The following is a 57,671-nucleotide window of genomic DNA, read 5'->3' as shown; positions in this document are numbered from 1 at the left end:
GCGATCAATGGGCTGTTTATATGATAGAGGTGGACCAGCGAGCCGCTTATTGCTGCTCGCCCGTTTCCCCCTCCTTCAAAGGCAAGCTGTTTACATAGCTGTCAGACAACTGAAGCAGCTCTAGTGCGCGTTGAAACTCTTCTTCCGTAGCATTTCCACTTTCCGTGCTTGCATCTGTTAGAGAATAGTGTCTACCATCGTCATATCCGCTGCCTGAAAGGAATAGTTCCTCACTTGTCAGGAAGGAGCCGGTTGGCAAGTAGTAGCGCTGTGGCAGAAGGTTCTCATGATGATTGAAAATATCCTGGCCAAAATGCAGTTGGTCCTCCATGCTTATGCCTAGCAGATTCGCAATCGTCGGCATAATATCGACCTGACCACCAATTTGATCGAACACCTGAGGCTCTGTCACGCCTTCATTAATGAAGACAAGCGGGATGTTAATCATATCCATATACGTATAGTCACGTCCGTAAAATTCCTTCATCAGCTCGAGCTCGTGAGAATCCAACGAATAGATTGGCAATCCGAGATGGTCACCATATAGAACAATTAAGCTGTTATCCCATAAGCCTTGTGCTTTTAATTGATCGATAAATTTGCCGAGCGCATGGTCAGCATAATTTTGCGCGATCAAATAGTTGCCAACAAGCGTATTTTGATAGCTCTCAGGGAGTGTGATAAGCTGCTTTTCAGCAGGCATTGTATACGGATGATGAGCAGTCATCGAGATTACATGTGCATAGAATGGATGCTCCGCTGCGTCCATTTCAATCAGCTTATCCAGCGTTTTGTCATACAGCACATCGTCGGAAGGACCAAAAAATACTGTGTCCTCTTCACCATAGTACTTTGCATCGTAATAATGGTTGAAGCCAAGTGACTCATACAGCTCACCGCGATTCCAGAATTCCACAACATTTGTATGGAAGGTAGCGGAATCATAGTTATGCTTAGCAAGCAGCTTAGGGAGGCTTGGCAGCTCTCGATCCGCATACATTTGCGTAGCAGCACCGCGTGATGGAATATACAGCGATGAATTGACTACATACTCAGCATCTGACGTATTGCCTTGACCGACTTGTTGGTAAAATTTATTAAAGTAGTAGTGCTCGTTCACAAGCTTATTAAAGTTCGGCGTAATTTCCTGGCCATCTACAGAGAGGTTAACCAAGAAGTTTTGGAAGGATTCCAGCTGAATCATTATAATATTTTTTCCTTCAGCCGATCCGTATAATAAAGGCTCTTCGATTGGTTGAAGTTTTTTGATTTCATTAATTTTTTGCTGGGTAATCGCTTCTGGTTCAATGTACTCCGTTTCCTTGCTGGAAAAAATCATGTAAGCTTCATAATTAAGAATGCCCATCTGCTCTGCCTTGACAATTTCATTCATGCTTGCACGATTTGGCAAAATATTAAACAGACAAATAATTAACGAAACGGTTAATACTGCAAGTGCGGCTCTACGACTGCTCGGGCGATTGAGCTTCATTTTCCATTCAGAATCACCTTTTTTTCTATAGAGCAGAACAGCTAAAATGACAATATCGATGAAGATCAATAAGAAGTAGGGGTCCATTAATGAAAATACACTGTTTTTCACAGCTGTAACCTGGTTAACTTGTGCTAGCGCAAAGTATGTTACAATGACACCGTAGTACTTGTAATACATGATGACGGCAAATAAAATAGTAGTCATGAGCAAATTTGCCAGCAAGTAATAAAGCATCTTGCGCTTTTTAGCAAATGCTTCGATTAGACTGAAAATAATTAGCGCGAACGGTAATTCTTTTAGTAACAGTGTCCAGGACATGCCGTTTTCAAATATAACCATCCAAGCCAAAGCGCTTTTTAGCAGCAAAATTAGCGAGAAAAAAATAATTGGCTGCACACTAAGCAGCCGTTTATAGCTCTCGTTTAACACCATACATCCTACCCTTCGTTTATCTAATATAGTTATGAAAGCTACATCAATGTTATAATGAGTACTTATATATTATGATGATACGCGGCGCCATTGTCAAAATCGAATAAATGTAATTTGCGTACAATTTCAACCCTAATGTCATTCATTTCCAATTATCGCTGCACAATTCTTTCTTGTGCTCAGTTTTACGGTCTATTACTAAGGAGGCAATCTAAAATGAAGGTCGGCAAGCTGTTATTATTTGTTATGTTTCTTGCATTGCTAGTTGCAGTAGTGCTATATTTTGTGGACTACAAAAAAGAGCAACTGGCATCAGACATAAATGTGTCTCAACCAGACGCTACTAATGAAAACGAAACAAATCCGGATAATGTTTCACAAAATCATGAAAATTCAACAAATGATCAAGAAGAAGCGGGGCAGGATCCAACTTCTACCCCAACACCAGAGCCTGATCCTGAACCAACGGTAGAGCCTGATACAGACGCTAAAAGTGTAAGTGTTATCGTTAACCCGAATTACAAGCTGCCGGACAATTATGAACCAGATGATCTTGTATATCCAGAGGTTCGTTTTATATTTAATGAAAAAATAGAAAAGCGAATGCTGCGCGAGGAAGCTGCAAAGGCACTGGAAAGCATGTTCGAGGCAGCAGAGGTTGATGGGATCTACTTGGCTGGGGTTTCCGGCTATCGTTCACATAGTACGCAGACCGCACTATTCAATCGTTATGTCGAACGCGATGGTTATGACGTAGCTAAAACATATAGCGCAGAGCCAGGGACCAGCGAACACGAGACGGGCTTGGCAATTGATGTAACGAGCAGTGACGGTAAATGTGCCGCACAGGATTGTTTTGGCGGTACAGTAGAAGCGATCTGGCTTGAAAATAATGCACAAGCGTACGGCTTCATTATTCGTTACCCGAAAGGAAAGGAAGACATAACCGGTTATAAGTATGAGCCGTGGCATATTCGCTATGTTGGTGTAGAGCTGGCTCAGCAGCTGCATGAACAAGGCTTAACATTAGAAGAATATTATGACGTCGAACCCGTCAAGCGTTAACGCAGAAGACAGGTGGAGGAGAACAGAGAATGGTGATATGGCAACATTTTTATGCAATTGTCATGATTCTTAATATAATTCTTGCAATGGCCATTATCTTTCTTGAAAGACGAAATGTAAGCTCGACTTGGGCTTGGGTAATGGTTTTATTTTTTATACCTGTAGTTGGCTTTGTGCTGTATTTAATTCTTGGACAAAAATTCAAAAAGCGCAAGTTAACGAAACTATTGGGCTTTAACCCCAGTATGATCAACGATCTAATTATGGAACAGCATCGGAAATTAACTAGTGGAAATATTGATTTAGCTGGCCCTGAGGTAGAAGAGTATGCTGATCTGATCGGGATGAATTTGAAGACGGGTTTCTCGTTGTTTACCTCACGCAATAAAGTAGATATTTATACGGACGGCAACGATAAATTCGATGCATTAATTGAAGACATTAAACAAGCGAAGCATCACATCCATCTTGTTTACTACATTGTGAGAGATGATGAGACGGGACGCAAACTATTACATGCGCTCACCTTAAAGGCGAAGGAAGGCATTAAGGTGAGATTTCTGTACGATCATATCGGAAGCCCGAATCTGCCCAAAAAATTTTTTAAGGAATTCCGAGAGGCAGGAGGCTTGGAGGCTGCATATTTTCCATCGCGTATTCCATACTTGAATATTAAAATAAACTTCCGCAATCATCGAAAGCTGGTTGTAATCGATGGACAGGTTGGTTATATTGGCGGGTTCAATATTGGGGATGAATATCGTGGCTTGAACAAGCATTTTGGCAAATGGAGAGACACGCATCTACGCATTAAGGGGGAAGCTGTACTTCAGATGCAGGCGCAATTTATGATCGATTGGAATATTGCGTCGAACGCAAAAATTGCCTACCATGCCTCGTATTTCCCTGATCCTCCTCATGATTGTGCAAGCCGTATTGGTATCCAGGTTGTTGCAAGCGGTCCGGATTCGGAGTATCAGGAAATAAAAAATTCCTACATTAAAATGATTTATTCAACCAAGCGTACGGTGTTGCTCCAGACACCTTACTTTGTACCTGACAGCAGCTTGCTGAATGCATTGCGGACAGCCGCGTTATCTGGTAAAGATGTGCATCTGATGCTGCCGAGCAAGCCGGATCATTTTTTTGTGTTTTGGGCTACGCAATCGTATTTGGAGGATCTGCTTTCATGCGGTGTTAAGGTGCATTTGTACGAAGCCGGTTTCCTGCATGCAAAAACGCTTGTTATCGACGGCAAGGTTGCTTCTGTCGGTACGGCAAATTTGGATATTCGCAGCTTTAAGCTCAATTTCGAGATGAATGCGTTTATTTATAATAGAGAGGTTGCAGAAAAGCTTGAGCAGATCTTTTACGAGGATGTTGAACATTCGCATCTGCTGACGCTTGAGGAATATCAGGGACGTCCTTGGTTTAATCGATTCAAGGAGTCAATCTCACGTCTACTCAGTCCAATTTTATAGGAGTACATTGACGAAAAACTGATCCTTTGCAAGAAAAGTGGCGCAAGGGACGGTTTTTTGTGCTATTTCCTAGGAAATGATGTCGAATAGCTAGTGAATAAATGGGATTAGATTGACTGTGCTTCACATTAGACTTATACTAAATCTAACATTTTGAAAGGCGGCATGGCTATGGCTCAAAAAATAAACTTAACCGTACAGCGAAGAGCAATTCTTGAAGTTGTTCAGCAGTCGCATGATCATCCGACGGCGGCTGATATTATAGAGCGTTTGCGCGAGAAGGGCTTTAATTTCGCATATGGCACAGTATATAATTCATTGCGTTATTTAACAGAGGTTCATATGATTCAAGAGCTGAAGCTGGGTGAATCGGTAAGTCGGTACGATGCCCGTACTGAAGAGCATCAGCATATTGTTTGTACATCCTGCGGCAAGGTAGAGGAGGTACTCGTTGATATCCCTCAAGCTTGGCTGGATCAAGTCTCTGAGCAAACCAAATACAGCATTCAGCATCCCCATATTGTAATGGAAGGGTTGTGTGAGCAATGTACGAACAAGCAATAGACTCCTTTGGGCATACTGAAGCACAGAAATTGTGCAGCTTAACGAAGCGTGTTATGATCATAAGTCCACTTCCTGAACGAGTTAACGGTTTGTTTGTATCGCTTACGACAGCATGTTACGACGTTTTTTCACTGCATGAGTTTAATGAGGGGCTGCTTAGCTCGCTTAAGCCGGAGCTAATCGTTTATGACGCCCTGCCGTTGACAAGCTCGCCTGATTATATTGAAATGCTTAATCAAGATCAAACCTTGTTGCGGATTGCCACGAATTATCCTATTCCGCTCGTTGTATTGCTTGATGAATCCAGCTATTCTCGTAAGGCTGAGCTTATGCTGGACAGAGCTGAAGTGATCGCTTGGCCATCCTCAGCTGAGCTGGTAATGGAACGAATGGATGCCATGCTTGAAAATCAGACCGGTTTTGCGAAGTCTGATGACTTTATCATGTATAAAGACTTGAAGATTGATGTTAAACGGATGATTGTGATGAAGGACAATCAACGCATTGAATTAACGAAGACGGAATATGACCTGTTGCTGCACTTTTTAACGTCAGACGGGTCCGTTCAAACGAGAGAGCTTTTATTAGATATAATATGGGGGCTTCAATTCTATGCTGGCAGTAATGTGGTCGATGTGCACATCAAAAGCCTGCGTAAAAAAATAGAGGATAGCGCAGTTGATCCAAAATACATTGCAACAGTGCGTGGGGTAGGGTATCGACTCGCTGATATTTAAGTATACAAAAAGAGCATTCCACTGTTAGGGGGATCGGGACCTCCTAATAACGGACTGCTCTTTTTTCGTGCGAAGAAGTAGATTTTATTGGTTAGACGGATGCAGATCATTGCCGATTGCTGTATATTGCGAAGAAATCGTCCAAATTTTAAAAATGGCACGGACGAGTGGCAGCAGCTGATACAGCAAAAAGCTAATGAAGGTAACCCAGAGAATGGATAAGGTATGTATCGAAAGACTGATCAGACTATAAATTAATGCTAATACAATACCGATTGCGAGTACTTGAAGGATATGCTTAGCGCCTTTCATCAACGCGTTTAACGGTGACAGCTGCGCGCCTATCCCAAGTGACATGATGTAGAAAAGCGCACTAATCGTAATCGCCCATAGCAAGGCTGCAAGCCATAACCATCCGGATTGCTCAAGTACTGCTGTTATCGCAGCCTGATGATTATGAGCTGTAAACAATGGACGCAGCAGGTAAGCCAGTGGTGCAATAATAGCGAGGTTTTTCAGCCAGTACATTAGCGTCATCGGCTTCCAGCAGCTTGCAATCCCTTTGCGAAATTGTGTGTGTTGCTCGCCTTGACTCATCGCATACAGACTGTAGTTCAAGCCGCTCTGCAAAATCGGTGTAAGCAGCATGCGCAGCAGCAGCAGTCCTAATGCACTCCATAAATAAGGTGTGATCATATCCGTTTTCAATAAATTGAACTGATTCTCAATCCAAAACAACTGGATGGCTTCTGACTGATTTGTAATTTTCGGATAGCGAAGCAGCAACGGTGAAACGATATGATCGACTATACGGTACAGGAAAAATCCCCACAGCATCTGATAAAAAAAGTATAGCAGTATAATTTTGAAATGACGTTTCGTTACACTCCAGCCTTGTCGTATCCTTTGCGACATCGTAAGATTCCTCCTCTACCAGCTCAACAAGCGAAGCAGCAGGTCAAGCAAAGAGCTCGCCGTAATGGTAACGGCTTTACGCTCTTGCTCCGGCAGCTCTGCGCGCATAAAGTTGTTGTTAAGCTTCGTATCGAGCTTATTGCTTTGATCGGGATCAAGCTTGATCCAAAGCAAAGGTACTTCTGAGCGTTCAACAAAATGCAAGTTCGCCTCGTCGCCCGTTTCCCATAATTTGCGTACAATCGAGCCGTTTTCATATACAAGCTCAATCGGGATCGTACGTTTTACTACGCTGTTTTGCTGCAGTAGTATCGTGTATTCATAAATGGTTTTCTCCATTTCAGTCAGCTGCCGCTTGTCTATTTTTGAAATGACGAGATCATTTGTAGCATCGGAATAAACATGTTGGTCAAAGTATGCTTGCCATGACTGCTTCGTAACCTTTTCTAATACACCTTGAAATTGTGCGGTCGTAGGATGCTTGAATTGGTAGGTTTGGAAATACGTGCGCAGCACTTTTGTCATTTGGTCACTGCCGATAATCTGCTCGATATCAAGCAGCAGCAGCTTGCCTCGTATATACACATTTTCAGCATAATGAGTATGATCGTTGTACTCCCAGGCGTTTAGCTTTAATGGGGCTGGATTAGTCATGTAGCTAGCTTCAATTCGATGGTCCGTCTTCACGCCGTAGGCATGCTCCATTACCTTCTCTTCAGCATAAGAGGTGAAGGCTTCATCAAGCCATGCTTCCTCAAATTCATTATTCGCGACGATGCCATACCAATACTGATGCCCGATTTCATGGACAACCGTTCGCTCCAATTCATAGCCTGGATTTTCCTGATCAGCAGCTAATGCTGTAATAAGTGTCGGATATTCCATTCCGCCAGCGCCAGAAGCGCCTTTAGGAGGTACTACAATCGAAAGCGTACTGTAAGGATAGGTTCCATAAAATTTACCGTAATAATTGAGTGCTGATCTGGCTGCATGCAGGTAGCGTTCGGATAGCGCTTCATGTTCCTTATCAACGTACAGTTTAATTTTCACACCAGGAATGCCCTCTGAAGAGAAAGAAGCTTCATGTGTCACGAAATTAGGAGATGCTGCAAAGGCAAAGTCGTGAACATCCTCTGCATAGAAGGAAAGCATCTTGCGTCCCTTGCCGAGGCTTGCCACTTTTGTAAGCATGCCAGTGCCGGCGACAACGTAATGCTCAGGCACATGTATTTTCACGCTGTACACGCCGAAGTTGCTGTAAAACTCAGAGTTGCCATGATACTGATGAACTCTCCAGCCTTCTTCTTTATTGTGACTGCTGGCTGTTTCATATGCGGCTACTTTCGGGAACCATTGTCCACCCATAATAAAGTCACCTGAATAACCCATGCGTGCAAAAACCTCTGGAAGCTTGACTTCAAATTTTAAGCGCAGTGTTACCTCTTGTCCTGGCGCAACGGGCTCGATCAAGCGAAAGGTAGCGACGGTATAATCGTGCTCGTTCTGATCATCAGGGGATACGAATTTTACTCTTGGAAGCAAGTTGTCACCCTGGAGTGTTTCAAGGCTTGTCAATTCGATATAGCCTTCGCTGTTCGTTGTTGCCGAGTCGCCTCTAAGCTGTCCGCCAGATTCCTTCATGAAGGTGGTTTGTGGTGACTTGAATGCATTGGCGTATAGATTCAAGTACATTTCTTGGACCTGCTTCTTGCCTGGGTTACGCCATGTAATGACTTCTTCGCCTTCAAGCACGCGAAGCTCCTCATTCAGATTGACTTGTATGTGATAGTCGACAATTCGATCGCTTAAGGCAGGCTGTGGGGTAATTTTGACGACATCACTGCTTAGCGGCACTGAGCTGGTTTCGTTCGTTTCATTGGTCATGGTGATTGCAGGCATTGCTTCAAATACTGCAGGCGAGCCTGCATACGTATAACTTGATTGCCAAGCATGCTGAAATTGATAAGGTGAGACAGCAAACAAGAATACGATAATTGGTAAGCCTAACAGTATAAGTTTGTATGGCTTTTCAGACATCGTAAGATTCCCTCCCGTTGACAAGCATCTACAGCATGTATATGTTGGCTTTTCCAATAATATTAGCTAAAATAGAATTATTGTATGGGAAGGTGTGAGAAAAGTGACTGAAGATAAAAATCAATCCGCACAACCAGAGAAAAAAGAGAAGAAAAATCTTGCTCTGAACGTAGTGGGCAATAAAAAACATAAAGGCTTTGGAGCAGGCTCAATCGATCTAAGCGATGTAGCTTGCGTTATGATTGATCAAGGTGTCGCTTATATTGATGTAGGTGCGATGCATGCCAAAAGTAAAATTGAACGCGGCATCAAATTTACACCTAACAAAGAGGATACACCGAATGGACGCCCTTGCTGGGTCGTATGGGTAGCCGTTGAGCGCACAGAGGAAGGAACGTTTTATGCAGGAGCAGCTTCCTGCGAGATGCTAATTGACAGCGAGGCAAGACGTGGCTGGAAAATTCTTGCCGATCATGTCAATCGCTTGGATGCCGCAATCAAGCGCCGCTTTATGCTAGACAATATTGGCCCGGAGGAAAAGGCAGCGCTGCGCAAGCTATTGATGGAGCATAATCTAGAGTGGTGGGAACGTTCACCGGAAGAGCTTAAACATTTGCTGGCTGACTAAGTTCAAACGTTGTTTAAGCTTTCCTTCATCCCATTCTGCTAAAAACTATTTGAAAAAATTAGAACCCAAGGTTGTGGATTGATCGCATCCTTGGGTTCTAATTTTTCTATGTTGATTAAAGTTATGTGTTTAACGAATATAACAACCCTCTATCTATTTTTGGATTTTATAGATTGAGCGTTATTGAATCTATTAAATGTTTCATATTGCTTAAGACCATTCATTAACATTTGCTTCAACTGGATTCATCTGATGGCGACTTTGTAATCGTAACAATATTTTTCTCTTGCCCAAAACGCAATGCTCTTAATACACTTAGCGCATGTTCTTGTGAAACATCATCTAATGTCATGAACACAGATTTCAAGATATCAAGCTTTGATTTCAAGATATCAAGCTGGCACTCTTGTTCATTGTCCTGTGTCATATACTCATCCTCCTTCTGTTAACTTGTGTTATATACACAAATTAACATTTTAATAATGAGCTGTCAACACTAGGCGGTCACTTCCATTGTGTTGACTTTGCTTTTTTTGTGTTGTATATTATGTTCATCTTCATTTAAAGGAGAGGGAGATCTTGCATCAGAGAATTAAAATGATTCGTGAGCAATTAGGGTTGTCCCAAAGGGAGTTTGGAGAAAAGCTAGGCGTCAGTAGAGATGTAATTAGCAATTTAGAATATAACCGAGTCCAACCAAAAGAGTTATTGCTTAAACATATATGTGAGCTATATTCTGTCAATGAACATTGGCTGCAGACAGGAGAAGGAGAAATGTTCGTGAAAAAGCTTTATTCGAATGAACGATTAGAGCAAGCCATTTCTTTGTTTAAAGTGCTGGAGCCGGAGTTTCAGGATTACGCTTTGGAACAAATAAAAAATTTGTCTGAGCTGCAGAATAAAGGGAGAAATTCAAAAGGCGACCAATAGGTTGCTTTTTTAGTTTTTCGAAACAAGCGATAATAGACAGTGAGCGTCTAAACATATTTAGACGTTTTTTATTTTTTTTTATGAAAATGCGCAGGGGTATCGCGTATGAGATTCGTCTATTACATGTGGAGAGGAGGGAGAGCGAGATTAATGAGCAGGAGTGGATAAGCAAAATCTTTAACGGTGGTGCTGCAGCCTATAAGGATTTCGTAAATGCATATTATGAACATGTTTATCGAACAGCTTATGCTGTGCTTCATCATCATCAGGACGCTGAGGATGTCGCGCAGGAAGTATTTGTTCAAATTTATCGCGCTCTCCCTGAGTATCGAAATCAAGGGCTGAAAACATGGATTACACGGATCACCGTGAATCGCGCAATTGATGCAAGGCGAAAGCTGGGCAGGCAGCGAGTTACTGTTGCACCAGATCACGATGATATTCAGTTACAGGCGGATGACCAATGGAGCGAGCAGCTCTCAACGGAACATCAGGTGCTAAAACAGGAACGTAAAGCTATGATCCGTGAGGAATTGAAGCAATTGCCTGAGCATTATCGTGAAGTCATTCAATCTTTTTATATAGAAGAAAAGAGTTATGAGGAAATTGCGACTCAGCAAGGATTGGAAAAGAAGTCTGTAGAATCCCGCTTGTATCGAGCAAGGTTATGGCTTAAGCGTCATTGGCGGAAGGAGGATTTTGAATGAATGAAGCAAAACTGCACATTACAGATGAAGAAATGAAAGCGTATATTAACAATCAATTATCCAGTCATCATCGACAGCATGTAGAGCTGGAAATACAGCTATGTGAAGCTTGTTTGGAACGATTTATCTATTGGAACAGTGTGGTAGAGCTCTCATCTATTCCTCAATCCGACCAGGCCGCTGAACAGATTATTCATTCCATTGAGACAGGTAAACAGCGTAAAAAGCAAATCTGGATTCAGCATCCATTCGCACAGGTTGTTGTGGCAGCCTCCATTACTTTGCTGCTCGTAGGTACTGGCGCTATAAGTGTTGTTTCGTCCTCATTGTCTTCATTGGAAGAAACAAAAATTCAAGATCGCGTAGAGGAACAGCAAGAAGTTGAAGGCATTCCGCTCGACGAGGAAGAACCATACCCTCATTCCAATTCAGACCGTTGGATGGATAAAGCGGCAAGCTGGCTTGATACGCTTCACTCTATCCGATTTGATCGATAGTACGAATTAATTCAAGATAAGGAGAGTGGATAATGAGAACGGATGCGAAGAGCACGTTGGCAGCATTTTTGCTGTCTTTTATTCCGGGTGTTGGACACCTGTATATCGGCAGAGTCGTTCGCTTTATTGTATATGCAGGAGGATTTTTTGTTCCACTCGGTTTTCTATTGTTTATTGGCGCCACTGGCGGACATATACATGGCGATACCATTTTCTTGATGTTTTTCATTGCAGCAGTGTTTGGCTTAATCAATTGGTTTGATATGCTGATTACGATTGTTAGAGGCAAGCATATTACTTATGGCTCTTATGCAATGTCGCCAAACGATGTAATGGTGGAAAATGATCCGCTAACACAGCTTGAGCAGCAGGAAAAAACGAAGGTTATGATGATGTCTATGATTCCAGGATTAGGACATATGTATATGGGGTTTCTGCAGCGAGGCATTACGTTGCTAATTTCTTTTGCAGCTAGCTTTGGTATTGTGTTGTTTGTTGCAATTGTGCTAAGAACGAATTCAATTTTAGTATTATGGCTTGCATTGCCGATCATATGGATTTACAGCATGTTTGATGCGATGAGTGTGCTTGGACGCAAGCAAAAAGGAGAAGAAGTAGCCGATCAATCCTTATTTGTTCATGTAGAGCAGCATCTGGCAAGTGGTAGGAAAAGTCGTGGTGCAGCGATGGTGCTCTCGATCTTTCCGGGAGCGGGACATATGTATATAGGCTTGCAGCAGCGAGGCTTGCAGCTAATGGGATTGTTTTTAATCAGTGTCTTTATTATGGATCAGCTTCGATTGTCGTTGTTTCTGTTTCTACTGCCGATGCTGTGGTGCTACGCGTTTTTTGATGTCCTGGTGCAGCTGCGTAGGCTCGGTGAGGATCAGGTGGAGGATGAGCCTGTCCTTATGTCGATTGCGCCGTATCAGCGCTGGATTGGTGCTGGGCTGTTAATTGTTGGTGTGTATTATTTGCTTGATCGTATTGGAAAGTTCTGGATTGAAAAATATTTTCCTGAGTGGCTGTCGCAATATCAAGAAATCAAATACATGCTGCCTACGGTTGCTATTGCTTTTATTCTAATTTTGCTTGGGATTAAGCTGCTGTTTGGTACAACAGGCCGCAGTCAAGATCGTCAAGGGAGGAAAAGCTAATGGAGCAAGCAGTTGCGACTGGATTTAATAATCAAGGGATTTCGGGAGACGAGCGAAGGGTATGGAAAATCGGGACGTACTCGATGGGTTTAACCCTGATTGGTATTGGACTGGCATTTGCTGCTTCTCTATGGCAGACTACATCGGCTTATCAGCTGCTGTTATGGTTAGCTCCAATTGTGTTTATCGTGCTCGGTATCGAATTAATGGTTGTGCACTCAGAGCGATTTCTGAGAAGGTATAAGCTTCAATATAACTGGATTGCGGTTTGGTTTGTTGGGTTTATCGGAGCCGGGGCGTTAATGCTGGCTGCTCTTTTATCGAGTGGGGTATTAGAGGAAGTGAATCAGGCGTTCCATGTGCAAGAGAGATATGCCTATATTGAAGAACGTGAATCTGTGCAGCTGGATTCTATCGAAAAGGTGATCGTATCAAGCTCGATCGGTTATCAGCTAGAGCGGCATTCAGCGCTTGACGAGGTTATTCTGCTAGGCACATTGTATTATGAGGCTGATCGCTCGATTCAGCTGACTGAGCAGAAGCTGCTGAGAACAAGTCAGGTCGGCAATTTGTTGTACGTGTTTATACAAGGGATAGAGTACGAAAGAAATCTCTTTGCACATACAGGACTAAGAGGTCAGCTTATATTAAATGTGCCTGAGCATGTCATCGTTGAAGAAATATAGAGTTTACGCACAATAGAGGGAATGGGGTAATGGCGTTAAGGCTGCCTTGACAGCTTTAACGCCATTACTCTTTTTATATAAAATTCAAATTCTATGTAATGTTATATTACATAGAATTTGAATTTTAATGCTGGAAAGCTGCTTGTTATTGTATAGTTTGTTCATTGATTATAAAAATAAATTTAATAATTATACGTAACTAACAGTAATGAAAATATTAATTATATGCTGAAATAATTAGAATGATAGAGATAAATAATATTGTAAACGTTATTTCGGTTTATATCAAATGTTGTAAAGTAATCTGACACGATATAAAGTGATGTCCATAAGGAAAGTCGAATCGAACATTATAGGAGGACTCATCTATATACGCATCGCATGGATACGTTTGAAACACCTATGTTTGGTGTGCTTGGCTATGTCGATGATCGTGCAGTGCGTATGTACCGACTTAACGGTCGCGCCATGAAAGCAGGTACTGAAGATTGGAAGACGCCTTTTAATCTTAAGACGATTATCAAGGAGGATCTGCCAAGCGTAGGGATTGCTTATAACTACCAGGATGCCGGTGCAGGGGCTATTACTGGAATGGTTAATGATGGCGTGAAAGGTATCGTTACAGCAGGTACAGGAGCAGGCGGGATTAGCTCGAAATTGTCTACTGAAAGAGCAGCGGCGGTTAGAGATGGTGTTGTGTTCGTATCAACGTCACGCACTGGAACTGGTTCCGTATACAGCTCTGGAAACGGCATAATCTCGGGGGATAATCTTGATCCGCAGCACGCTCGCATCATGCTGATCTTGACACTAGCTTTCACTGATAATTTAGAACAAATGAGAACTTGGTTTGCGACAGTCGGTACACAAGAAATTGTGGTAAATGTGAATAAGGTTGAGGAGCCAGCGCCTTCTCCTGAACCGTCACCAAGCCCAACACCAAGGCCTGGCAATAGTAGCGGCGATCCGGGAATAGAACCATCACCTGAGCCAACTACAACACCAGAGCCGGAACCGACGACAGCGCCTGAGCCGGAAACACCATCCATCGTGTTCACCGATACAAGCGGACACTGGGCGGAGGAAGCGATTGCTGAGGCTGTTAAGCGGAACATTGTACAGGGCTACAGCGATGGAAGCTTTAAACCGGAAGGGCAAGTAACGAGAGCAGAATTTACAGTTATGCTGATGCGTATGCTTGGAGTCGAGCAATCAAGCACTACAACCAGCTTCGCAGATGATTCAAGCATCGGTAACTGGGCAAAATCCGCAGTAGCAGCAGCAGTAGAAAAAGGCTTTATTAATGGCTACACGGACGGTTCCTTCCAGCCAAATCGTACGATTAATCGTATGGAGTTTGCGGTTATTGCTGTCAGAGCGCTTGGTATTGATACTACTCCGTATCGTTCGACTACCTTTAGCGACGATCAAGCGATTGCGCCTTGGGCAAAAGCTTCTATAGCAGCTGCTGTAGATGCCGGAATTATTCAAGGCAAGGGCAATAACAGATTTGATCCTGCTGGAACTGCTACTCGCGCTGAAGCAATAACAGTCATTATGAACATGAGTAAAAACGTTCATAAACAGCAGTAAGCTTTATAACTGAAAAGCATTACTAGAAAAAGTCGCCAGTCTGGCGGCTTTTTTGCATGTTATCATAAGGCATGAAGAATAGACTTCACCAGGCTATTGATTAAGGCAACATTAAATTATTGTTATAATCTAAAAACTGTTGTATTTGATGACGTTCCTATAGCCCATACAATAAGGATGCAAGTCATACATGAAGGGGGAAAAACGATGAAGCAAACTGTTGCAGGATTTAAAACTGCAGTTGCTGCGCTTGCTGTAGCGCTAGTCGTCACTGGCTGTGCTGGCGGTACAAACAACGCGAAAAATGAGCCAGCTGCCAATCAAAGGGATGCGGCGGCAGAAAGCCCGGTCCTAACGAATCCGAAAGATTTCAAATTTGATCCACCTGTGAATGTAACGACAGGGATTCGTTGGTCAGCTCAAGGCGAGAATGAATTTAAAGAAGGGGAAACGATTGAAGACAACTTTCATACTCGTTGGATGAGTGAATCAATGGGTATTAATTTGTCCTTTGATTTTGTTGTACCGAATCTGGAAGACTATGAGACGAAGCTTCGTCTTATGATGGCAGGCAATCAGAAGCTGCCGGATGTGTTTACGTCCAAGGTCGAGATGGTAAGCGACTTAATCTCTGCTAATAAAATTCAGCCGCTAGATGATTATATTGATCAATACTTGTCTGAAAACCTGAAAGCGGTTTATGAGAAGTACCCGGATGTACTGTATCCAGTCACTCGCGATGGCAAAATTTACGGCTTGCCTAACTTATATGCGATGGACGAAGGTACAGTAATGTGGATACGTGAAGATTGGCTGCAAAACCTTAATTTGGAAGCGCCTACAACCATTGATGAGCTAACAGAGGTACTTCGCGCCTTCACGGAAGACGATCCTGATGGCAACAACCAAAATGACACGCTTGGCATGGCAGTGTCCTTGAAGGAAGGTCCTTACAACTGGATGTCAACGGCAGATGGACTTGTCGGAGCGTTCGGTAATCATATGCCATCTAAATATATTTGGGAATATTGGAATCCTGATGAGAACGGTGAGCTAGTTTATAACGCTATTCAACCGGAGATCAAAGCGTTCCTTGCCCAAATGAGAGAATGGATGTCCAATGGCTACATTGACCCTGAAGCTGGTATCAAGGATGCAGGAAAAGCGAGTGAAATCGCAGCTAGTGGTGAAGCGGGAGTGATTTTCGGACCGCCATGGATGGATGGTTATCCGCTTGGAGGAGTACCGGGCTTTAAGGCTTACCCACTACCATCGGGCCCTGACGGACAGCAAGCACGTGCTGAAAAAACAATGGTTCGAGACTATCTTGTATTCAGCAAAGATTTTGAAGATGTAGATGCGATTATCGGCTACATTAACAAAATTTACGCAGCGTATTTTGGCGAGGACGACCCACACTTTGATGAAGCGCTTCGTCACGGCTGGATGGAAGGCTATGACTATGTGATGCATGAGGGCAAAGTATATCGCAACAATTTTGGAGAGCATGGCGTGCCGAGTGAGAAATGGCCGAAGGCTAACGACGACACCGTAACGTACGGCTTGACGCTTCCGTTCCTAAATGGAATCGTACCATTCCAAAGCGACAATGCATTCCAAAAATTCCTAGACAATCCTGAAGCACAACCAGCCAACATGGCGGAAATCAGCGTGTCCAAAGCAAAGCCGCGTATGCTGGAAGCTGGTCTCGTACGAATCTCGCAAAATGAAAACACCATCGTCAACTATTTTAATGGCCCTCCTACTAAAACAATGGTTTCAAAAGGCGAGCTGCTAATTAAGCTGATGACGGAGAGTTATTTGAAAATTATTTATGGAAATGAACCAATCGACTATTTTGACACATTCGTGGGAGAGTGGAAGAAAAACGGCGGTGACGAAATAACAAAAGAAGTTAATGAATGGTATCAAAGCGTTACGCAGTAACTCGATGTAAGTAAGAAGCATACAAGGAGGGGTTATAGCGCCCCTCCTTATTCATAAGAACCGCTACAGATTGGAAGGTGGAAGAGGGATGAATCATCCAACAGTTGCTGCCGACACGCTTGAGTTACAACCTAAGCGAAACAAATTCAAATCGTATTTGCTCAAAACATGGCCGCTCCATGTGCTGCTGCTGCCTGCAGTCATTATTGCATTTATCTACAACTATATCCCGATTATGGGGATTGTTATTGCATTTAAAGACTATAAGCCGTGGTTAGGCCTCGGAGGTTCGCCGTGGGTAGGTCTTGATCATTTTCGATATTTATTTGAATATCCCGACGGTATGCAAATTATTCGAAACACGCTCATTATTGCATTCGCCAAAATTATTACGCAAATGTTTATCCCGGTCATCTTTGCCTTATTGTTAAATGAGATTCGAATAAAATGGTTTAAGCGTACGGCTCAAACCTTCGTATATTTGCCGCATTTTCTTTCTTGGGTCATTCTTGGCGGCATATTCGTTGATATTTTGTCTATTCGAGGCGGGATTGTCAATCGATTTTTGGGCATGTTCGGCGTTGACCCAATTTCATTTTTGACCAATGGTGATTGGTTCCGTATTACAGTGGTCGTGTCAGATGCCTGGAAGGACTTCGGCTTCTCGGCCATTATCTTTTTAGCGGCGATTGCTGCGACCAGTCCTTCGTTGTACGAAGCGGCTGAAATCGATGGAGCGAATCGCTGGCAGCAGGTAATCCATGTGACTTTGCCTGCTATTACGCCAATCTTTATCGTGGTGGCGACACTATCACTAGGTCGAGTGCTCGATGCGGGCTTTGATCAAATATTCAATCTATACAATCCGCTTGTCTACAGCAAAGGAGATATTATCGATACGTTCGTTTATCGAGTGGGCTTGCTGGGAAGTCAGTACAGCTTTGCAACCGCAATCGGTTTCTTCAAATCCATTATTGGCTTTATTATGATCGTTATCAGTTACAGGCTCGCCTATAAATTGGCGAACTACCGAATCTTCTAGACGGGGAGGTGCGATATGCGGTATTACTCCAATACGTACAAAACATTTCTTGTAATCAATTATATATTCATTGCGCTGCTTAGCTTGGCGTGTATCATGCCGCTTATTCACATTTTAGCGGTATCGCTCAGCTCACGTGATGCGGCGACAGCTAATATTGTCAATTTTATTCCGATAGATTTCACCTTGGCAGCTTATAAGGAGACGCTAGGCAACGATAATTTCCTAAAAGCGCTATGGATCGGTGTTCAACGTACTGTGCTGGGGACTGTATTATCCATTGGAATTACGATGATGGCTGCTTATTCACTTTCGAAGGAAAACTACCGTTTTCGAGGTCGAAATATTTACTCCTGGTACTTTATCGTCATCATGCTGTTTAATGGAGGACTTATTCCGACTTATTTAGTAGTCAGCAATACTGGTCTTATTGATACGATATGGGCGCTTATTGTTCCTTCGGCGGTCAACGTGTGGAATATGATTTTGATGCTTAACTTCTTCCGCAATCTGCCACCAGAGCTGGAAGAAGCGGCGCTGATTGATGGGGCTGGACATTTCCGAACGTTATTTTCGATATTTATTCCTGTATCGATGCCGTCAGTTGCGACTATTTTGTTGTTTACGATGGTGATGCACTGGAACTCCTGGTTTGACGGCATTATTTATATGACGAAAATTCAGGACTATCCGCTCGCCTCGTTCCTTCATACGATTGTCGTCAAGGAGAACTTCTCTGAAGTAGGCGTGGACCTGGCAACCTTGAACCAGATTTCGAATCGTACGGTTAAGTCGTCTCAGATTTTCATTGGGGCACTGCCAATCCTGCTCGTTTACCCATTTTTACAAAAGTATTTTGTGAAGGGCATTGTGATGGGTTCAGTTAAAGGGTAAGCTTACCGCTCTTCGCTGATTTTCATGTAAACTAGACATTGAACATCTACCGAGGAGCGGAGGCCTGATATGAAGCGGCTCAATACATTTAAGAAAATCATCATCATGCTGTCGATTTTATTGCTGCCTGTTATTTTGATCTATACCTATTCCAATCGCAATAGTATGCAAATTATTCAAAATGAACTTATTCAGCTTACATTAAATCAACAGGACTTTCTCGTTGAGCAATTGGACATGATCAGCGAGCAGCTATGGAAATCTGCCTACATTACGATGTCGGATACAAATGCGCTAATGCTGCAGCATGAATCGATTACTAAGCCAGGGTATGACAATTTCAAAATTATTGAGGCGCTTGAGCATCATCTCCGACTCGAGAGCACATCGTACAGCTGGCAATATGGGCTCACCCTGTTTTCACCTGTGACAGGCGCATACATTACGACAGATGATCGAAAGTTTGACTTGGACTATTTTCAACAGCATTTCTATACGAACTGGTCCTATGTCAGGCTGAAACCGGAGGAATCTGACGGCTATTATTTTGTGCGCCACATGACTAAGCCCTTCTCGCTGGATCATAACCCGGAGGAGCTGGGTCTTATATTGGAAGTTGCAATTCCTGCAAGCAATATTGCGCATTTGCTGGAGCAATTTACGACTGGCAGAACAGGAGAGCCGCTATTTTATCATCCGCAAGCTGGCATGATAGCGCTTAATGATGCGGACCCGGAGCTTACGCTTGCCTTTAAAGAAGTGCTGGAGGAGCATGAGCTCGGGGCAAGAGGGTATGAAATTGTGCGTGCCTCTGGTGAGCAGTATCTCATGAATTATACAGAATCAACCTGGCATGGCTGGTATTTGATTGACTTTGTGCCGCTCAAGTCTGTTGTAGCACCGCTCGATCACAGCCTGCGTTCGTTTTATTATATTATGGCGCTGCTTATGCTAATTGGCGTTGCGTTTGCAGTCATTATCTATCGAAGCGTACAAATTCCAATTATCGAGCTGATAAAAGGGGTGCGCCGACTAAAGCAGGGCAACTACTCCTTCCGCATTGCTGTGAAGGAGAGCAGCGAATTTCATTATTTGTTTTCTGAATTCAACCGAATGAGTGAAGAGACGCAGCAGCTGATCGAGAAAGTATTTGTCAGTCAGCTAAGGGTAAGAGACGCCACGCTAAAGCAGCTGCAATCACAAATCAACCCGCATTTTTTATATAACAATTTTGCATTTATTCAAAGTATGACGCAAATGGGCAATAAGGGCGCGGTCATTGCCTTCACGCAACATCTTAGTCAGTATTACCGCTATACGACACGGACGGAGATGACGTCAACGGCGCTTTATGAAGAGCTGAATTTGATTCAAAGCTATCTTGAAATTCAGCAAATGCAAATGCTTCGTCTGGAATACGACATTAACGTACCGCAAGCCTTGCTCGATCTGGAAATTCCGAGGTTAATCATTCAGCCAGTCGTAGAAAACGCGATCGTTCATGGCATCGAAAGATCGCTAAAATCTGGACTGATTCGCGTAACAGGCAAGGAAGAGGGACCATATGCAGTCATCATCATTGAGGATAACGGCAAAGGGCTAGCAGAGGAGGAGCTGGAGAAGCTTAGTACTGCGATGGCAAGTCCGATGCAGGATGAAATGGGCTTTGGGCTTTGGAACATTCACCAGCGGCTGCTTCTATACAATGAAGACGGTCAGGGACTCGTATTCGGAACGTCTGCGCTTGGCGGGCTGAAGGTGGAGCTATACTTCCGCATGAAGGAACAAGGACAGAATGAAAGCATCATTGAATCGGAGGGATCAGCATGATTTCGCTGTTAATTGTAGACGATCATCCACATCAAGCTGATAGTATTGCACATGTGGTAGCGGAGGCGCGCTTGTCGTTTTTAGGTGCGATATACAAAGCGTATTCTGCTGAAGAAGCGCTGGCGAGGTTTGCCAGCGAGTCGATTGATATCGTCATAACAGATATACGGATGCCCGAGATGAACGGTGTTGAACTGATTGAAAAGCTGAGAGAAAAGTCCAGCACGGTTAAGTGCGTCTTATTGTCCGGCTATGCGGAGTTTGAATATGCGCAGCGGGCAATGGAGCTGCAAACCTCCAAGTATCTAATGAAGCCTGTGCAGAGGTCTGAACTGCTTGCAACACTGGAGACGCTTAGCGAAGAGATTCATACTGAACGCTGCAGCGTTCAGCAGCAGGAGCGAACGATTCATGCGATGCGTGAGCATATGCCGCTTGTTAAGGGAGGGCTGCTGCAGGACTTGGTGCAGGGGAAAGCGATCATGAGGCGAGACTTGGAACGGCGCCTTGCCACGCTTGAGCTGCCATTTGCAATTGGAGAGGATGTTTTATTTTTTGCCGTGCAGATGGAGGATGACTTATCGGGCTACAACGAGCATGACAAAACCTTGATTAATTACGCGATGTCGAATATTGGTGAGGAGCTGCTGCAGGATTCATTCCATGTGTGGCATGCCGCGATCGGCGAGCGCAACATTGCCTATGTGTTAAAGCCTAAGGATCATAAACGCAATCATGCGTTTGAGCGGATGGAGCGGCGCGCGAAGGAAATGCAGCGCAGCGTCTATCGCTATCTCAAGCATATGATCTCAGTCGGCATTGTTAACAGTCCAGTTGCCTTTCCTGAGGAGTTGCATGAAGCATTTCAGAAGAGCAGACTGCTGTTCCGCAATCGAGAAGACAAGGTTGCAGGCTTATTCGCTACAATCAGCGATCTGCCACAACCAAGGCTGTCCGGCTCTATCGATTCGCTGTATCAGCCTCCGTCGCTGGCCAATCTAATGGAGATTGGACGCTGGGATGAAGCAGAGAAGAAGCTGCACGCGATTTTCCGAGAGCTGGAAGAGAAGTGGACGGATTCCACCGAATACGCGCAGGAGGTCTTTTTTGTCATTGCGGGCTCCTATCAGTTCGTCACCCATAAGCGAGGCAAGCAGCTTCAGGAGACGATTGGACCGCTTTACAAAGGAATGCTTGAAAAGCATGAAAGCTGGGATCTGCCGACCTTTCGCGAGTGGGCGCTGCGCTCGCTTTGCAAAATTGCAGAGGAAGAAACACCAGCGCATCGCAATGCGACACTATCGCTGTCTAAGCGTGTACAGCAATTTGTAGAGGCTCATTTGAATGAAGATTTATCCTTGCCTATGATTGCCGAAGAGCTGGGCTTCCATCCTGCCTATTTGTCCAAAGCGTTCAAGATGGAGACGAGTCAGACACTGAGCGATTACTTGCTGAGCAGAAGGATGGAGCATGCAGCCGATCTTCTGCGGAAAACAAATTGCAAAATATATGAGATAGCGGAGCGTACGGGCTACCAGACGGCTCATTACTTTATTAAGCTGTTCAAAAATTATTATGGCGTTACGCCGCAGCAATATCGCAATCGTCAAATCAGCAGCAAGCGGCAGCAATAATCCAGAATAGGGAGGAGAAAGTGCCATGACCTGGTGGAGCGACAATACGCTGCGTCTTGTACAAAACAATTTACGTGAAATAGACGCGGATATGGATATCGATCTATTAATGAAGCAGCTGAAGGAACTGGATGCAAATGTGCTAATGATGAATGCCGGAGGCATATTCGCCTTCCATCCATCGAAGCTTCAATATCAATATGTTACGCCTTACTTGAAGAAGGACCTGCTGGGAGAAGCGATTAAGAAAGCGTATGAAAACGGGATGCGATTTATCGCTCGTTTTGACTTTAGCAAGGCGCACGAATCGATTTTCCAGCAGAGACCTGAATGGTTTTATCGCTCGAAGGACGGCCGAGAGGTTAATTACTTCGGCATCGTTCATACATGCTTGAACGGGGGGTACCAGCAGCAATATTCGCTCGAAATATTAACGGAAGTGCTGACGCAATATGATGTGGACGGCGTATTCTTCAATATGTTCGGCTATCAAAACTGGGACTACAGCGGCAACTACTACGGCATTTGCTATTGTGACAGCTGCAAGACTCGTTTCAAGGAAATGTACGATATGGAGCTGCCGGACAATGAGGATCGGCACTCGGAACGGTACCGCAGCTATCGTGAATTTCAAGAAAAAACATCAGTAGAGATTTTGGAAAAAATTCACGCCCATATTAAGCGATTGAAGCCTGATGCTGCGATCAGCACGTACCATCCGCACAAGGTGGATATTGTGCGCCATGAATCGACTACTTCATTGACCCGCCCTCATCCCAAATGGCTATACTCAGCAGCGGAAAACATTATGCCGATTAGCGGCAGCTATGAAGGGAAGCTGGTGAGCAACTGCTCGATTAATGCCATTGACCTGACCTATCGCTTTACAGGGGTTTCACGTTATGAGACAGAGGTTCGTCTATATGAGAATATCGCCAACGGGTCAGGTCTTGACTTCTGCATTATTGGCGCATTTGAAGGATATCCCGACAAGGAAAATTTGGAAAGCGTAGCCAAAGTGTTCCGCTTTCACAAGCAATATGAGCATCTCTTTGGTCGCTTTCAGTCGATGGCTGACGTGGTGCTTGTAAAGCCCTCCTCATCGTCTATCCGCAATTCACAGAAGGAATATTTAGGCGTTTTCAAAATGCTGAAGGAAGCGCATATCACCTTCGACGTGATGAAGCAGGAGCGGCTGGAACGGTTAACGGGCAGCAACGCAAGACTGATCATTCTACCGGGGATTGAACGGCTGTCAGAGCAAGAGCTGCGCATGATAGAGGCTGCGCAAAGCCGCGGCATGTCAGTATTGGCAACAGGAGGAGCTTTGGCATCGCAGGAATCTGCCTTGGAAGTGCTGTTTGCCGCGAAGCCTGGTGAGTGGATTGAGGATACGACTGCTTCTTATGTTCTGACGGATGATAAGGAAATGTTTCCCGAGCTGAAGCAGAGGGATTGGGTCATCGTCAACGGACCATTCGCCGCCGTTGAATTTGCTGCTGATGCGGCTCTTAAGCTGCGTTATATTGAGGCGGCAAGCTTTGGCCCGCCAGAGCGCGCTTATGGGCATAAGCTAACAGCGTATTACGGACTGGGTATCACGCCTCCACGAAAGGAAGGAAGCGGTCTTGGCGCATACATCGCTTGGAACGTGGGAGAGCTTTATTACGATCAAGGCTTTGCCGATCATAAACAAATTGTGCTTGGAGCGATTGATCATGGCTTGCATGGAACGCGCACATTGTCTACTTCTGCTCACCCTAGCGTTGAGATGACCTTTAACCAGTTGCCAGATGGGTCATATATGCTGCAGCTGCTTAACTTATCTGGCTTTAACGGCGTTACGTACGAGGAGCCGCTGCCAATGAATGAGCTTGAGGTACGGCTTTCAGGGATCGATTCTGTGAAGGTGGTGCACGCGCTGGGTGATGCATCTGCAGCAGAGCTGGAGCAGGATGATCAAGCCGTGAAGCTGTTCATACCGAGGCTTGAGACGTACGCCGCCTATCATCTGATATAGAAATGGTAGTTCAAAAACAGGACTTTGATGACGAAGTTATTACGTTGTAGCGTGGTCGACGTCGAATTTTGAACGCTAGCGAAAACTGCAGTGCTCACGTAGCTTTTTGCCTACGCTGCGCTCCTTGTTTTCTACTAGCATCCAAACTTCTCGGTCCTGAACGCCCTGTTTCTGAACTTTTATTGAAATTGGTAGTTCAAAAACAGAACTTTGATGACGAAGTTATTACGTTGTAGCCGTAGTCGACGTCGAATTTTGAACGCTAGCGAAAACTGCAGTGCTCACGTAGCTTTTTGCCTACGCTGCGCTCCTTGTTTTCTACTAGCGTCCAAACTTCTCGGTCCTGAACGCCCTGTTTCTGAACTTTTATTGAAATTGGTAGTTCAAAAACAGGACTTTGATGACGAAGTTATTACGTTCAATTATTCCTAATAGGAGGTTGCAGCCAATGAGCAGTGTTAGCTGGTGGAAAGAGCCACTTCGAATTATACAGCCCAATATGCAAGTCAGGGATACAGACCGAATAGATCCAGAGCGATTAGCCAGGCAGCTGAAGGATATGCATGCCAATACCGTCGTGTTCAACGTAGGGGGGATTTACGCCTGGTATCGGTCAGAGGTTCCTTACCATCATATTAATGAATATTTGCCTGAAAACCGTGATTTACTCGGAGAAATGATTACGGCATTTCATAAGGAAGGGCTGCGCTTTGTTGCAAGGTATGATTTCAGTAAAGCAGATGATTATGTGTACCAAAAGCGCCCCGAGTGGTTTGTTAGAGACATAAATGGCGAGCCTGAAATTATTGGCGCGAAGCGGCCGGGCAATTGGTCGCTGCTCATGTCAACCTGCATTAACACGGGCTACCGCAATGAAGAGCTGGCGGTTCCTGTGCTGAAGGAGTCGCTAAGCCGATTTGACATCGACGGCGTATTTTTCAATAATCCTGGCACCATCACCTGCCAATGCGGCAGCTGTCGCGACAAATACTTGGCGATGTTCGGTAAGGAAATGCCGGAGCAGCGTTCGGAGTATGATCGTTCATGGTGGTCCCTATGCATGCGTCATAACATCGAGCTGCTGAACGATACCATTAAAAGCGTACGGGAGGATGTCCCTGTCCTTGGCTACTATAATTTGTTCAACGAACGCTTGGCTGATCGCAAGGCCGGAACGGATCTTCTATGTACAGAGCCGCAAAACGTATTGTCGCAGGGCCATCAACACATCCCGGAATTTTGGAAGCCTGCGCTCAGCATTAAGCTTGGTCGTTCGAGAGCGGAAGAGGCGGCCCCGCTTGGCATCGTTCATTCCTGTCCAGGGATGGACTGGCGTCATACCGGATTGCCGCCAGCTGATTATGCCTTTTGGCTGGCGCAAATCCCAGCTTACGGTGGTCAAATTTGGCACTCGCTTACGGGTGTTCCAGATACGATTCGCGACAAACGAATACTGAAGATTGTAACCGAGCATAACCGCAAGGAAGCGACGATTGCCAGTGAGATGCATGGTGCAAAGTCGCTTGCAGGTGTCGCGCTGCTGTGGCGCAGCGGCAAGTCTACAGAAGGCTGGGCAGACGGCTTGGTCAATCGTCAGGTGTCATTCGATATTATTCCAGAGGAAAGCTCGGATCTCGAAGTGTTGAAGCGATATCGAGTCGTTATTGTGCCTGAGCATTATCCAGTTGGAGCAGAAGAGCTGTCTCGTTGGAGCGCGTATGTTGAACAAGGCGGCAAGCTCATTGTTGAGGGCAGACTGTCAGGCGGCGACAATAATCAAGTAGCAGAGCTGCTTGGCATTCAGCCTCGCGTGACGATTAGTGAGCGACTTGCAGCAAGCTACTTGAGATTTAAGGGAACGGGCAATCCGCTGCAGATCGGAATGGAGGATACAGAGCTGATTCCGCATAGAGGGCATGTCGTCTATTGCAAGCCAGCGGCTGGCTCGCGTGTGCTTGCGACGCTTGTTCCGCCGTTTTCTCCGCTAGAGAGCGTCGGTGCACCGCCAGAGCGGGCTTCGATGTCAGTAGAGCGAACGGATATTCCGCTAGCGGTCTATCATGAAATGGGTAAAGGGCAGGTGCTATATCTCCCATTCTCTCTAAGCGAGCTAATCGATGAATTCAAGCTCGGTGAGCACTATCAGCTGCTTGATAATATCGTGGACATGACTGCAGGCAAGGAGCGGTTGTTGAAGGTGACGTCCATTACAGGCCTGCAAGCAACCCTTTATCAAAATGGCGATGCTTTGCTTCTGCATCTTGTGAATGGAACAGGCAGAAGGCCGCTTGCCAATGCCGTTCCGCTTCACAATATCGAGATTCGCATACCGCTAACATTATTGCCGAATCCATCCTCCGTTGAGGGGATGCTCGAAAATGGACAGCTGTCCTTTACAACGAGTGGTGATGAGTTAATTGTGACCGTACCGAAGGTTGATGTATGGGAAATGATGAAAGTGCAGTAATGTTTTCGTGGTATATCAATAGAGGTAATAGCGTCTACTAGAGTGATAGGTTTACTGATAAGGCAGAATAAGGTGTTCGGTTCATGATATTGAAACATTCAATCAATAGACAAAGGAGTGGGGAACGATGGCAATTCAACCAGGTACAACAAAGGTTGGTTTTATCGGTACTGGCGTTATGGGGAGCAGCATGGCCAAGCATTTAATGGGCGGCGGTTATGAGGTTCATATTTACAACAGAACGAAAGCAAAGGCGCAGCATCTGCTTGATGCAGGTATGATCTGGCATGACACACCAGGTGAGATAGCGGCGGCGTGCGATGTCGTGTTTACAATCGTCGGCTATCCGAGCGATGTAGAAGCGATCTATTTGGGTGAGAGCGGCATTGTACAATCTGCAAAAACTGGAGCGTACTTGATCGACATGACGACCTCTAGCCCAGCACTTGCGGGTCGCATTCATGAAGCGGCAGCGGCAAAAGGTCAGTTTGCACTCGATGCGCCTGTATCGGGTGGTGACATTGGCGCACGCAATGCGGCGCTTTCCATTATGGTCGGCGGCGATCAACAAGCGTTTGCTGCTATAGAACCGTTGTTTGCTTTAATGGGCAACAACATCGTCCTGCAGGGTGGTCCAGGAGCGGGACAGCATACGAAGATGGTTAATCAAATCGCAATTGCATCAGGAATGGTTGGCGTATGTGAAGCGCTTATCTATGCTAAAAATGCCGGACTTGATCTGAACAATGTGCTGCTCAGCATTGAGTCGGGAGCAGCGGGCAGCTGGTCATTAAGCAACTTGGCTCCACGTATGATTGCAGGCAATTTTGAGCCAGGGTTTTATGTGAAGCATTTCATTAAAGATATGGGCATTGCCCTAGATTCTGCGGCTGAAATGGGTATCGATCTGCCGGGCTTGTCGCTGGCGAAAGAGCTGTATGAACGAATCGCTGAGGCTGGACTTGCGGAGAAAGGGACACATGCGCTATACATGGCGTGGGATTAATTCGAATCGCTTGAAGCGGAGGGGAACGAGATGAAGCAGTTGCCGATTGGCGCATTGATCAAAGGGGTATATGCAGAGGAAGTCATTCCGTATTATTTGCAGCATGGTTTTGAAAGCTTTGGGATTACGTATTGGCAGACGACTGGTGCAATTGATTTGAAGGAGCAGGCGAAGCGGGTGCGAGAGATGCTTGGCGACAGTGGTGCAACTATATCCAGTTTAACAGTGTTTGGCAATCCCCTGACAGGAACAGGTGATAATGCAGATACGGTGGCTAGCTGGGAACGCGCAATTGACCATGCTCATTTGTTTGGCGCTGATCTTGTCTCAGGGTTTACCGGACGGCTAACGGACGAGCCCATCCCAGCTTCCTTGGCAAAGTTCGGTGAAGTATTCGGTGAGCTGGCGCGTCGTGCCGAAGATCGTGGTGTGCGCCTGGCATTCGAAAACTGCGACATGCACGGAACATGGGAGAAGGGTGACTGGAATATTGCGCATAATCCTACAGCTTGGGAAATGATGTTCAACACCTTGCCAAATGATAATGTCGGTCTGCAGTGGGAGCCATGCCATCAGATGGTGAGCTTGATTGACCCAATTCCTCAGCTTCGTAAATGGGCAGGGAAAATCTTTCATGTACACGGAAAAGACGCCACGATTGCTTGGGATGTCATTCGGGAGCATGGCATTCATGGACCGCATCCATTCGTCTGGCATCGAACGCCAGGCTTTGGCGATACGAACTGGACGGATGTCGTGACGATTCTGATGCAAAGCGGCTATGAGGGCAGCATCGACATTGAAGGTCGACATGACCCAGTGTTCAGAGACGAGCTTGAAATGAGCGCTCAGGTGAGTGCGTTGAATTATTTGAAACGCTGTCGCGGCGGCGAATATGTACCCAATCCGCAGATCCAATATGGCAACGGGAAGCTGTAACGCCGCCTGACTATGCTGAACAGATTGCTCATAAGAATAGTGAGGAACTATTGGAGGAGGGAAGTCCAATGAAACATAGAACGGTGCTTGCTGGCTGTGGCAGTATGGGCAATCGCTGGATGGAGTATGCGCTTGGTCGCGATGACATCGAAATGGTAGCGCTTGTTGATATATTTTCCGAAAATGCGCAAGCGATGAACGAGCGTCATGGACTGCAGCTTCCTGTGTACAGCTCGGTAGCCGAGGCAATTGAGGAAACAGGGGCGGAGCTGCTGCTTGATACGTCGATACCAGATGCTCATGCGAGCAATGCCATTGCCGCAATGCAGCGGGGGGCAAGCGTCATGATGGAAAAGCCGATGGCTGTTACAATGGCGGATGCTTTGCGTTTAATTGAAGTATCTAAGCAAACAAGTCGCTTCTGTGCGGTTATGCAAAATAGAAGGTATACAAAAGAAATCAGATCGCTTAAGCTGGATTTGGATGCAGGAGTGATTGGAGCTCCGGGGTTTGTTACGGCTAATTTTTTTCTCGGTCCTCGCTTTGGGGGCTTTCGCGAAGCGATGGAGCATCCGCTCATTTTAGATATGGCAATCCATACGTTCGATGCAGCCAGATATTTGATCGGAGCTAATCCCATATCTGTGTATTGTCATGAGTTTAATCCTGAAGGCAGCTGGTATATGGGCAACGCGTCGGCTATATGTGTATTCGAGTTCAGCAACGGCGCAGTGTTCTCCTATAATGGCAGTTGGAGTGCGCTTGGTCATGATACCTCCTGGGAGGGAGAGTGGCGAATACAAGGCTCAAAGGGATCAGCTATATGGGATGGCAACAGTCCGGCCGTATATCAAGCGACGAGTGAGGAAGCAGATGCGAATGTAGATTCTCTCATTCCATCAAAAGGTGTCATCCATTGGCAAGGAGCGGAGCGCCGTGAAGCATGTTTGAATGAGATGCTCGCTGCTCTGCAATCGGGCAAGCGCTCTGAAACGGATATTCGCGATAATATTCATAGCGTGGCGATGATGCTTGGTGCGATAGAAAGTGCAAAGCATCAACGGAAGGTTATGCTTTCCGAGCTTTTCGTATAATGAGAGTATAATAATGGTACAGTACATGTTCAAAAAGTCTGGCTTCGATGCAGCATCTCTCATCCAAGTCAGACTTTTTGATCGCATTATAAGTAGAGAGGAGGATGCAGGATGAAGGTGCTGCTGGCGTTTGACTCATATAAGGGCAGCCTCGCTTCTTGGGAAGCAGGCAGCATTGCGGCACAAGCCATTCTGTCAGTTATGCCGAATGCAAGCTGCGAAGTTGTACCGATGGCAGATGGAGGCGAAGGTACTGTAGCGGCAATTGTTACAGCGACAGGAGGAACACTTGAAACAATTCGTATTCGAGGGCCTCTAGGAGAAGAAAGCGATGCGGAGATCGGATTAGTGCGAGACGAGGACGGTCATTATGTTGCCGTGCTAGAGGTTGCTGGCATATGCGGCTTGACGATGGTTGGCGAAAGTGGTCCTGATCCGCTGAAGGCAAGTTCGTATGGAGTTGGCGAGGCTATCATTCATCTGTTAGACAAAGGCATACGACGCTTTGTCATAGGTCTGGGAGGAAGTGCAACGAATGATGGAGGCATGGGTATGCTTGCTGCCCTTGGGGCAGAGTTCTGTGATTCTGAAGGCATGCTGCTAACTGGTTCAGGTGGCGATTTGCTGCGGGTTGCCTCGTTGCAGCTTGACCGATTGGATGCAAGGCTCATGGACTGCCACTTCACGATCGCTACTGATGTAAGTAATCCGCTATGTGGACCGCAAGGGGCAACGATGGTATATGGTCGCCAAAAGGGTGTAACAAATAAGATGAGTGTTGCGCTGGATGAGGCAATGAACCGTTATGCTCGCATGCTAGAGCAGGAATTGAACGAGCAGGTAAGCAGCCAAAAGCTCGCGGGAGCTTTTCTAACTGCAGTGGATAAATCTAGCTTGCAAGAAAGAACTGGAGCAGGGGCAGCAGGTGGTCTTGGCTTTGCCCTTATAACACTTGGCGGTAAGGTGGTGAGTGGAGCCGACTGGATCATTGAGAAGACTCAGCTTGCTGAGCGAGCAGAGCTTGCTGACTGGATCATTACAGGCGAAGGAAGAAGTGATCAACAGACGTTGTACGGCAAGCTGCCGATTAAGGTTGCTGAAGCCGCTAAGCGGGCAGGAGCGGGCTGCATCCTTATATCGGGCAGCTTAGGTGACGGTATCCAGGCGCTTGCCCCTTATTTTCAAGGCTGCTTCTCAATTGTCAATCAGCCGAGTGAGCTGGAACAGTGCATGGAGCAAGCCAAGCCTCTCCTGGAGCAGACCGTCCGCGAAGTTTTTCGGCTTATTCATTTTATGAGTGAGGTACAAGCTGATCAACGATAGTTTATGCAAGAGCTGACATGGTGTCCTGTTGATCGTAACGGTCAATTCATAAAATGTCGTTGACAAATTGCCAGATTATTATAGAAGAGGCCGAAGGTATGTATAATATAAAAGCATCTTCAAGCTGTAAATGATTGAATTTACATGCCTTGAAGATGCTTTTTGTCTTTCGTTATGTATATCACTGATCTGCAAGCTGTTCTCTTACTTCAAGCAACTCTTGGAGCTTCTCGAAAAAAACATCAATCACGTTTGGATCAAAATGTTTGCCTCGCTCTTCACGAAACAAAGCAAGGATTCTGTCTATCTTCCATGCTGGTTTATAGACTCGTTCCGCACTAAGGGCATCGAAGACATCAGCTACGGCTGTGATTCGACCATAGATATGGATGTCCTCTCCTTTAAGGCCATGCGGATATCCTGACCCATCCCACTTTTCATGATGCTGCTCAGAAATAATCGCGGCCGTACGAAGCAGCTTGCGCTGTGATGAACCTAGCAGCTGTTGACCAATTAATGTGTGGTTTTTCATAACATCGTACTCATTGTCTGTAAGCTTCCCAGGCTTATTCAAGATGTTGTCCGGTATAGCAATTTTTCCAATATCATGCATCGGTGAAACATCACGCAGCAACATAGCTTCTTCTTGGCTTAATCCATAGCCAAGCGCCAAAATATATGAATAGGCAGCGACACGTTTTACATGGTTGCCGGTTTCACGAGAGCGCTGTTCACCAATTTCACCCATAATAGAAATAATCTCGCGTTGTGTAGCGACAATCTCTTGATGCAATAAGAAGGTTTCCAGAGACTTGCCAGCATAGGAAGCAGCTAGTGTTAAATATTCAAGATCCTGATCGGAAAATACAGCATCCGCAGTCATTTTATTAATCGCCTGATAGGCGCCAATAATGATATTTTCGTTATCGCGGAAAGGTACAGTAATCATAGATCTTGTGAGGTAGCCTGTTTGCACATCATTATCTGCATTGTGACGTGGGTCAAGATAGGCATCTTCTATTACAATGGGTTTACCCTGTTCTATGGATGAGCCGACAATGCCTGTTCCATATGGAATTCTTATTTCATCAACGCCATGGGCTACTGTTGTATAAAGCTCATTTCTTTCACGGTCAATAAGCCAAATCGTACATCGATCAGCATGGATCATGTCTTTACCCATGTTAGCCATAAGCAAAAGCAAGTCATTCAAGCTGTTTGCAGCTGAGATCTTGGCTACATAATTAAAAATAATGCTTAATAATCGTTCCGGGGTATGATTAATGGTTCTCATCTATTCCTCCAGCCTATGCATTGTTCTCGACATTATTCTTCAAGAGGTGCTAAAATCCTGCCTAATATAAGAGAAAATATGACAATAGTTATTACATGGAACATAATTCATTGAGTTTTCACTTAACATGAAATGTATTTATAATAGACGAGAGAGCGTTTCAAAGAAAGGACTTTAATATGAAAGTGCTAGCCTCTTACGGATCAGGACAGGAACAGATACTTGTATACGAAACCACCGCACTCTTTGATGAAAAGGGGAGCTTTCGCCTACTGCAATTTGCTGATGAAGCGGTGCAGGGGGCCATTGATTTGCAGCGTCCAGAGCGTATAGTCTTCGAATATCCACGCGCGTTGATTCATGTGATCGAGCATAATCGCAGGCAAGCATCAGTTGAGCTATTCATTATCGGTCATGGCATCGGCACGATATCCCGCTACTTTAATAGTCAAAGCTGTGTAACGGCAGAAATCGATGAAACCGTAGTACAGCTAAGCCAGGAGTATTTCGGTTGGAGTGGCGAGCATGTAATGATCGGTGATGGGCGTTTGCTTTTAGAACAGGAGCAGCGTCAGTATGATTATATCGTATTGGATGCTTTCACGAGTAAAGGCGTACCGCAGCATTTATCAACAGTTCAGTTTTTTGCGTTAGCCCACTCAAAACTTAAACGCCATGGTGCTTTATTGATTAATGTTACGGGAAAAGGGAAACAAGACGTACGAAGTAATGCAATGTTCAGCACGTTGCAGCATATATTTCCACATACAAGTGCCTTTACCTTGCAATCAGCTCAGCAACGTGATATACGCAACAGCATCTTCATTGGCAGCAATGATATGCTCCAATATCGCTTGAAAAGTATGGCAGGGCTAGTGCCGTATATTCCTGAACCAGGCTATCTATTGTATGATTAAAACTAGTAGGCCGTAATAGAATCACGAATAGGATCACGTTGTTAACATGAAAGGAGTCCGCTATGAATGCAATGATAACTGCAATTATTGAAGATTTGGAGCAAAGAGAAGAGCTGCAGCCGCTTCTTCCAACGCAAACCTGGAATGTAGCATTACAAGAGCAGATCGAGGAATTGAACAGTCTTGGCAGCAGTACGGAGAACCTTACGTTGATCGCAGCTCTTCATCTTCGCAACGATAGTCTGGACATATCGCATTCCTACGCGCAGCAGATAGAGCATGACATAACAGGCGCGTATTGGCATGGGATCATGCATCGAATGGAGGGCGATTATTCCAACGCCAAGTATTGGTTCTGGCAGGCGAGGAAGCATCCAGTAATGCAACGAGTGAAGGAGAAAGTAGCTGAATGGCTTGAGCAAAATGGGCAAGCAACGGATAATAGAAGCGATGAAATTGTACAATCGTTCCAGCATGGAGGCTGGAATAGCGAGTCGTTTACGGACCTAGTTCAGATGAGTCCGAAGCTCAATGAAGAGACGAGGCAAATACTTGTACATATTCAAGCTATAGAGATTGCGACATTGTTTCAATATACACTTGCGGCTGTCGACAACAACTTCTAGCTGTCTTCCGGATGACCTAGAACAAAGACCTGACAGCTTAAATTAGCAAAAGGCGTATCCTCAGTTAACACTGAATGGATACGCCTTTTGCTTAGTTGCTATACTACGTAACAGTATCTCTTAACCAGCTACCTGGTTATACGTCATAATCCAGATTGAGCCGATGACAATCGTCATTAGGATCAATACGGCAAAAATTAAGGAAATCAAGTTATAACGCGGCTTATCCTCTTCACGAATATGCATGAAGAAAAGAAGCTGAACTAGAAACTGCAGCACAGCAGTGACTAGAATTACGATAATCGTTGTACTTTTGTTAAACATATCATTCATCACTGCAACAAGCGGAATGATCGTCAATACGATGGAAAGTACAAAACCTAGCACATATGATTTTAGTGAGCCATGAGTATGACCTGTTTCTTCGTGAGAATGTTGCTGGGATGCCATACTACATCACCTCCATAAGGTAGACGATAGAGAATACGAAGATCCACACTGCGTCCAAGAAGTGCCAGTACAAGCTAATAATGTTGACTTTGCGCTTCGTGACTGGTGTGATGCCGCGTTTAGCGAGCTGTATAATAATCGCCACCATCCATACGATACCAAGCGATACGTGAAGACCGTGTGTGCCGACTAGTGTAAAGAAGGCTGACCAGTAGGCGCTCGTTCCGATTGTTGCACCCTCATGAACGAGGTGGATAAACTCGTTTACTTCTAGATAGATAAAGGAAAGGCCGAGCAATGCAGACACTGCAAGCCACAGGATAAGTCCTTTCTTGTCTCCTTTATTCATAGAAAGCAACGCCAGACCGCTTGTAAAGCTGCTTGTAAGCAGGATGAAGGTCGAGATTATAATACCATTCATTTCAATAAGCTCGGCGCCTATAGGGCCGCCAGCAGTGTTACTACGCAATACGACAAATGTTGCAAAGAGTGTAGCAAACAAAATTACGTCGGTAATCATAAACAGCCAGAAGCCAAATTGCTTCAAGGATTCCTGATCGTGATGACCGTGATCATGCGAATGAGCTTGTGCCATTAATTAGCCCCCCTTGCTGCAGCGGCTTCGATGCGTTCGATTTCTTCTACTGGAACATAATAATCATCGTTGAAATTGAAAGAGCGTGCAAGCATCGTTACAATAACGCCGCCTAGTCCAAGGATGATCATCCATTTCCAATCCCATACGAAACCGAAACCTGCGATAAACCAGAAGCCTGACATAATAATTGGGATGCCTGAGTTTTTAGGCATATGAATCGGTTCAAGAGGTGCAGTATCAGCAGCAATCACTTCAGCTGGATCTGCTTCGCCTCTTTCGCGACGCTGTTGCTTTTCCCACCAGTCATCTTGCGCTACAACACGCGGTGTACGCGCAAAGTTATAGAACGGAGCTGGTGAAGGAATCGACCATTCCAGTGTACGGCCTTGACCCCAGTTGTCGCCTGTTGTTTCTTTTTTCATAAAGCGAATGCTGTGTGCAATTTGCCATACTTGGAAAATAAACGCGATACCCATTAGGAAGGCACCGACTGTTGATACGACGTTAAGCGGCTGCCAGCCCATATCGAAGTCATACGCGTTAAAGCGTCGTGTCATACCCATTAAGCCAAGTGCATATTGCGGCATGAAGCACACATAGAAACCGATATTCCAGAACCAGAATGCCCATTTGCCCAAGCCTTCATGCAGCTTGAAGCCGAACATTTTTGGCCACCAGTAATAAAGACCAGCAAAGAATCCGAACACAACCCCACCGATCAATACTTGGTGGAAGTGAGCAATTAGGAAGTAGCTGTTATGGAACTGGAAGTCTGCAGGTGCAACGGACAGCATTACACCCGTCATACCACCGACTACGAAGCACGGTATGAAGGCGATCGTCCACATCATAGGAGTTGGGAACGACAGCTTGCCGCGATACATCGTGAACAGCCAGTTGAATACTTTAACCCCGGTAGGGATCGCTATAATCATCGTCGTAACCGCGAAGAAGGCATTAACGTTTGCTCCTGAGCCCATTGTGAAGAAATGGTGAGCCCATGTAAAGAAGGAGAAGAAGCTAATCGACATCAACGCGAAAACCATCGATTTGTAACCGAAAATTTTCTTTTTAGAGAATGTAGCTACAACCTCAGAGAAAATACCGAAAGCCGGAAGGACTACGATATATACCTCAGGGTGTCCCCACATCCAGATCAAGTTCAGATACATCATCGGGTTACCGCCGCCATCAACTGTGAAGAAGTGAGCGCCAAGGTAACGGTCTAAGAACAATAGGAACAGTGTTACGGTAAGAATCGGGAATGCGAACATAATCGTTACAGATGAAGCGAGAACTGACCATGAGAACATAGGCATTTTCATAAGCTTCATACCAGGTGCGCGCATTTTAAGAATCGTTACGACAAAGTTAATACCAGATGCAAGAGAACCTACACCGGAAATTTGAATACCCCAGATGTAGAAATCCTGCCCTACGCCCGGACTTCCCGAAAGCTCTGATAATGGCGGATAAGCCAGCCATCCAGCATCTGGTGAACCACCGATAATGAACGAAAGGTTGAACAGCATTGCACCTGCAAAGAACATCCAAAAGCTTAGTGAGTTCAGGAATGGGAACGCGACGTCACGCGCACCAATTTGTAAAGGAACAACAATGTTGAACAAACCAAACATTAGCGGCATCGCCATAAACAAGATCATAATAACGCCGTGTGTTGTGAAGATTGCATTATAGTGATCAGGGTGTAAAAACTCAAGCTGAGGAGCCGCTAGTTGAACACGCATCAATAACGCATCGACACCACCGCGGAACAGCATGAGAATGGAACAGATGATATACATAATACCGATCTTTTTATGATCGACGGAGGTCAACCATTCTGTCCAGAGCCAACGCCATTTTTTGAAATAAGTTAAAACGAACACAATAGCTACCATCGCTAGTGCGATCGAAATCTGTGCGCCCAGGATCAGCGGGTCGCCCGTGACGAAAAACTCCGATGCAAACTCTTTAATCGTTTCTAACATCGAGTAAGAACTCCTTTCGTAATCTTCAATTAGTGCTGATGTTCAGAATGACTAGAACCTTCAGCGTCCTCAGAAGTAGTTGTATGGTGTGCATGAGCACTTTCTGCGCCATCTTCCACATACTGCATCATAATGTCGTAGAATAAGTTGTCAGGGAAGCTAGAGTACTGTGCGACCTCGTGTGTACCTTTTACTTTGAGGTTTTGTACATCCTCTTCCGTTAATGCGACTTCCGTAGCTTTTACTTCGTCTACCCATGCATCAAATTCTTCTTGTGAAGTTACGTTTGCATTAAAGGTCATTTGTGCGAAATGTTCACCAGTGAAGTTTGCACCAGAGCCGTAGTAGCTGCCTTCCTCATCAGCCATAAGATAAAGCGTCATCGCCATACCGCTCATCGTATATAATTGCCCGCCCAAATTCGGTATCCAGAATGAGTTCATCGCCATATCAGATGTAAGCTTGAAACGAACAGGTGTATCTACAGGCATGTGAAAATAATTGATTGTTGCAATTCCTTGCTCCGGATAAGTAAATAACCATTTCCAGTCGAGTGAAGTGACTTGAATTTCGATAGGTTCCTTTTCCGATTCGATGGCAACAGAAGGTTCCAGCTTGTATGTGTAGTTGACAGTAATGGTAGCCAGAATAATGATCGCAACAAGCGGAATGCCCCACCATACCAGCTCCAGCTTCGTGTCGTGCTCCCAATCGGGCTTATATGACGCTTTGCGATTCGGACGATCTCGGTATCGCCATACAATGATCGCAGTAATAATGAATACAGGAATCGCAATCACAGCACAAATAATGGTGGTGATCAGGATCAAGTCCTTTTGAGCAGCAGCTATGGGACCCTTAGGATCTAATACTAGGTACTGCTCGCTACAGCCTGTCAAGACTAGCAACAATGCAATACTGAGCACAGCCGACAGCTTTCGAAAAACAGGTCTCATGACAATTTCACTCCTTGAATATATTGACTTACGTCTTAAGATATCAGATAAATTGTCAATTGACTCTAGGGTTTACTATTCCGTAAACAATTCGTCTTATATTCGCCATACATCGTTCACTAGTTCGACATAACCTTTCCTTAACTTTACTAATCGGTGCTAAACAACAAAAAAGGAAGCAAAACTCTTCAATTAAAAGAAAAGTTTTGCTTCCTTATCTTTAAGGTTATGAGGTAATTTATTGAGATTGTTCACGCTGTTCTTCTGTCTGGTGAAGAGCACGTTTGTGAACGAGACCTATTGCAGTACCAATCACGTAAATGTGAACACTGCCCACGAGGAATCCGATTCCGATCATAAGTCCCCAGTTTCGGTCATTGAATTCTGTTATATTTGCTAGGCACAACACAACGCCAATCCCGAGAACAAGCCATGCGATCATGGTCATAATGTTAACAAGTTTCGTAGCATCAGGTTTTGCCGATTTCATTTCGTGTATAGTAATTGATTTGGAATTGGAATTCATACCAATCACTCCTCCGCAAGAGTTGTAAGTGCTTTCTTGCGTTTAATATAACACAAAGTTGTCACTTTGTTCAAACTTTTTTCACTTTTTCATCAAAATTTGGACAAATGTTTAGGATGTGTCTGAAAAGTCAGCAGGGAACAGATCGTGCCGAATGTTCGTTCCATGCAAGGCACTTTTACGCAGACTTACTGGACGTAAGGTAAGAAAAAGTAACCCAGCAGGGGATGAAAAGGCGGTACGAGATGACCTTGAGCGAGTTTTCAGACACGCCCTAGTGCAGCCACCAGTTTTTCACCTGCTCCCACCAGTTGCGATAGCTCTTATGCTCATTTAATTCAATCGCTTCTTTTCCTGTTCCTATATGCTCCTCTTGCTCAACAACAGGCTCACAATACGCTGTCGGCTCAGTGCCTTCCAAGAAATATTCCAGCTTATCTGATGGGCAAGCCTCGGATGCGAGAAGGCCTGTTTCTTCATCTATATATACCGCAACGATGCTTTCCGGAATCGGAAACATTTTAGGTGCGTTTTTCTTTAATGCTTCTTCTGTAAAATGAGCAAAGATTGGTGCAGCTCGATGGGCCTCCGCAACAGTTAGAAACCGATCCTTGTCATAGCCGACCCATACGGCTGTGCTTAATTCTGGTGTGTAGCCAACCATCCATGCATCGACTGGCGTCGTACCGCTTTTGCCTGCAACAGGACGCTTAATAATCGATTGCACCCGATGAGCAGTACCTCCAGCTTCAAAAACATCCTCCAGCAGCGAGGTCATCAGAAAAGCTTCATTTTCAGAAATAGCAACAGTTGGCTCATAGCTCGCTTCATAGATTGTTTTTCCCTGCTTATTTACAATTTTCAGAATAGAGATAGGTTTATGATAAACGCCCTGATTCGCAAATACACCGTACGCAGAAGCGAGCTCGAGAGGGCTGACAGGCGATGTGCCAAGTGCTAGGGATGGAACAGCTTCTAGCTCAGCAGTTATACCTAGCTTCCTTGCTGACTCGATGACAGCTTCAGGACCAACCTGCATAATCGTGTTAACTGCATAGATGTTATCTGAGCTGGCAATAGCCTGGCGCATCGTTATGTAATCATTTACGTATTTGTCCCCGTAATTTTGCGGCTCGTACGTTTTTCTTCCATTATCATAGGTAAATACTGTTGGCTCGCTCATAAAAACAGACTGAGCGGTCAATGCATGCTGCCCAAGAGCGGCTGTGTAAAGAATCGGCTTAAAGGTTGAACCCGGCTGCCGGGTAGTAGCAATCGCTCGATTATATTGATTGTTTTCGTAGCTGCGTCCACCGACCATAGCTTTAATATGTCCATTGCGCGGGTCGATCGCGACCAGTGCAGCCTGCTGTTCACTGTCGGAAGGAAAGCCGCTAGCGACTTGCTCTTCAGCAATTTTCTGCATGTCATAATCAAGGGTGGTATAGATTGTAACGCCGCCTTCATATAGAAGCTGCTCGTCAATGCCTAGCTCGTGAACGGCTGACTGAATCACGTAATCTTTAAAATAGGAAGCATCGCTTGAGGCAGCATTTTCATCACTATAGGCGGTAAAATGCAATACTTCATTATATGCGTTTTCCTTATCATCTTCCGTTATATAGCCACTTTCAACCATCGCTTGCAATATAAGCGACTGACGACGCTTTGCATTGTGCATATCATTAAGTGGCGAGTAATATTTAGGACCCTTTGGTATGCCGGCAAGCATGCTGCTTTCTGCCAGGCTTAATTCATCTGCCGATTTATTGAAAAAATAACGGGATGCAGCTTCAATGCCATAGGCGCCATGACCGTAATAAATTTGATTGAGATACATTTCAAGGATCTCGTCTTTCGAATATTTCATCTCAAGCTGAGTGGTGTACATGGCTTCTTTTATTTTACGTTCGAATGTTTTTTCATGTGTAAGGTACAGGTTTCGGGCCAGCTGCTGTGTTAACGTGCTGGCACCTTGCTTGGCAGATAATGTGCTCATATTGACAAGCACAGCACGAGCAAGGCCTTTTAGATCGAACCCAAAATGAGAATAAAATCGTTTATCCTCAATTGCAAGTGTTGCCTGTACCACATAAGGCGACATTTCTGATAACGATACCGCTCTCCGATTGACACCAGTGTGAAAGTAGCTAATCAACTGACCGTTGCGATCAACGAGTTGACTGGACTGGCTAATTGTGGATACAGGAAGCTCCTGCTGCTTCAGATAATATAATCCGCCAATGACAAGACCCATCACGATCATTAACGTGATGATGCCTCTGCGCAGCCAGCGATTGAATCGTAGCATGATGAATAGAAAGCGCTCGGCTAGCAGTGGAAAACGCGGTCTTTTGGGCTGCTTGGGTTGGGTTTGTTTCGACAACTGTCTCACCTCATCAATTGGCAATACTAGCTATATGAGTAGTATGGGGTGTTCGCATGACAGATATTCACAGCATGTGGAAATGCTCCAAATAATTTATTTTTGCTGTTTGGGCAGAATGGGTGTTGATTTTTTGCAGGGTTACTCTATAATTACTTGTTGAACCACTGATAGAAAGAAGGTATTGAACATGGAATTATGGTATACAGAGAAACAGACTGAAAGCTTCGGAATTACAGCGAAGATTACAAAAACTTATGTAGATGAGCAAACAGAATTTCAACAGTTGGATATGATTGAGACCGAGGAATTCGGGACAATGCTTGTTCTTGACGGTATGGTGATGACTACAGTTAAGGATGAGTTTGTATACCATGAAATGGTCGCTCATCCCATCTTGTTCACGCATCCAAATCCGGAGCACGTGCTTGTTGTTGGCGGCGGAGACGGTGGTGTTATTCGCGAAATTATGAAGCATCCAAAAGTGAAAAAAGCGGTGCTTGTTGATATTGATGGAAAAGTTATTGAATACTCCAAAAAATATTTACCTACTATTGCATGTGAGCTGGACAACCCTCGTGTAGAAGTGATCGTAAATGATGGCTTCATGCATATTCATGATCATAAAAACACATATGATGTGATTATGGTTGATTCCACAGAGCCAGTAGGCCCTGCTGCGAATTTGTTCACACGTGGCTTTTACCAAGGCATATACGAAGCATTGAAGGAAGACGGAATTTTTGTTGCGCAAACGGACAATCCGTGGTTCAAGGCTGACTTGATCCAGACGGTAAATCGTGATGTGAAGGAAGTATTCCCAATCGTTCGCGTATACGGTGCAAATATTCCGACATACCCAAGCGGCTTGTGGACCTTTACGATGGGCAGCAAAAAATATGATCCGCTTGAAGTGGATACAGCAGCTATCCCAGAGCTGGATACGAAATACTACAGCCCGCGCTTGCACAAGACAGCGTTTGTACTGCCTAAATTTGTTGAGGATATTGTGAAGTAACAACAACTTGCAAAGCTTGCCTTATAGGGCAAGCTTTTTTAATTGGCTGCTTTGCAGCAGGCAATCGTTTATTATTGAAATTCGCAACATTACTGTTTATAGTAATAAGATAATACGTAAAGGTGTATGGAGAGCCGGTTATGAACCACAAACAAAAGGTAATGATACAGCTTGAAAGCAAGCAGGATAATGAAGCAGTCTCTCAGCATATGCTAGGTGAATGGTTCTTAAAGGATAAAGCTTTTTACATAAGATTTGCAGAGCAATCGGAAGCGGGAGAAATTAGGCATTTATTGCGCTATGAGCCTCCTGAGCTGAAGGTTACGCGCAAAGGAGCAGTTGATGCTGAACAGGTTTATCGCATTCATGAGCGTTGGAAGGGTGCATATAGCAACGGCATGATCAAGCTTGAGACGGAAGCCTATACTCATCAGCTTTCGGTAAGAGATCAGTATGGTCAAGTGATATTAGGCCTGCCGTCAAAGCTGCCATTTTCACTGAACTGGGATTATGAGCTGTTTGTAGGAGAACAATCGAGTGGAAGATTTACATTACGTTTACTATTGAAGGAGGCTACAGCATCATGACAAACTATGTTTTGGATCGTATGTATGCAGCGTTGAAAGAAGCGATTGCCAATGCTGTGTTGAAGGCAAATTTGGTTGAAGCGGATCAGCTTCCGGCGTTCGTGCTCGAAGTGCCGAAGGATAAGACGCATGGAGATCTGGCGACAAATGCAGCGATGCAGCTCACGAAGCTGGCTAAAAAAAATCCGAGAGTAATTGCGGAGGAAATTATTCAAAATCTTGATCTTGAAGCAGCGTCTATTCAAAGCGCTGAGATAGCAGGCCCAGGGTTTATTAATTTCCGTATGGATAATCGTTATCTGTATGAGGTTGTTGGCGAAGTGCTGACAGCGGGTGAAGCATATGGGCGTGTTGAGGACGGTAAAGGAAAGCGTGTCGAGGTTGAATTTGTAAGTGCCAACCCGACGGGGAATCTACATCTTGGTCATGCGCGTGGAGCAGCTGTAGGCGACGCATTATGCAATGTGCTTGATTTTGCAGGATACGAAGTGACGCGTGAATACTATATTAATGATGCGGGCAAGCAAATCGAGAACTTGGCGTTGTCGATTGAAGCAAGATATATGCAGGAGCTTGGACATGATGCAGCAATGCCAGAGGATGGATACTACGGCGATGACATCATTGGCTTTGCCAAGGCGCTTGTACAGGAGAAGGGCGATGCGCTTCTTAAGCTTGAAGACAAGGAAAAGTTTGCTTTCTATCGCAGCTATGGCCTTGAGCGCGAGCTTGATAAAATCAAACGCGATCTTGAGCGCTTCCGCGTTGGTTTCGATATTTGGTACAGTGAAACCTCGTTGTATGAGGATGGCAAGGTTACGGCTGCGCTTGATCAATTAAAGGCATCCGGACATGTGTATGAGGAAGAAGGCGCAACATGGCTGAATACGACGATATTTGGCGATGACAAAAATCGCGTTTTGATTAAAAATGACGGTTCTTATACGTATCTGACACCAGACATCGCCTATCATTTAGACAAATACAGCCGCGGCTATGACAGAATGATCAATATATGGGGTGCTGACCACCATGGTTATATTCCACGTATGAAAGCAGCTATGGCTGCACTAGGCAATGATCCTGATAAGCTGACTGTTCTCATTGCGCAAATGGTTAGCTTGTTCCAAAACGGTGAAAAGGTGAAAATGTCCAAGCGTACAGGTAAAGCGGTCACGATGCAGGATCTAATGGATGAGGTTGGCGTTGATGCAATTCGCTACAACTTTACATCTCGCAGTATGGATTCGCATCTTGATTTTGATATGGATCTTGCAGTGGCGACTTCCAATGAGAATCCTGTATTCTACGTGCAATATGCACATGCGCGCATCTGCAGTGTGCTGCGTCAGGCTGCCGAGCAAGGGGTGGCATTGCCTAATCTTGAAGAAGTGAACCTGGAGCCACTTACCGCTTCTCATGAGTTTGAGCTGCTACGCAAGCTGGGAGAATTTCCGCAGGAAATTAGTGAGGCAGCAGCTGCTTTTGCGCCGCATCGTCTCGTTCGTTATGTATATGAGCTTGCTGCCTCCTTCCATAGCTATTACCGTGCGGAAAAGGTGCTAACGGAGGATGCTGCTTTGACAGCGGCACGTTTAGCTCTGCTTTTAGCAGTGAAGACAACGCTTGTTAATGCACTTAAGCTGATTGGTGTATCTGCTCCTGAGCAAATGCATCGTCAGGATGACGCGGATGAAAACGAAGCGTAACTCAGCAATGAATAGCTGACCATAAGCCTCATTTTTGAAAGGTTTTATAAAAGAAAGACCGAACTATGACGAATGGCTGTAAAAAAGCATTCGTCACAGTTCGGTCTTTTTAGCTTTAAACCTTCGTTTCAGGCTCAGTTGACGTCTGATGATGAAGCATGGAATACCGACCTATATGATTAACCGTAAAGCTCCCTCGCAGCGTTTAGCATTTTCATGACATCGAGTTCTCCTGCTTTGCGTGCCTTCGTATATTTAAGTGGCAGCATGGAGCGCTTTAGCACTGACTTAATATCACTTGGGCGAAGAGTTGGATACAGCTCCAGCAAAAGAGCGATAGCGCCGCTTACATGTGACGTAGCCATACTCGTTCCGTTCATTTCATGGTAGCCATTGTTTAGCCAAGCCGACACAATTCGATCTCCAGGGGCATAAATATCTATATGTGCACCGCGATTGGAAAAAGGAGCAACCTTGCGCAGTGCATTTGTGGCGCCTACTGCTACAGTATTCAAGTAACGGGCAGGATAATCAATGGACTTGCGTTTGCTGTCGTTGCCAGAAGAGGCAACAATAATGACGCCTTTTTGATAAGCACGATTAACGGCATTAAGCATCGACTTGCTTTTCGTTCTCATGCCGAAGCTCATATTGATGACATTCATTTTATTGCGCACACACCAATCAATGGCTTGCACGATGTCAGACACAAAAGCACTGCCATATTGATCAAATGCTTTTACGGGAGCGATCAAAGCATGGGGCGCAACGCCAATCATGCCATGGCTGGGGTTAGAGGCAGCAATCGTACCGGCGATATGCGTACCGTGCCCGTTGTCATCAATTGGGGGGCGATTGCGCTCAACGAGGTTTATGCCCGGCAATATAGAGCCTCGCAGAGCAGGATGATGAAAATCTATGCCAGTATCAATCACGCCGATTTTTATTGTTCGGCCTGTTGTCATCGACCATGCTTGAGGAGCTTTAATTTTTTCAACACCCCATGGAATGCCATTGTTTATTAATTTGCTTCGAGTTGCGGAGGTTTGAAGCTGAATGATTGCATCGTCTTGCTTCACAACTGTCATGCCAAGCATCCTCCTCAGTACAATGTTCAATATTGTATGAGAACATGGAGGACTTTGTTAATGCATACGCCCTTTTTATAAACTTTAGGCAAATAATCGTGTCAATTCTGGCGCTGACTCATACCATATAGAAAGAGCAATTGCGCTCATAATTCTGCCGTGCTCGGCGGGCTATCGGCAGAAGGATACAGTCAAAAGCGACAGGAGCATACCTGTCGCTTTTTCTCTTGAGATTGAAGTTTCGAAAAAAATATGTGTGCTGACATGTTACAACTTGCATTTTTATAGGAAATAATGTTTACTATAGTTTGACTAATGTTAATGGATTGGATAACTCAACTTATTCAGATAGCAAGAGAGGATGTGTCAAGATGAGCGGTATCACTTTAAAGCTAGATCCGGAGCGTATTCGCGAGATGCCTTTGGTCGACTTGGCTTTTGAGGTATTAAAAGCTGCGAATACCCCACACTATTACCGTCACCTGATTATGGAGGTTGCGAAAATGCGTGGTGTTGGCGAAGAGGATATTAACAAATTTATTGCTCAGGTTTACACAGAAATTAATATCGATGGTCGCTTCGCGTGTGTTGGCAACAACGTATGGGGACTAAAACGCTGGTACCCGGTTGAACGAGCAGAAGATCCGGTGGGCAACTCCAAACGTACGCGCATCATTAATGATGATGACGATCTCGATGAAGAAGATGAGCTGTATACAGAGGAAGAAGAAACATACGAAGCTGAAGATGATGGCTTCGACAACTACGATGAAGACGATGCCTTTAGTGAAACTGAGGAAGAAGCTGAAGAAGAAGTCGAAATCGATGAAGAAGAGCTTGAAGATGAAGATCTGTCCCTAGAGGAAGTCGAGGAAGAAGAATTCGAGGACTTCGAAGAGGAAGAAAAATAATTTCGCAAGCGATAATGGGGAGACGTTTAACCGAAACATTGCGATTATGTGTCTAGTGCTTAGAGAGTCTTGACACAAGCAATAGTGGAGGGTAAACTATCCTATGGGCTAAAGAAACAGCTTAACATAATGATAGATCATTTATATACCAAAATGAGAAAAGTGCCCCCGTGCTACGGGTGTCACTTTTTTTGTTTGAAGAGGTAATAGATAAGCCGTGCTTCACATAAAAAATGTGGACAAGGCTTGATTTTTTTGCATTTGGGAAAGCTAAAACATATGAAAGCATGGAGGGTATTATCACAGTGACCAAATATATTTTTGTAACAGGCGGCGTTGTCTCATCATTGGGTAAAGGCATCACAGCGGCTTCTCTAGGAAGACTGCTTAAAAACAGAGGACTAAAAGTTACCATTCAAAAATTTGACCCATACATTAACGTGGACCCAGGAACAATGAGTCCATATCAGCACGGTGAGGTTTTCGTAACAGACGATGGTGCGGAAACGGATCTCGATCTCGGTCACTATGAGCGCTTTATTGATATTAACTTATCAAAAAACAGCAATGTCACGACTGGTAAAATTTATTCCAATGTTATTACAAAAGAGCGTCGTGGCGATTATTTGGGTGGAACGGTACAGGTTATTCCACACATTACAAATGAAATAAAAGAGCGTGTCTTCCGTGCAGGTAAAGAAACTGGTGCAGATGTCGTCATTACGGAAATTGGCGGTACTGTAGGTGACATCGAGAGCTTGCCTTTCCTAGAAGCAATTCGTCAAATTAGAAGTGACATTGGCCGTGACAATGTAATGTACGTGCATGTTACGCTAATTCCATATATTAAAGCAGCGGGTGAAGTAAAAACGAAGCCGACTCAGCACAGCGTGAAGGAGCTTCGCTCAATTGGTATTCAGCCTAACGTCATCGTTTGCCGTTCTGAATATCCGCTTGCTGAAGATTTGAAACGCAAAATTGGTCTATTCTGCGATATTGATGCCAATGCAGTTGTGGAATGCTTGGATGCTTCCACGTTGTACGAGGTTCCATTAATGCTTCAGGCGCAAGGCTTGGATCAAATCGTGCTGGATCATTTGAAAATTGATGCTCCTCCTGCTGATATGACCGAGTGGACAGCTATGGTTCAACGTGTCAAGTCGCTTAAAAACAATGTCGAAATTGCGATCGTGGGTAAATATGTTGCACTACATGACGCTTATTTAAGTATTGCTGAGGCGCTTCGTCATGCAGGTATTGCGCATGACTCTGATGTAACAATTCGCTGGGTAGATGCGGAAGAAGTAACAGATGCGAATGTTGCGGACATGCTTCAAGGCGTGAATGGTATTCTCGTGCCAGGTGGTTTTGGTGATCGAGGTATTGAGGGTAAAATTACAGCGATTCGTTATGCTCGTGAGCAAAAAGTCCCATTCTTCGGCATTTGTCTGGGCATGCAAGTCGCTGTTATTGAATTTGCTCGCAATGTATTAGGGCTTTCTGATGCAAACAGCTCTGAAATTAATGCATCTACGCCATATCCGGTTATTGATTTGCTGCCTGATCAAAAGGATATTGCAGATATGGGTGGGACAATGCGCCTAGGACTATATCCATGTAAAGTTGTTGAAGGTACAAATGCGTATGAGGCATATAGCGATGAACTTGTTTACGAGCGTCATCGTCATCGCTACGAGTTCAACAACGAATATCGTGAAGCGCTTGAGGAAGCGGGACTTGTTATTTCTGGTACATCACCAGATGGTCGTCTTGTCGAGATGGTAGAAGTAAAGGATCATCCTTGGTTCCTTGCGGTACAGTTCCATCCGGAATTTACATCCAGACCAAACCGTCCGCAGCAGCTGTTCCACCACTTTGTACAAGCATCGCTTAATCAAAAATAATAGCTGTTTATTGACTTCATACCGGTACAGAGTAAAAGTTAACCAATAAAGAAGGAATCTACCACCGTACAGCGAATAGGTTTAAATTAGTGTTAATGATTTGTATACGGCTGTTAGGGGGTAGAATTTGTTTGGAAAAGCAAAGAGTACTCATCGTTGATGATCAAAATGGGATAAGACTTCTGCTTATGGAAGTTTTTAATAGTGAGGGCTATCATACTACCCAAGCATCCAACGGCAAGGTGGCGCTTGAAATTGTTCGCAGTGAGCGGCCAGATTTGGTATTGTTGGATATGAAGATCCCGGGAATGGATGGACTTGAAATTCTGAAGCATATTAAAATGATTGATCCGACGATAACAGTGATTATGATGACAGCGTACGGTGAATTGGATATGATCAATCAAGCGACAGAGCTGGGTGCTGTAAAGCACTTCACAAAACCATTTGACATCGATGAGCTTCGACTGGAAGTTAATTATCAACTGAGAAGCCGAAGTAAGGTAAACTCAAAATTAGCTGAAGGCTAGTAAAACAGAAGCGTCGCTACAGACCGTAGCGACGCTTCGTTATTTTAGGACTACAAGCTGTAGGAAATCACAACACACTATGCTATAATATCGTTGAATAAAATAGCCTACCTATGGACGAGGCTATGTAATAGCACCATTTAGCAAGTTTGGGTGGCTCATGAAAAGCTTAATACTTACTAGGATACACATTTTATAGAATGGAACGTGCTTTCGTTTTCGGATATATGTGTAATAGAAACAGGGACAAGGGATACATGTAAAACCGCCTATTGTCAGCGCGCTGCCTCATTCGTCTAGTTGACCGTGGAGCACGCTTTATGGCGGTTTTTACTATGTTGACTTCCAGGTAAACGGGAGGACCAATAGATTAATGGAGAAATTAATGATACGCGGCGGAAAGCCGCTACATGGAACAGTAACCATTAGCGGCGCTAAAAACAGCGCGATTGCACTACTGCCAGCCGCAGTACTAGCTACTACAGAGGTTATCCTCGATAATTTACCCAATATTAGTGATGTCGCGATTTATAGTGAAATTTTAGAGGAATTAGGGGCAAAGGTATCACGACGCGAAGATGAAATTCGCATTGATCCCTCTAATCTCGTATCGAAGCCGATGCCTAATGGCAAAGTGAAGAAGCTGCGTGCTTCCTATTATTTGATGGGAGCACTACTAGGTCGATTTGGCGAAGCGACAGTAGGCATGCCAGGTGGCTGCAATTTCGAGCCAAGACCAATTGACCAGCATATTAAAGGTTTTGAAGCGTTGGGCGCAGTTGTGACAAATGAACAAGGTGCGCTTCATATTCGAGCAGAGCAGCTTCGTGGTGCAAAAATCTATCTCGATGTGGCGAGTGTAGGTGCAACGATTAATATTATGCTTGCGGCGTCTCGAGCAATTGGCGTAACCATAATTGAAAATGCGGCAAAAGAGCCTGAAATTGTTGATGTTGCGACATTGCTAACGGCAATGGGAGCTAAAATTAAAGGTGCCGGCACGGAAACGATTCGTATTGAAGGTGTAAGCGAGATGAAGGGATGTCGACATTCTATCATTTCTGATCGTATTCAAGCAGGGACCTATATGATTATGGCTGCGGCAACACGAGGCAATGTATTGATCGATAACGTGATACCAAAGCATCTGGAGGCATTGACTGCCAAGCTTGAGGAGATGGGCGTCGAGGTACAGGAGTACGATGAATCGATTCGTATTGTCGGTAAGCCTGAATATCACGCTGTTGACGTAAAGGCGCTAGTCTATCCGGGCTTTCCAACGGACTTGCAGTCTCCGATGACGACGCTGCTAACATGCGCCACTGGAACAAGTCTTCTTTCAGACTATGTTTACGGAACGAGGTTCAAGCATGTGCCTGAGCTTGCTTTAATGGGGGCGAATATTCGCGTCGAAGGAAGAACTGCGGTTATTGAAGGCGGCAAGCTGTCAGCTGCAAAAGTAAAGGCTGCTGATTTGCGTGCAGGTGCTGCGCTTGTTGTAGCAGCATTGACTGTGAAAGATGAAGTGACGGAAATTACTAATGTAGAGTACATTGATCGCGGTTATGACCGTTTGGTAGAGAATTTGCGCAATTTAGGCGCGGATGTATGGCGAGAAAACGATTAATCTAGTTGAAATCGGCATTGCTCGAATAGTTTTCATAGATTCGGGCAATGCTGTTTAAACAATAACAAGGTTTATATTTTATTATAAAGTGGTGAGAGCATGTCAGATCTTCAAATTGCGGATTTGGAGAACATGAAGTTGACCGAGCTGTATAAGCTCGCAAAGCAATATCAAATTCCATATTACGGTCAATTGAAGAAAAAGGAATTGATCTTCGCGATTCTTAGAGCGCAAGCAGAGAAAAGCGGCTTTTTGTTTATGGAAGGGATATTGGAAGTATTGCCTGACGGCTACGGTTTCCTTCGTCCAATTAATTATTTGCCAAGTAAAGAAGATATTTATATTTCAGCTTCCCAAATTAAAAAGTTTGATTTGCGCAATGGTGATCTTGTTTCAGGTAAATGTAGATTGCCCAAAGAATCAGAACGTTATTACGGATTGCTTCAAGTTAATGCAGTAAATGGCGAAAGTCCCGAAACTGCGGCAGAACGGTTACATTTTCCCGCACTAACACCTCTATATCCAGAGAAAAAGCTGGTGCTGGAAACGAAGCGAAGTAATCTTTCCACGCGAATTATGGATTTGCTTGCCCCTGTAGGCCTCGGACAGCGCGGACTCATTGTGGCTCCTCCAAAAGCTGGTAAAACACTACTCTTAAAAGAAATTGCCAACAGTATCTCAACAAACCATCCTGATATTGAGCTTTTTATTTTGCTTATAGATGAACGACCAGAAGAAGTAACGGATATGCAGCGATCTGTTAAAGGTGAGGTTGTTGCCTCTACATTTGATGAATTGCCGGAAAATCATATTAAGGTTGCCGAGCTGGTGCTCGAGCGCGCGCTTCGTCTTGTTGAGCATAAAAAGGATGTTGTGATTTTGCTTGATAGCATTACTAGATTGGCACGTGCATTCAACCTGCATGTTCCGCCGTCTGGACGTACATTGAGCGGAGGTATAGATCCTGCGGCCTTTCATCGTCCAAAACGCTTTTTTGGTTCAGCGCGTAATGTGGAGGAAGGCGGCAGCTTGACGATTTTGGCAACGGCGTTGATCGAAACAGGCTCGCGTATGGATGACATTATTTATGAAGAATTTAAGGGTACGGGGAATATGGAGCTTCATCTTGATCGTAAGCTTGCTGAGCGCAGAATTTTCCCTGCGATTGATATTCGCCGTTCCGGAACACGTAGAGAAGAGATGCTGCTATCTCAGGAAGAGCTGGATAAAGTATGGGCAATTCGCAAAAATATGAACGATACCTTTGAATTTGTTGATCAGTTCTTGAAGAAAATGAGAGATACAGAAAACAATGAGCAATTTTTGATGTCGCTGGATATTCCTTCGGACGGATCAAAAATTGAAAGCTTGAAAAAACAAGGAGCAACAGCTCCTGTTAAGCGCACTGCAACAACAGCGCGGAAAACAGTAGCAAGACCTGCTTCTAGCTCAAGCTCAACAACACCAGGCAACAATCGATAATATTCAGCTGTGCATTATTTAGCTATGCAACAATTATGTGATGATATGCATTAACCAGCTGTCTATGTGAATACCGCCTGTGCTGTTCGGTGCAGGTGTTTAGGAGGGCAACATGAATCTCGTATATGCAGATGAGCAAGGTCAAGTGTATGATCATCCTGATTATATTGGCCTCGCGAGAAGTGGCGATATGATTGTAGAAGTGATGGAGGATGAGCTTATTCCGCTGCCTGACGGAGCAACGCTTGTTAGCTTGCCCTTTAGCAAGCCGATTGCGCTTGATCCTGAGACAGGTGAAATGAAGGTCATTGGTGATGGAGCGCAAGCGGTTGGTGCGCTGCTTCCGCAAGGATATACTCGTCTTAATATTCCCGCATATGTCAAGAGCGATCCAAATGAAAAGCTACCGTTGTTCGGCTATACGGCGGTCGTTTGGAAGGATGGTCAGTTCTATGTAGCGGCAGAGCAATGTGACGAGCCGGAGAAGTGGGATCCGGAAAATTGCGATCGTCAGGAGCTGAAGCTGGAGGTAGACCGTCTCCTAACAACGTATCCGGAAAATCGCTTGTATCAGCATTTATCCAATTGCGCGCTCGAGTATGAGTGCCTGACTGCTTCCAATACGTTTCTTAATCGCTGGGAGGGCGGTGTGCCTGTATCCTTCTCTTGTAATGCGGGCTGTTATGGCTGTATTTCAGAGCAGCCTGATGACAGTGGGTTCCCTGCCCCGCAAACTCGAATGAACTTTCGACCTACTGTGGAGGAAGTTACACAGGTGATGCTGGAGCATTTAAAACAGCCGGACTCAATTATCAGCTTTGGGCAAGGTTGTGAAGGAGAGCCGAGCACGCAGGTCAAAATCATTGTTGAAGCGATGAAGCAGGTACGCAGTCGCACGGATATGGGCTACATTAACATCAACACCAACGCAGGCATAACAGACTTTATACGCGCCATCGTGGATGCAGGTCTTGATCTGATGCGTGTCAGCACAATTAGTGCGATTGAGGAGCATTACAATGCATACTATCGACCGCGCGGCTACACATTGAAAAATGTAGAAAAATCATTGATTTATGCAGCCGAGCAAGGTGTATATACGTCGATAAATTATTTGATTTTCCCGGGTGTAACCGATCGCGAGGAAGAGATGGAAGCGATGATCGACTTCTGCAAACGTACAAAGCTTAAGTTGATCCAAATGCGTAACTTGAACATTGATCCAGAGAGCTATCTGAACTTGATTCCGAAGGCAAAAGGAGAAATTTACGGCATGAAGCAGATGCTGCAAATTTTCCGTGAAGAGCTTCCCGATGTGGTGATTGGCTCGTATACACATGTTCCGCCAGCGCCATTTGTACGCAAGTAAGGCTCATATTTTTTCCATTGCATTTGACTATTGCTTCTGTTAAAATATTTTTATGTGCATATAACTCTGGTCCGTCTGAGATCCAGGGCAGAAAGAGGTGAACGAGATGAAACAAGGTATTCATCCGACATACCACGCCGTTACAGCGACTTGCGCTTGTGGTAACACATTCGAGACTGGTTCTATTAAACAGAACATTAAAGTTGAGGTTTGTTCCGCATGTCATCCATTTTTCACTGGTAAGCAAAAGTTCCTAGACGCAGGCGGCCGTGTAGATCGTTTCAAAAAGAAATACGGCATGTAAGCTGTGTGCCTGTATCAGGCGCCATAACGAAGCCTTTAGCGATTCTGCTAAAGGCTTCTTTGTTGTTAAGGGGCTTGCTTGCACCGTATGGAATGAATGTAGCTTCATGCTCATCGAGTGAAAGCGTTCGTATATTCAAAAGTTTCTCTGTTGAATAATCAACCAATTATGTGAACACATTGTGAGAAGGTTGCACTTTTGTCCGGTTTGTAATATACTGTTCCTTGCCGTGCTAGATGGGGAGGTAGCGGTGCCCTGTAACTCGCAATCCGCTGTAGCGAGGTTGAATTCCTATCTTAGGTGCTGTCGATGTGAGGTTTGACGCTTGCAAGTAGTGTTGACGGCGGGGTCCTTCGCAATGAGCGCTTATGAACCTGGTCAGGTCCGGAAGGAAGCAGCCATAAGTAAGTTAGTTCATGTGCCGAAGGAGTGCCTTGCTCGAGCTATGTAGCAAGAAAGTCGCTCGGATCGCTTCTATCGACGATAGGTGCACGGTTCTAATAATCGACACATATAACCTGCCAATGTATAAGTGAGAACTTGTGCATAGGCAGGTTTTTTGTTTTCTATTTGAGTTAATGATGTTGTTATGCGGGTTGATGTAGTATAATATAATGGCGCAATAGCACGAGCTATTGAACAAAAAGCAAGGGAGATCGTAACGTGTCACATATAGCTCTATATCGTTCTTGGCGTCCGCAGATGTTCAAGGATATGGTCGGACAACAGCATATCATACAGACGCTACAAAATGCGATACGTGAACAGCGTGTATCTCATGCATATTTGTTTAACGGTCCTCGGGGCACAGGGAAAACGACGACAGCCAAAGTATTGGCCAAGGCGGTAAACTGTGAGCATGGTCCTGCTATTGAACCATGCAATGAATGCGCGACTTGCATCGGCATCACAGAAGGGCATATTATGGATGTGGTGGAGATAGATGCTGCCTCCAATCGCGGGATTGATGAAATACGCGATATCCGCGATAAGGTACGCTATGCTCCTACGGAAGTTCGATATAAGGTGTACATTATCGATGAGGTTCATATGCTGACTGCGGAAGCATTTAATGCGCTGCTTAAAACCTTGGAGGAACCTCCCGCACATGTTATCTTTATATTGGCGACGACAGAGCCGCATAAGCTGCCCGCAACCATTATATCGCGCTGTCAGCGTTTCGATTTTAGACAGGTATCCACAGCAGAGCAGGTTGCACGGCTTGATGAAATATGCCGCGAGGAAGGCATTGCAGCAACAGAAGAGGCGTTATCGTATATTGCCCGACTTTCTGAGGGTGGAATGCGTGATGCTATTAGTCTTTTGGAGCAAACGGCGGCGTTTTCCAATCGGAATATAACGCTTGAAGCGGCTGTTGATGTAACAGGTGGAATTGCCGCTGAGCAATTTTACAAGCTTGCCGAAGCCATTCAGGCTAAAAACGCTGCGGAGATGCTGCCGCTAGTCGAACAGCTCATGCTGGCTGGCAAAAGCCCTGACAAATGCATGGAGAATTTAATCTACTATTTCCGCGATCTGCTTGTTCTAAAGCTTGCACCGGGTGGGCAAGCTGCTACGGAACGCATCGTTGATATTGATCGTTTTCAGGCAATGGCTTCGGCCTATACACCTGAAGAGCTGTTCCGTATGATTGAAATATTGAACCACTACCAGAACGAACTTAAAACGGCTGCCCAACCTCAGACGTTGTTGGAGGTAGCGCTGCTTAAGCTCTGTTCGACTAGTGTACCGAATGCGCAGCAAAGTGCTGGCATCAGCTCTGATGAGGTCGGTTCGCTTCGGCAGCAGATTCAGTTGCTTGAGTCACAGGTTTCCAAGCTTATGAAGCAGGGAGTTGCTGCTGCCCCAGCAGCATCGCAAGGCAATGACCGTCAGGCTCCTCGTAAGAGCTTTACGGCAAGCGGTATTAACCGGCCTAAGGTAAAGCTGGATCGTTATGTTGCAGCGTTACAGGGTCAGGAGACGCAAGCAGCTCGCATGAAGTGGGGCGAAATTATGGCACGAGTGAAGGAGCGTAAGGTTACGGTTCAGGCGTGGCTGAAGGACAGTGAGCTAGTGTCTGCAACAGATGGACAACTGCTGCTGACGTTCAAAAACGAGATGCATCGGGAGATGACTGAACGACCGTCACATCGAGAAATCATTGAGCAGGTGTCTGCTGAAGTGATGAATCAGCCCTATCAAATTGTTACTGTTATGCTCAAGGACTGGCAGGCTGCACTCGAAGGCAAGCAGGATAATTCCATTGAGTCGCTGGAGCTGGAGCCTGAGAATATACCTATGCAAGGCGGCGACAAGCAACCAGAATGGATCGAGGAAGCAGTTAAGCTCTTCGGAGAGGAACTTGTTGTTGTTAAAGAATAAATATGATGAGGTGTATAGCATGAATAATATGAATCAAATGATGAAACAGGTTAAAAAGATGCAAGCTCAAATGTTGAAGGCCCAAGAGGAATTGGAAAATAAAACATTTGAAGGAACAGCTGGCGGTGGCGTAGTTAGCGTTGTTGTGAATGGTCATAAAAAGGTGCTTAGCGTGGAGCTTAAGCCAGAAGCAGTGGATCCAGATGATATCGAAATGCTTCAAGATCTTGTATTGACTGCGGTAAATGACGCGCTTACCCAAGCTGAAGAAGGCGCTAATGCAGATATGGGCAAATTCACAGGCGGAATGAAGATCCCAGGTCTGTTCTAATTGGAAAATGGAGAGATAGGATAGCTCTAGCTATTCGAAAGGAGCTGTACCTACCACGTGCACTACCCAGAACCTATAGCTAAATTAATTGATTCCTTTACTCGATTGCCTGGGATTGGGCCTAAAACGGCTGCGCGACTTGCTTTTCATGTGCTACGGATGAAGGAAGAGGATGTCATTGATTTTGCAAAAGCACTAGTAAGCGTAAAACGGAATTTGTTTTATTGCTCAGTGTGTTGCAATATCACGGACACCGATCCTTGCCGAATTTGTCAGGATAAGAGCAGAAATTCGGAAGTCATTTGTGTAGTGCAAGAGTCAAAAGACTTAATCGCGATGGAGCGGACAAAAGAGTTTGATGGGTACTATCATGTGCTGCAAGGTGCAATTTCCCCAATGGAAGGGATAGGTCCGGATCAAATTCGCATTGCCGAGCTTTTGAAAAGGCTGGGTGATGATACGGTTCAAGAGCTAATTTTGGCCACGAACCCTAATATCGAGGGAGAAGCAACTGCGATGTATATCTCCAGACTCGTAAAGCCATTCGGGTTAAAGGTTACACGTATCGCACATGGTCTTCCTGTCGGAGGGGACTTGGAATATGCGGATGAAGTAACGCTATCCAAGGCACTCGAAGGAAGACGTGAGCTATTATAATGGTTAATTATCGTTTATTTCATTAGGGTTTATTGAGCGCTTGCTCGATAAACCCTTTTTCTATTCTTAGTTCTATTTTTAATGCCTGTACATAGATATGGTAGTAAGTAAGGATAGGGAGGCGTGAGGGGATGCTAGAACGCTTTTGGAATAAACGTGAAGGTGTAGACAACGCCGAGGAACATCAGGTAAATCCTCGTGATAAGAAACGTGAGATGGACAAGCTGCGTTTGGAGATTAAACAGGCACTTGAAGATAAGCGGGCAACAGAGATGATGTTTCAACATGCTGTTGGACAGGATGAGGTGGAGTGGGCCATCTTAAGACAAATGGCTGCCGAACAACGTTATCGCATGTTGTTGAATAAAGCAAGAGCGATGGATGTTGATTGGTCGAGAGTGCGGGGGTATGTATTATGAACATGATATGGCTAGCTATATTCGTGCTCTCATCGACAGCTTTGTTAATTGTATTGCTCCGTAAGCCGATTTCTCGAATAAGCCTAAAGAAAGTAATTGTACATTGGGTAATAGCGGCAACTGCATTATTTCTATTAAATATGATTGAATTCACACAACCATACGCGCTGCCGATTAATCCGCTCACGATTGGGCTAACGGCTTTACTTGGGATTCCCGGGATTGCATTATTGTTTGGTTTGCAATACGTTGTGCTTGTGTAATGGCATGCTGGAGTAACGTTGACTGGTAATAGCAATAGGTTGAGAAAAGCCGTGTAGCCCTTTATGCTACGCGGTTTTTTCAATGAATAACAAATCATCTTGAAAAAAGTTTTAAAAAGGGGTTGCATAATGGGCGGCTCCTATGATATATTATTTCTTGTCGCCGCGAGAGATTGCGAGAGACACACGAAACAAAACGTTCGCATCACGAAGTGATATGAAC

51 protein-coding genes and 1 other RNA gene are annotated in these 57,671 nt (G+C 44.9%); 40 read left to right on the top strand and 12 right to left on the bottom strand.

The window, feature by feature from the left end; translation table 11 throughout:
- Nucleotides 1–46: 46 nt before the first annotated feature.
- Complete coding sequence (locus ACFP56_RS15185) at nucleotides 47–1,927, bottom strand: LTA synthase family protein (protein ID WP_379236029.1); 1,881 nt, start codon at nucleotides 1,925–1,927, stop codon at nucleotides 47–49.
- Between the two features lie 216 nt (nucleotides 1,928–2,143).
- Between ACFP56_RS15185 and ACFP56_RS15180 the strand changes: the two genes are divergently transcribed.
- The 4 genes from ACFP56_RS15180 (at nucleotide 2,144) to ACFP56_RS15165 (ending at nucleotide 5,774) form a co-directional block, all read left to right on the top strand.
- On the top strand, nucleotides 2,144–2,992 hold the full coding sequence (locus ACFP56_RS15180; protein WP_379236027.1) for a M15 family metallopeptidase: 849 nt from the start codon (nucleotides 2,144–2,146) through the stop codon (nucleotides 2,990–2,992).
- A 29-nt stretch (nucleotides 2,993–3,021) separates the two neighbouring features.
- Nucleotides 3,022–4,473: a cardiolipin synthase gene (cls, locus tag ACFP56_RS15175; protein WP_379236024.1), complete on the top strand. Its 1,452-nt coding sequence runs from the start codon at nucleotides 3,022–3,024 to the stop codon at nucleotides 4,471–4,473.
- A gap of 171 nt (nucleotides 4,474–4,644) precedes the next feature.
- Nucleotides 4,645–5,037, top strand: a complete 393-nt coding sequence (locus ACFP56_RS15170) for a Fur family transcriptional regulator (protein WP_379236022.1) — start codon at nucleotides 4,645–4,647, stop codon at nucleotides 5,035–5,037.
- Nucleotides 5,019–5,774 carry a response regulator transcription factor gene (locus tag ACFP56_RS15165; RefSeq protein ID WP_379236020.1) on the top strand — a complete coding sequence of 252 codons (756 nt, stop codon included), beginning with the start codon at nucleotides 5,019–5,021 and terminating at the stop codon, nucleotides 5,772–5,774. The genes ACFP56_RS15170 and ACFP56_RS15165 overlap by 19 nt, the downstream gene beginning before the upstream one ends.
- Nucleotides 5,775–5,858: 84 nt before the next feature.
- On the opposite strand, the gene ACFP56_RS15160 is transcribed toward ACFP56_RS15165, so the two are convergent.
- Both ACFP56_RS15160 and ACFP56_RS15155 read right to left on the bottom strand, forming a co-directional pair.
- A complete protein-coding gene (locus tag ACFP56_RS15160; protein WP_379236018.1) occupies nucleotides 5,859–6,689 on the bottom strand; it encodes a hypothetical protein in 831 nt (276 codons plus the stop codon).
- 15 nt (nucleotides 6,690–6,704) lie between these two features.
- The gene (locus ACFP56_RS15155; protein ID WP_379236016.1) at nucleotides 6,705–8,726 is read right to left on the bottom strand and encodes a M1 family metallopeptidase; all 2,022 of its coding nucleotides are present in this window, start codon (nucleotides 8,724–8,726) and stop codon (nucleotides 6,705–6,707) included.
- 103 nt (nucleotides 8,727–8,829) lie between these two features.
- Between ACFP56_RS15155 and ACFP56_RS15150 the strand changes: the two genes are divergently transcribed.
- Nucleotides 8,830–9,354 carry a YwhD family protein gene (locus ACFP56_RS15150; protein ID WP_379236014.1) on the top strand — a complete coding sequence of 175 codons (525 nt, stop codon included), beginning with the start codon at nucleotides 8,830–8,832 and terminating at the stop codon, nucleotides 9,352–9,354.
- A 235-nt stretch (nucleotides 9,355–9,589) separates the two neighbouring features.
- Here ACFP56_RS15150 and ACFP56_RS15145 read toward each other — a convergent pair whose 3' ends face one another.
- On the bottom strand, nucleotides 9,590–9,781 hold the full coding sequence (locus ACFP56_RS15145) for a hypothetical protein (RefSeq protein ID WP_379236012.1): 192 nt from the start codon (nucleotides 9,779–9,781) through the stop codon (nucleotides 9,590–9,592).
- Nucleotides 9,782–9,933: 152 nt separating this feature from the next.
- Between ACFP56_RS15145 and ACFP56_RS15140 the strand changes: the two genes are divergently transcribed.
- The 17 genes from ACFP56_RS15140 (at nucleotide 9,934) to ACFP56_RS15060 (ending at nucleotide 31,120) form a co-directional block, all read left to right on the top strand.
- Nucleotides 9,934–10,284, top strand: a complete 351-nt coding sequence (locus ACFP56_RS15140; RefSeq protein ID WP_379236010.1) for a helix-turn-helix domain-containing protein — start codon at nucleotides 9,934–9,936, stop codon at nucleotides 10,282–10,284.
- Between the two features lie 125 nt (nucleotides 10,285–10,409).
- Nucleotides 10,410–10,991: an RNA polymerase sigma factor gene (locus ACFP56_RS15135; RefSeq protein ID WP_379236008.1), complete on the top strand. Its 582-nt coding sequence runs from the start codon at nucleotides 10,410–10,412 to the stop codon at nucleotides 10,989–10,991.
- A complete protein-coding gene (locus ACFP56_RS15130) occupies nucleotides 10,988–11,488 on the top strand; it encodes a hypothetical protein (RefSeq protein WP_379236006.1) in 501 nt (166 codons plus the stop codon). Before ACFP56_RS15135 ends, ACFP56_RS15130 begins: the two co-directional genes overlap by 4 nt.
- Nucleotides 11,489–11,520: 32 nt before the next feature.
- Entirely contained in the window at nucleotides 11,521–12,645 is a 1,125-nt protein-coding gene (locus ACFP56_RS15125; RefSeq protein WP_379236004.1) for a hypothetical protein, read from the top strand.
- Nucleotides 12,645–13,331 (top strand): hypothetical protein, encoded by a 687-nt coding sequence (locus ACFP56_RS15120; protein ID WP_379236002.1) that lies wholly within the window; start codon nucleotides 12,645–12,647, stop codon nucleotides 13,329–13,331. The genes ACFP56_RS15125 and ACFP56_RS15120 overlap by 1 nt, the downstream gene beginning before the upstream one ends.
- 381 nt (nucleotides 13,332–13,712) lie before the next feature.
- Nucleotides 13,713–14,924 (top strand): S-layer homology domain-containing protein, encoded by a 1,212-nt coding sequence (locus ACFP56_RS15115; protein ID WP_379236000.1) that lies wholly within the window; start codon nucleotides 13,713–13,715, stop codon nucleotides 14,922–14,924.
- A gap of 207 nt (nucleotides 14,925–15,131) precedes the next feature.
- The gene (locus ACFP56_RS15110) at nucleotides 15,132–16,871 is read left to right on the top strand and encodes an extracellular solute-binding protein (protein ID WP_379235998.1); all 1,740 of its coding nucleotides are present in this window, start codon (nucleotides 15,132–15,134) and stop codon (nucleotides 16,869–16,871) included.
- Nucleotides 16,872–16,959: 88 nt separating this feature from the next.
- Nucleotides 16,960–17,913: an ABC transporter permease gene (locus tag ACFP56_RS15105; RefSeq protein ID WP_379235996.1), complete on the top strand. Its 954-nt coding sequence runs from the start codon at nucleotides 16,960–16,962 to the stop codon at nucleotides 17,911–17,913.
- Nucleotides 17,914–17,928: 15 nt separating this feature from the next.
- A complete protein-coding gene (locus ACFP56_RS15100) occupies nucleotides 17,929–18,807 on the top strand; it encodes a carbohydrate ABC transporter permease (protein WP_379235994.1) in 879 nt (292 codons plus the stop codon).
- A gap of 69 nt (nucleotides 18,808–18,876) precedes the next feature.
- A complete protein-coding gene (locus ACFP56_RS15095) occupies nucleotides 18,877–20,637 on the top strand; it encodes a sensor histidine kinase (protein ID WP_379235992.1) in 1,761 nt (586 codons plus the stop codon).
- On the top strand, nucleotides 20,634–22,271 hold the full coding sequence (locus ACFP56_RS15090) for a response regulator transcription factor (protein ID WP_379235990.1): 1,638 nt from the start codon (nucleotides 20,634–20,636) through the stop codon (nucleotides 22,269–22,271). The genes ACFP56_RS15095 and ACFP56_RS15090 overlap by 4 nt, the downstream gene beginning before the upstream one ends.
- A 25-nt stretch (nucleotides 22,272–22,296) precedes the next feature.
- Nucleotides 22,297–24,291 (top strand): family 10 glycosylhydrolase, encoded by a 1,995-nt coding sequence (locus ACFP56_RS15085; RefSeq protein ID WP_379235988.1) that lies wholly within the window; start codon nucleotides 22,297–22,299, stop codon nucleotides 24,289–24,291.
- Between the two features lie 448 nt (nucleotides 24,292–24,739).
- Nucleotides 24,740–26,758, top strand: coding sequence for a beta-galactosidase trimerization domain-containing protein (locus ACFP56_RS15080; RefSeq protein ID WP_379235986.1), 2,019 nt, complete (start codon nucleotides 24,740–24,742; stop codon nucleotides 26,756–26,758).
- A gap of 127 nt (nucleotides 26,759–26,885) precedes the next feature.
- On the top strand, nucleotides 26,886–27,764 hold the full coding sequence (locus ACFP56_RS15075; RefSeq protein ID WP_379235984.1) for an NAD(P)-dependent oxidoreductase: 879 nt from the start codon (nucleotides 26,886–26,888) through the stop codon (nucleotides 27,762–27,764).
- 30 nt (nucleotides 27,765–27,794) lie between these two features.
- Nucleotides 27,795–28,703 carry a sugar phosphate isomerase/epimerase family protein gene (locus tag ACFP56_RS15070; protein ID WP_379235982.1) on the top strand — a complete coding sequence of 303 codons (909 nt, stop codon included), beginning with the start codon at nucleotides 27,795–27,797 and terminating at the stop codon, nucleotides 28,701–28,703.
- A 68-nt stretch (nucleotides 28,704–28,771) separates the two neighbouring features.
- Entirely contained in the window at nucleotides 28,772–29,797 is a 1,026-nt protein-coding gene (locus tag ACFP56_RS15065; protein WP_379235980.1) for a Gfo/Idh/MocA family protein, read from the top strand.
- Between the two features lie 111 nt (nucleotides 29,798–29,908).
- Nucleotides 29,909–31,120, top strand: a complete 1,212-nt coding sequence (locus tag ACFP56_RS15060; protein ID WP_379235978.1) for a glycerate kinase — start codon at nucleotides 29,909–29,911, stop codon at nucleotides 31,118–31,120.
- Between the two features lie 181 nt (nucleotides 31,121–31,301).
- Here ACFP56_RS15060 and ACFP56_RS15055 read toward each other — a convergent pair whose 3' ends face one another.
- Complete coding sequence (locus ACFP56_RS15055; protein ID WP_379235976.1) at nucleotides 31,302–32,414, bottom strand: HD-GYP domain-containing protein; 1,113 nt, start codon at nucleotides 32,412–32,414, stop codon at nucleotides 31,302–31,304.
- A 179-nt stretch (nucleotides 32,415–32,593) separates the two neighbouring features.
- On the opposite strand from ACFP56_RS15055, the gene ACFP56_RS15050 reads away from it, so the two are divergent.
- Nucleotides 32,594–33,331 (top strand): spermidine synthase, encoded by a 738-nt coding sequence (locus ACFP56_RS15050; RefSeq protein WP_379235974.1) that lies wholly within the window; start codon nucleotides 32,594–32,596, stop codon nucleotides 33,329–33,331.
- A gap of 62 nt (nucleotides 33,332–33,393) precedes the next feature.
- A complete protein-coding gene (locus ACFP56_RS15045; RefSeq protein ID WP_379235972.1) occupies nucleotides 33,394–33,957 on the top strand; it encodes a hypothetical protein in 564 nt (187 codons plus the stop codon).
- Nucleotides 33,958–34,077: 120 nt separating this feature from the next.
- Here the strand turns inward: ACFP56_RS15045 and cyoD are convergent, their stop codons facing one another.
- From cyoD to ACFP56_RS15015, 6 genes are all read right to left on the bottom strand, one after another.
- Entirely contained in the window at nucleotides 34,078–34,407 is a 330-nt protein-coding gene (gene cyoD / locus ACFP56_RS15040; RefSeq protein ID WP_379235970.1) for a cytochrome o ubiquinol oxidase subunit IV, read from the bottom strand.
- A gap of 1 nt (nucleotide 34,408) precedes the next feature.
- Nucleotides 34,409–35,002, bottom strand: coding sequence for a cytochrome o ubiquinol oxidase subunit III (gene cyoC / locus ACFP56_RS15035; RefSeq protein ID WP_379235968.1), 594 nt, complete (start codon nucleotides 35,000–35,002; stop codon nucleotides 34,409–34,411).
- Nucleotides 35,002–36,996: a cbb3-type cytochrome c oxidase subunit I gene (locus ACFP56_RS15030; protein ID WP_379235966.1), complete on the bottom strand. Its 1,995-nt coding sequence runs from the start codon at nucleotides 36,994–36,996 to the stop codon at nucleotides 35,002–35,004. Before ACFP56_RS15030 ends, cyoC begins: the two co-directional genes overlap by 1 nt.
- Nucleotides 36,997–37,025: 29 nt before the next feature.
- Complete coding sequence (gene cyoA, locus ACFP56_RS15025) at nucleotides 37,026–37,952, bottom strand: ubiquinol oxidase subunit II (protein ID WP_379235964.1); 927 nt, start codon at nucleotides 37,950–37,952, stop codon at nucleotides 37,026–37,028.
- 238 nt (nucleotides 37,953–38,190) lie between these two features.
- Nucleotides 38,191–38,478, bottom strand: a complete 288-nt coding sequence (locus ACFP56_RS15020; protein WP_379235962.1) for a hypothetical protein — start codon at nucleotides 38,476–38,478, stop codon at nucleotides 38,191–38,193.
- 274 nt (nucleotides 38,479–38,752) lie between these two features.
- Nucleotides 38,753–40,789, bottom strand: coding sequence for a transglycosylase domain-containing protein (locus tag ACFP56_RS15015; protein WP_379236761.1), 2,037 nt, complete (start codon nucleotides 40,787–40,789; stop codon nucleotides 38,753–38,755).
- A 265-nt stretch (nucleotides 40,790–41,054) separates the two neighbouring features.
- Between ACFP56_RS15015 and speE the strand changes: the two genes are divergently transcribed.
- The 3 genes from speE to argS all read left to right on the top strand — a co-directional run bounded on the left by speE (nucleotide 41,055) and on the right by argS (nucleotide 44,178).
- Nucleotides 41,055–41,882, top strand: a complete 828-nt coding sequence (gene speE / locus ACFP56_RS15010) for a polyamine aminopropyltransferase (RefSeq protein ID WP_379235960.1) — start codon at nucleotides 41,055–41,057, stop codon at nucleotides 41,880–41,882.
- A gap of 140 nt (nucleotides 41,883–42,022) precedes the next feature.
- The gene (locus ACFP56_RS15005; protein ID WP_379235958.1) at nucleotides 42,023–42,469 is read left to right on the top strand and encodes a DUF1934 domain-containing protein; all 447 of its coding nucleotides are present in this window, start codon (nucleotides 42,023–42,025) and stop codon (nucleotides 42,467–42,469) included.
- A complete protein-coding gene (gene argS, locus ACFP56_RS15000) occupies nucleotides 42,466–44,178 on the top strand; it encodes an arginine--tRNA ligase (protein WP_379235956.1) in 1,713 nt (570 codons plus the stop codon). The genes ACFP56_RS15005 and argS overlap by 4 nt, the downstream gene beginning before the upstream one ends.
- A 179-nt stretch (nucleotides 44,179–44,357) precedes the next feature.
- Here argS and ACFP56_RS14995 read toward each other — a convergent pair whose 3' ends face one another.
- Nucleotides 44,358–45,266, bottom strand: a complete 909-nt coding sequence (locus ACFP56_RS14995) for a S8 family peptidase (protein ID WP_379235954.1) — start codon at nucleotides 45,264–45,266, stop codon at nucleotides 44,358–44,360.
- A 371-nt stretch (nucleotides 45,267–45,637) separates the two neighbouring features.
- Here ACFP56_RS14995 and rpoE point away from each other — a divergent pair, with 371 nt between their 5' ends.
- The 13 genes from rpoE to ACFP56_RS14930 all read left to right on the top strand — a co-directional run bounded on the left by rpoE (nucleotide 45,638) and on the right by ACFP56_RS14930 (nucleotide 57,448).
- Nucleotides 45,638–46,177, top strand: coding sequence for a DNA-directed RNA polymerase subunit delta (gene rpoE / locus ACFP56_RS14990; protein WP_379235952.1), 540 nt, complete (start codon nucleotides 45,638–45,640; stop codon nucleotides 46,175–46,177).
- A gap of 305 nt (nucleotides 46,178–46,482) precedes the next feature.
- Entirely contained in the window at nucleotides 46,483–48,081 is a 1,599-nt protein-coding gene (locus ACFP56_RS14985; RefSeq protein ID WP_379235950.1) for a CTP synthase, read from the top strand.
- A 131-nt stretch (nucleotides 48,082–48,212) separates the two neighbouring features.
- Complete coding sequence (locus tag ACFP56_RS14980) at nucleotides 48,213–48,611, top strand: response regulator (RefSeq protein ID WP_379235948.1); 399 nt, start codon at nucleotides 48,213–48,215, stop codon at nucleotides 48,609–48,611.
- Between the two features lie 373 nt (nucleotides 48,612–48,984).
- Nucleotides 48,985–50,238 (top strand): UDP-N-acetylglucosamine 1-carboxyvinyltransferase, encoded by a 1,254-nt coding sequence (locus ACFP56_RS14975; protein ID WP_379235946.1) that lies wholly within the window; start codon nucleotides 48,985–48,987, stop codon nucleotides 50,236–50,238.
- Nucleotides 50,239–50,337: 99 nt separating this feature from the next.
- Nucleotides 50,338–51,720, top strand: coding sequence for a transcription termination factor Rho (rho, locus tag ACFP56_RS14970; RefSeq protein ID WP_379235944.1), 1,383 nt, complete (start codon nucleotides 50,338–50,340; stop codon nucleotides 51,718–51,720).
- A gap of 112 nt (nucleotides 51,721–51,832) precedes the next feature.
- Nucleotides 51,833–53,089: a radical SAM protein gene (locus ACFP56_RS14965; protein ID WP_379235942.1), complete on the top strand. Its 1,257-nt coding sequence runs from the start codon at nucleotides 51,833–51,835 to the stop codon at nucleotides 53,087–53,089.
- A 106-nt stretch (nucleotides 53,090–53,195) separates the two neighbouring features.
- Entirely contained in the window at nucleotides 53,196–53,393 is a 198-nt protein-coding gene (rpmE, locus tag ACFP56_RS14960) for a 50S ribosomal protein L31 (protein WP_379235940.1), read from the top strand.
- Between the two features lie 227 nt (nucleotides 53,394–53,620).
- Nucleotides 53,621–53,888: signal recognition particle sRNA large type (ffs, locus tag ACFP56_RS14955), an RNA gene on the top strand.
- Between the two features lie 168 nt (nucleotides 53,889–54,056).
- Entirely contained in the window at nucleotides 54,057–55,778 is a 1,722-nt protein-coding gene (gene dnaX, locus ACFP56_RS14950; protein ID WP_379235938.1) for a DNA polymerase III subunit gamma/tau, read from the top strand.
- 19 nt (nucleotides 55,779–55,797) lie between these two features.
- Nucleotides 55,798–56,109 carry a YbaB/EbfC family nucleoid-associated protein gene (locus ACFP56_RS14945; RefSeq protein ID WP_379235936.1) on the top strand — a complete coding sequence of 104 codons (312 nt, stop codon included), beginning with the start codon at nucleotides 55,798–55,800 and terminating at the stop codon, nucleotides 56,107–56,109.
- Between the two features lie 57 nt (nucleotides 56,110–56,166).
- Nucleotides 56,167–56,766: a recombination mediator RecR gene (recR, locus tag ACFP56_RS14940; RefSeq protein WP_379235934.1), complete on the top strand. Its 600-nt coding sequence runs from the start codon at nucleotides 56,167–56,169 to the stop codon at nucleotides 56,764–56,766.
- Between the two features lie 131 nt (nucleotides 56,767–56,897).
- Nucleotides 56,898–57,185 (top strand): hypothetical protein, encoded by a 288-nt coding sequence (locus tag ACFP56_RS14935; RefSeq protein ID WP_379235932.1) that lies wholly within the window; start codon nucleotides 56,898–56,900, stop codon nucleotides 57,183–57,185.
- Nucleotides 57,182–57,448, top strand: a complete 267-nt coding sequence (locus ACFP56_RS14930; protein ID WP_379235930.1) for a pro-sigmaK processing inhibitor BofA family protein — start codon at nucleotides 57,182–57,184, stop codon at nucleotides 57,446–57,448. The genes ACFP56_RS14935 and ACFP56_RS14930 overlap by 4 nt, the downstream gene beginning before the upstream one ends.
- Nucleotides 57,449–57,671: the final 223 nt, after the last annotated feature.

Origin of the sequence: Paenibacillus septentrionalis, from assembly GCF_042659865.1 — a bacterium.
Lineage (GTDB): Bacteria > Bacillota > Bacilli > Paenibacillales > Paenibacillaceae > Pristimantibacillus > Pristimantibacillus septentrionalis.
This window is presented reverse-complemented; position numbering and strand designations above follow the sequence as displayed.

Bases quoted from the DNA above. Each gene is read 5' to 3' on its own strand.
- ACFP56_RS15185 (WP_379236029.1), bottom strand. From the start codon at position 1,927: ATGGTGTTAAACGAGAGCTATAAACGGCTGCTTAGTGTGCAGCCAATT.
- ACFP56_RS15180 (WP_379236027.1), top strand. From the start codon at position 2,144: ATGAAGGTCGGCAAGCTGTTATTATTTGTTATGTTTCTTGCATTGCTA.
- cls (WP_379236024.1), top strand. From the start codon at position 3,022: ATGGTGATATGGCAACATTTTTATGCAATTGTCATGATTCTTAATATA.
- ACFP56_RS15170 (WP_379236022.1), top strand. From the start codon at position 4,645: ATGGCTCAAAAAATAAACTTAACCGTACAGCGAAGAGCAATTCTTGAA.
- ACFP56_RS15165 (WP_379236020.1), top strand. From the start codon at position 5,019: ATGTACGAACAAGCAATAGACTCCTTTGGGCATACTGAAGCACAGAAA.
- ACFP56_RS15160 (WP_379236018.1), bottom strand. From the start codon at position 6,689: ATGTCGCAAAGGATACGACAAGGCTGGAGTGTAACGAAACGTCATTTC.
- ACFP56_RS15155 (WP_379236016.1), bottom strand. From the start codon at position 8,726: ATGTCTGAAAAGCCATACAAACTTATACTGTTAGGCTTACCAATTATC.
- ACFP56_RS15145 (WP_379236012.1), bottom strand. From the start codon at position 9,781: ATGACACAGGACAATGAACAAGAGTGCCAGCTTGATATCTTGAAATCA.
- ACFP56_RS15130 (WP_379236006.1), top strand. From the start codon at position 10,988: ATGAATGAAGCAAAACTGCACATTACAGATGAAGAAATGAAAGCGTAT.
- ACFP56_RS15125 (WP_379236004.1), top strand. From the start codon at position 11,521: ATGAGAACGGATGCGAAGAGCACGTTGGCAGCATTTTTGCTGTCTTTT.
- ACFP56_RS15120 (WP_379236002.1), top strand. From the start codon at position 12,645: ATGGAGCAAGCAGTTGCGACTGGATTTAATAATCAAGGGATTTCGGGA.
- ACFP56_RS15115 (WP_379236000.1), top strand. From the start codon at position 13,713: ATGGATACGTTTGAAACACCTATGTTTGGTGTGCTTGGCTATGTCGAT.
- ACFP56_RS15110 (WP_379235998.1), top strand. From the start codon at position 15,132: ATGAAGCAAACTGTTGCAGGATTTAAAACTGCAGTTGCTGCGCTTGCT.
- ACFP56_RS15105 (WP_379235996.1), top strand. From the start codon at position 16,960: ATGAATCATCCAACAGTTGCTGCCGACACGCTTGAGTTACAACCTAAG.
- ACFP56_RS15100 (WP_379235994.1), top strand. From the start codon at position 17,929: ATGCGGTATTACTCCAATACGTACAAAACATTTCTTGTAATCAATTAT.
- ACFP56_RS15095 (WP_379235992.1), top strand. From the start codon at position 18,877: ATGAAGCGGCTCAATACATTTAAGAAAATCATCATCATGCTGTCGATT.
- ACFP56_RS15090 (WP_379235990.1), top strand. From the start codon at position 20,634: ATGATTTCGCTGTTAATTGTAGACGATCATCCACATCAAGCTGATAGT.
- ACFP56_RS15085 (WP_379235988.1), top strand. From the start codon at position 22,297: ATGACCTGGTGGAGCGACAATACGCTGCGTCTTGTACAAAACAATTTA.
- ACFP56_RS15080 (WP_379235986.1), top strand. From the start codon at position 24,740: ATGAGCAGTGTTAGCTGGTGGAAAGAGCCACTTCGAATTATACAGCCC.
- ACFP56_RS15075 (WP_379235984.1), top strand. From the start codon at position 26,886: ATGGCAATTCAACCAGGTACAACAAAGGTTGGTTTTATCGGTACTGGC.
- ACFP56_RS15070 (WP_379235982.1), top strand. From the start codon at position 27,795: ATGAAGCAGTTGCCGATTGGCGCATTGATCAAAGGGGTATATGCAGAG.
- ACFP56_RS15065 (WP_379235980.1), top strand. From the start codon at position 28,772: ATGAAACATAGAACGGTGCTTGCTGGCTGTGGCAGTATGGGCAATCGC.
- ACFP56_RS15060 (WP_379235978.1), top strand. From the start codon at position 29,909: ATGAAGGTGCTGCTGGCGTTTGACTCATATAAGGGCAGCCTCGCTTCT.
- ACFP56_RS15055 (WP_379235976.1), bottom strand. From the start codon at position 32,414: ATGAGAACCATTAATCATACCCCGGAACGATTATTAAGCATTATTTTT.
- ACFP56_RS15050 (WP_379235974.1), top strand. From the start codon at position 32,594: ATGAAAGTGCTAGCCTCTTACGGATCAGGACAGGAACAGATACTTGTA.
- ACFP56_RS15045 (WP_379235972.1), top strand. From the start codon at position 33,394: ATGAATGCAATGATAACTGCAATTATTGAAGATTTGGAGCAAAGAGAA.
- cyoD (WP_379235970.1), bottom strand. From the start codon at position 34,407: ATGGCATCCCAGCAACATTCTCACGAAGAAACAGGTCATACTCATGGC.
- cyoC (WP_379235968.1), bottom strand. From the start codon at position 35,002: ATGGCACAAGCTCATTCGCATGATCACGGTCATCACGATCAGGAATCC.
- ACFP56_RS15030 (WP_379235966.1), bottom strand. From the start codon at position 36,996: ATGTTAGAAACGATTAAAGAGTTTGCATCGGAGTTTTTCGTCACGGGC.
- cyoA (WP_379235964.1), bottom strand. From the start codon at position 37,952: ATGAGACCTGTTTTTCGAAAGCTGTCGGCTGTGCTCAGTATTGCATTG.
- ACFP56_RS15020 (WP_379235962.1), bottom strand. From the start codon at position 38,478: ATGAATTCCAATTCCAAATCAATTACTATACACGAAATGAAATCGGCA.
- ACFP56_RS15015 (WP_379236761.1), bottom strand. From the start codon at position 40,789: ATGCTACGATTCAATCGCTGGCTGCGCAGAGGCATCATCACGTTAATG.
- speE (WP_379235960.1), top strand. From the start codon at position 41,055: ATGGAATTATGGTATACAGAGAAACAGACTGAAAGCTTCGGAATTACA.
- ACFP56_RS15005 (WP_379235958.1), top strand. From the start codon at position 42,023: ATGAACCACAAACAAAAGGTAATGATACAGCTTGAAAGCAAGCAGGAT.
- argS (WP_379235956.1), top strand. From the start codon at position 42,466: ATGACAAACTATGTTTTGGATCGTATGTATGCAGCGTTGAAAGAAGCG.
- ACFP56_RS14995 (WP_379235954.1), bottom strand. From the start codon at position 45,266: ATGACAGTTGTGAAGCAAGACGATGCAATCATTCAGCTTCAAACCTCC.
- rpoE (WP_379235952.1), top strand. From the start codon at position 45,638: ATGAGCGGTATCACTTTAAAGCTAGATCCGGAGCGTATTCGCGAGATG.
- ACFP56_RS14975 (WP_379235946.1), top strand. From the start codon at position 48,985: ATGGAGAAATTAATGATACGCGGCGGAAAGCCGCTACATGGAACAGTA.
- rho (WP_379235944.1), top strand. From the start codon at position 50,338: ATGTCAGATCTTCAAATTGCGGATTTGGAGAACATGAAGTTGACCGAG.
- ACFP56_RS14965 (WP_379235942.1), top strand. From the start codon at position 51,833: ATGAATCTCGTATATGCAGATGAGCAAGGTCAAGTGTATGATCATCCT.
- rpmE (WP_379235940.1), top strand. From the start codon at position 53,196: ATGAAACAAGGTATTCATCCGACATACCACGCCGTTACAGCGACTTGC.
- ACFP56_RS14945 (WP_379235936.1), top strand. From the start codon at position 55,798: ATGAATAATATGAATCAAATGATGAAACAGGTTAAAAAGATGCAAGCT.
- ACFP56_RS14935 (WP_379235932.1), top strand. From the start codon at position 56,898: ATGCTAGAACGCTTTTGGAATAAACGTGAAGGTGTAGACAACGCCGAG.
- ACFP56_RS14930 (WP_379235930.1), top strand. From the start codon at position 57,182: ATGAACATGATATGGCTAGCTATATTCGTGCTCTCATCGACAGCTTTG.